We start from the raw sequence: 47,108 nt of genomic DNA on the forward strand, positions 1-47,108 counted from the left end.
ATGCCGCTCTCAGCTTGCTTTCCTCGATCTTGCGTGCTTCCAGCTGTGCAATGAGGCGCTTCGAGGCGATGATATCGGGATGCAATTCGGTAAATTGCATGCGCAGGCTGTCCAGATTCTTGTTGAGCGAGGCGATGCGATCGTCGAGTTCGGGATTCGTGATGGACGCCGCATTCGGCTCCAGGTCCAGCACCGGCTCGTCGCCCGCGATCTGGCTCTGGATGGCCTTGCGCGATTGTTCCGCCTCGACCAGTTCCAGCTTGGCATTGTTCAAGCTGTCGGAAGACATCAGCAGCTGGCTGCCATAGTCGATGCCCTGGCGCGGCAGCAGCAGCTTGTTGCGGATCTTGAATTCCTTCACCAGGCTTTCCGCAGCGCTCAGCTTATCCTCGTAATTCTTGATCTGCTCGTCAATAAATTGCACGGCTTTCTGCGAATCGCCCTTTTTCCCCTGGAAACTACCTTCGACAAAGATGGTCAGCAGGCTTTGCACCACGTCGCGCACCAGCTTCGGGTCGCGTCCGCCGTAGCTGATGGTGTAGATGTCATACGCATTGGTGCCGGTGATCTTGATGCGACTCATCAGTTCATCGAGCCGGGCTTCGTGCTCGCGTACGGTCTTTGCGTCGAGGTCCAGGTCGACCATGCGCATGACGCGCTCCACGTTCGGGCGGCTGAGCAGGGTACGGCTCATGATGGCCACCTGCTGTTCCGTGTTCGGTACGCTGGTCATGCCGGCCATCAGCGGCTTGAGGATGGTTTGCGTATCGACAAACACGCGCGCCGATGTCTGGAAGTCGTCGGGCAGGGTGATCACCCTGATGAAGCCGGCGATCGCCACCAGCCATGCCACCAGCACCGCATGCCAGCGGTACTTCCAGATGCCTTTCAGGCTGGAAAGCAATTGCTGTATCAATTCTTCCATGTCGCTTCCTTCAGGTGACGGTGCTGCACGCTCGACGGCTGGGCGGCGCGGACAACGACGGCATCTTGCAAGAAATGCTTGCCTGTTGAGTAAGCAAAGTATAGGGCGCTCAAAGAGCAAGATTTCCCAAGATGATTGCTTCTTGATACGCCTCAAGGTTCACTTGCCAGGTTTTAATAATCATAGGAAGTTCGCGGTCCAGGCCGGTTCTGCGGGGCCGGCCATGGATGCGCCATCGACTCGAAGAGGCTCCGCATGAACCCGTTTCGCCGTGCATTTTTCTTCAACGCGCTGGGCTTGGCCTGTAGCGCCAGCCTGCTGGGCGCCTGCCGCACCCGCTATCCGCCGGCGCCCTCTGACGACAGCGCGCCCATGCACGACTACCTGATCGGTCCGGGCGACTCCGTCAACATCATCGTCTGGCGCAATCCCGAAGTGTCGCTGACGGTGGCCGTGCGACCGGACGGCAAGATCACCACGCCGCTGGTGGAAGACCTTGAGGCCAGCGGCAAGACGTCGACCCAGCTGGCGCGCGACGTCGAGCAAGCCTTGAGCAAGTTCATCCAGCAACCCGTGGTGACGGTCATCGTCACCAATTTCTCGGGACCGTATGGCGAACAGATCAGGGTAATCGGCGAGGCTGCCAAGCCGCAGGCGCTGCCGTACCGGCTGGGCATGTCGCTGATGGACGTGCTCATCGCCGTGGGCGGCATCACCGACTTTGCCGCCGGCAACAAGGCCAGCATCATCCGCATGCGGCAAGGCAGGCAGCAGCAACTGGGCGTGCGCCTGGATGACCTGCTCAAGCATGGTGATATTTCCGCCAACGTCATGATGCGGCCCGGGGATGTGTTGCTGATACCGGAGAGCTTTTTCTAGAAGCGAGCTCGGCAATTTTCAGATAGCACTTATATTTGTCACTTTGTACTTTTTTGCAAATTTCAGCGTGCAATTTTGCCATCTAATGGTGGTTTCTTCTGTGTTTCGGGCTGCTTGCGGGAACTTCTCCAGCGTTCGTCTTGTCACAAGGCATTGGCTTCAGTCCGTCTTAACGGCTGCCGATGAACGTGAGGACAAGATGAGCTTTGAAGATGAACCCATTATTTCCTTCGACACGCCAGGCACCTTCAGTGACCTGGTGGTGGGCGAAGGGCGGATCGACCCGGCCATGGAGCACGAGCTCGACCTGCAGCGCTTTCATATCCGCATGGCCAACTCGCGTGGCCGGCGTGAAGCGGCCAGTTTGCTGATCCGCAAGATGTACGGCTGGCGCGGCTATGCCGTCGATCCCGGCATTGCGCATGTGCTCAATAAAATCACCCTGTTTGCGGAAACGGCCGGCAGTACCGTCGGCACCATGACCCTGTGCCTGGACAATGACGAGACGGGCTTGCCCGCCGATGACAACTTCCGCGACAAGCTCGACGCGCTGCGCGAGCAAGGCCGCCGCCTGTGCGAACCGTCGCGCCTGGCCATCGACAAGGGCGTGAGCAAGCGCGTGTTTGCGGCGCTGATTCATATTTCTTATATCTATGCCCATAATATTCACGGCTTTACGGATTACGTGATCGAAGTCAATCCGCGCCACGTGGTGTTCTACAAGCGCATGCTGGGTTTCAAGGACTTCGGCGGCGAGCGCGAATGCACGCGCGTGGGGGCGCCGGCCGTGCTGCTGCGGCTGAACCTCGACTACATGGGGGCGCAGATCCGCAAGTACGGCGGCTTGATGGAACAGCATGGCGGGGAACGGTCGTTTTACCCCTTTTTTTTTCCGACCTGGGATGAGCCTGGCATTACGGACCGGCTGCGGCAGGGGCGCAACTGAAGGTCATTTGTTTTTCAGCAAGAGTGCCTGCATGTGGCTGCCCGGAATGGCATACGTGATGCCGCTGGGGGCGCTGATGGCCGCCTCCTTCAGGCCTTTGACATACACCATGTTGACGATGCCATAGACGAGACCGGTCTCGGGATCGAACAGGGGGCTGCCGCTGCTGCCCGGATACGCGGTCGCATCGAGCTGGAACACGGTGTACGGCGCCTTTTGCAATTGCGCCAGGCGCCGCACGTCGAGGCGTTTGGCGTTTTCGCTGGGTACGACCACCGGCGTCAGCGAGGACACGGTGGCGCGGTGCGTGACGTGGTGCAAACCGAGTAAAGTGCCCAGCGGAAACCCCGTAAAGGCCATGGCCTGGCCTTCGCGCACCGTGGCAGCGTCGCCCAGCGCCATGGCAGGCAGCGGCGTGCCCGCCAGGCGCAGCAAGGCCAGGTCGTGTTCCGTGTCCAGCGCCTGGACTTTGGCGGGGCGAAACTGCGCCACCTCGCCCTGGCCCGTGAGAATGCCGACGACCTCGTTCGGATTGGCGTCGAGCAATTTCTGGATCACATGGGCGCAAGTGAGCACGCTCAAGCCGTCGCCTGCCATGAAACCCGTGCCGATGAAATTCACGGGCGGCGTGCGCGTCTTTTGCAGGCTGCCCACCCCGACGATCGATGGTTTCACGCGCGCGATGACTTGCGCCAGGGCGTCGTCGGCGCGGCAGGGCGCGCTGGCCAGGGCAAGAACCAGGCAGGGCAGCAGGGCGGAGGATAATGTAGACGACAGGGTTTTCATGGCGGCGCGCTTTCCAGGGATGGCGGTGGCGGGGAGTGGGCTGGCCTCAGCAGCGCGCACAGCAGCATCAGATAGCACAGCAGGGCGATGCGCGGCACGTCGAGCAGGCTGTCGAACAAGCCGACGACGAGAAAACCCAGCAGGGCGGCGGCGCAGGCGAGCGCGCCAAGGTCGCCCTGCCTGGCCTGGCGCAGCAGGCGCTGGGCAGCGATGGCCAGCAGGGCCAGCATGGATAGCGCGCCGCACCAGCCCGTTTCCACCAGCAGATGCAGGGCCAGGCTCTTGATGTGCCACGGCAAATGATGGTGGTCGCTGCTGAAAAACCAGTAATTGTTGCCCTGCGTAAAGCGTCCGTTGGCGATCAATTGCTCGCCGCCGGGGGCGAGCAAGCTCAGATTGTCAACTTCGACAATGGACGAGTCGGCCGCGCCGCTGGCCGCCAGTTCCAGCTGCACGGGCGGGCGCAGCAGCCAGGCGCCCGCGCCCAGCCAGGCGCTGTCGAATGACACTGCATGGTGCTGCCACGCCGCCACCGGGCTGCCAGGCGGCGGCGCCTGCAGGCGCAGGGGGATATTCACGCAGTTTTGCGCGTACAGTAATTGTCGCTGGCACAGGCGCACCAGCAGCATGGGCATGGAGCCGGTCCTGCGCGCGTCGAGCGCCAGGGTGTAGCGCGTGTCTGGCTGCACGGGCAGGCGTTGCAGCAGCCGCAGCAGTTCGCCATAGCCGGCGCTGTAGCCGGGACTGGCCAGGCGCAGATAGCGGTTGCCCGGCTTGTCGGGACTGCCGCCGTCCTGCGCATAGGCAATGCTGGCCGGCACTTCGTGCCCCGGATTGTGCCAGTAGTAGGTGGCGGGAAAGCTGCCCATGCCCATGCCGAACAGGCGGTCGCCCCAGTCTGACGGCTGCATGGCCAGCACTTGCTGCCAATGACGCAAACGCCCTTGCAGGTCGAAGGCGGTGGTGGCGAAACGTTCGCTGGCGTAATAGCTGGCCGAGACGGGGATGGCCAGCAGCAGCAGGATGCCGGCCGCGCCTGCGATGCAGAGGCTGGCCCGGTCGAGCTGCCACAGCGGTGGGCGCAAGCGGCCATTGCACAGCATCAGCATGGACAGCAGCAGCACCAGGCCGGCCGGCAGCAGGGCCGGCGGACCGGCCCAGTGCCAGCCTATCCAGGCGAGATTGCACGCCAGCATGGTCCACGCCATCATCGCCAGGGCTAGCCTGGCCGGTCCCTTGCCGTCGGCGTCGCGCGGCCACAGGGGGCCGGGCAGCAGCACGGCCGCCAACAGCGCGGCGGCCAGCAGGAACAGGAAATACGGGCCTTTCAGCCAGCCGGCAGTTTGCTGGCCTGCAGCTTCCGGCCACCAGGCGACCAGCAAGCCCTGCAGGCACAGCGCGCACAGCAGGCTGGCCGGCGCCAATCGCCAGGGCAAGGGAGACGCGGCCAGCACGAAACTGGCCGCGAGCAGGACGGCGGCGGCGAGCAAGCCCCGGTAGCCAGCCACGCTGAACATGGTCACGAGCAAGGCGGTGCCCAGGCCGGCCAACAGCAGCTTTGGCAGTAGTTTGCGCAGATCTAGCCGCTTGGGCGGGCAAGTTGCAGCGCCGGGCGCCATGCGCAGGGCCTGCCAAAAGGCCAGCGGCACTGCCGCTGCCAGGGCGGCGTACAGGCCGCGTGAAAAGGTGGCGCAGGCCGCATGCAGGGCCAGGGCTAGCAGCAGCAAGGCCAGCGCCGTCTGCCAGCGGCTGCGCGCACGCGCCAGCCACAGTGCGGCAAACGGCAGGCTCAGGGCCAGGTAGCCGTCCAGTGCAGCGCCGCCCGTGTGCATGGCGGAAAACGGCGCCGTGATGCGGTAGTCGCTGGACAGGTTCAGCAGGCCGGGAAACACGGCGCGTTCCCACAGCGCGAACAGCGATACCATGGCCAGTCCCGCCAGCACGCCCGGCAGCACATAGCGGCGCTGGGCGGGCGCATTCGCGTCGCGCAGCAGCAGCGGCAGCAGCAGCATGCTCCAGGCCCAGGCTTTGCCGAGCCGCAGACTGTTGTAGGGGCTCAGGTAATTATCCCAGGCATTCATGGTCAGGGGTGGTAGCGGCAGGACGCCGCGCAGCAGCGACGCCAGCCATGCCAGGCTGCACAGCAGCAGGCAGGCGCGGACGCCGGGCGAGAGCCGCACCGCTGCGCCCTGGGTCGTACCACCCAGGCGCCAATAGCCGCAAGCCACCGTCAGCAATAGCAGCACGTCGATTTCTTCGAGGAAGAACCAGCCTGTCCACGGCGCCAGGTCGAGCACGGGCAGCAGGGCTGGCACGCAGAACAGCCAGCAGGCGGGACGCCAGCACAGCAGCAGGAAATAGGCGGGCAGCAGCACGGCAAACAGCAGGCCGGGCCAGCCGTGGCCCAGCGGATAGTGGCGCAAGGCCAGCATGCAGGCAGCACCCGCCAGCAGCGCCAGCAGCCGCGCTGCCAGCCCGGACAGGGCCGCGTGCGCCACCATGGCCTAGAGCCGGGTCAGCAAGGCCTGCGCCTCGGCCCGCTGCGGGAAGTCCTTGTTGGCGGCCAGCAGCTGTTGCAGTTGCCTGCGCGCGCCGCCCTTGTCACCCGCTTTCGCCAGGGCCGCGGCCAGGTGGTACTGCACTTCGCTCGACGTTGGCGCCAGCCCGGCCGCCTTGCGCAGCAGGGGCATGGCGTGCTGGATGTCGCCTTGCTGCAGCAGGATCCAGCCCAGGGTGTCGAGCACGGAAGGGTTGTCGGGCGCCAGCTTGAGCGCCTGCTCGGCCGTGGCTTGCGCGCGCGGATCATTTTCCTGCAAATATGCCCAGGCCAGGTCGTTCAGCGCCACCACGTTGCCCGCCTCCCTGGCCACGATATACTGGAAATGCCCGATGGCGGCGCGGTATTGCCTGGCTTCGAGCAGCATGCCGGCCAGGTAGGTGCGCGTGCTCAAGTCTTCCGGATGCGCGTTCAGCCAGGCTGCCATGCCCATATCGGCGTCGCGCGACTGTCCGGCCGCCTGCAAGGCGCGGTAGAGCTGCACCTGCAAGGGGCCGATGGGGCTGATCCCGAAGGCGTGCTGGTACAGCTTGACGGCTTGCTGCGGCAGCTTTTGCTCCATCAGTACATCGCCTTCGAGCTTGTAGCCGGCCGCCAGCCCGGGCTGCTGTTGCTGCACCTGCCGCGCCACGGCCAGCGCCTCGCGCTGGCGGTTCAGGTTCAACAGCATGGCCACTTCCACCACGCGCGCTTCGAGCAGGGTGGGGTCCAGCGTCTGCGCCCGCTTGACGGCTTGCAGCGCGTTGTGATGATCGCCCAGCGCCAGGTGCAGGCTGGCGATGCGCATCTGCAAGGGCGCCGAGCTGTTCTGGATGCTGGCCAGCTTGTTGTAGCTGTCGAGCGCCGCCGGCGCCTGGCCGGCGCTGTACTCGACCTGCGCGCGCAGGGCCAGCGCGTCGGCATCGCCCGGGTGGCCCGTCTGCAGGGTGCGCGCCAGTTCCAGCGCCTTGTCGGGCGCCCCCGTCTTCAGGTAAAAGTTGCTCAGCAGCAGAGCCGGGGCGACGGCGTCGGGATTGTCGCGGTGGGCCCGCTCCAGCCAGCGCCGCGCCTCGTCGGGCTTGCCCTGCGACGCGGCCAGCTTGGCCAGCGCCGCGCACAGGTCGGCATTTTTCGGCGCCTTCGCCAGCGCCCGCTCGAACCGCTGTTTCGCCTGCTCCGGCTTTTTCTCGGCCAGGTCGATCTGCGCCAGGTTGTTCAGGGCGGGCAGGTAGACGGGGTCCATGCCCAGGGCTTGCTGGAAACTGGCGCGCGCGGCGGGCAAGTCGTGCAAGGCCAGGTAGACGCCGCCTTTCAAGTTCAGCAGCAATGGATTCGTGCCTTTCTGCTGCTGCTCCATCATGTTGACGCTGGCCAGGGCCTTGTCGTTCTGCTTGTTGCGCAGCAAGGTCATGACCAGCATGGTGCCCGCCTGCGGCGTGCTCCTGTCGAGCATGCTGGCGCGTTCCAGTTCGTCGATGGCACGGCTGTTTTCGCCCATGCCCAGGCGGCTGATGCCCAATGCCGCATGCAGCCTGGCCGTGTCCGGCGCCAGGGTGCTGGCCTGTTCAAAATAGGCGCTGGCCTTGTCGTACTGGCGCGCCCGCAAGTGCGCTTCGCCGGCCAGCGACAGCAATTCCACGTCCTCGGGGAAGGCGGCCAGCATCGCTTCCAGCATGGCGATGGCCGCGCCGGTCTTGCCGCGCCTCAATTCGATCGAGGCCATCATCTTGACGGCATACAGATGTTTGGGATACGCGGCCAGGAAGCGTTGCAGATAGCTTTCCGCCAGTTGCGGCGAGCCGAGCGCCAGCTGCACGGCGCCGGCCAGCAGGATGGATGGCATGTGATCGGGCGCCGCCTTGAGCACCAGTTGCAAGCCTTGCAAGGCTGCCTTGTTCTTGCCCTGGCGAAAATCGAGCAGCGCCTGGGTCTGCAGCAAGCCCAGACTGTTGGGCGCTGTCTTGCGCGCTGTGGCCAACTGGGCCGCCGCTTCCCGGTAGCGGTTTTCCACGATATCGAGGTTGGCCAGGTCGATGTGCGCCTGGGTATTGTCGGGTTTTATTTTAAGGATCTGCATGTAGGCGCGGCGTGCCGCGCCGTTCTGGCCCTGCAGGCGCAGCAGGTCACCGTGCAGGCGCAAGGCGTCGAGGTTGGCGGGCGCGCTTGTCAATGCCTGCGCCAGCAGCAGCTCGGCCGCTGGCACTTGCTGCGCCAGCGCCGCCAGCCGCGCCAGGCCCAGCAAGGCTTCGACCTGGTCGGGATGGGCTTCGAGCAGGCGCGAATACAGTGCGCGCGCCTCGTCCCGGCGCCCCAGGGCCAGCAGGGCGTCGCCGCGCAGGGCCAGCACGCTGGCGGGCAGCGCCGCATCGTTTGCGATCTCGGCCAGCACTTTGTCGAACTGGCCCAGCATCAACCAGGCCTTGCCCAGCAAGGGCATGACTTGCTGCGACGCCAGGCCCAGCGCCTTGGCCTTGCGCAATTCTTTTTCGGCTGACAGCGCTTCGCCCGTGTCGATGTAGATACTGCCCAGCAGCAAGCGCGCCGCAGCATTGTCCGGCTCCTTTTGCAGCAGGTTCTTCAACTGGATGATGGCGGCCCGCGCCTCGCCTTTCTGCCGGTACTGTTGCGCGTCGGCCAGCAAGGATGCGCTGCTTTGTGCGTCGTGGCACGCCGTCAGCAAGGGCAGCAGCAGGGTGCAGCACAGGGTTGCGGCCGGCAGGCAAAAGAGAGGGCGGGGCAGGAAACGGGCCATGGAAGTCTCCGGTAGCGGCGTGCGTGAGGGATCGTCATGGCCTAGCTTAAAAAGATGGCCGCCGCCCTCCTTGATTGCGCTCAACAAGCCGCCGATTGTGCCCGCGCGGGCCGGCCGCCACTCTGTGTTCCTTGTTCCCGCTCAAGAATGGCCGGGCCGGCAACCGTAGAATTTCCCGGACGGCGTTGCTCGGGCCGCAACCATTCGGAGCACAGGCATATGGATAGCAAGGTCGATGGTAAGGCGGACGTGGTGGCGGTGGTAGGGCTCGGTTATGTCGGCTTGCAGCTGGCCGTGGCGTTTGGCAAGCGCCAGCGCACGATCGGCTTTGACTTGTCGGCACGCAAGGTGGAAAGCTACCGGCGCCACATCGACCCGACGGGTGAAGTCAGCCAGGAACAGTTGCTGGCAGCGCAATGGCTGAGCGTCGGCTGCGATCCGGCCGAGCTGCAACTGGCCGATTTCATCGTCGTGGCCGTGCCCACGCCCGTCGACAGCGCGCACAATCCCGATTTCTCGGCCCTGGCCGGCGCCAGCGCGGCCGTCGGCCGGCACATGCGGCGCGGCGCCATCGTCATCTACGAATCGACCGTGTATCCGGGCGCCACCGAAGAAATCTGCATCCCCATCCTGGAACAGCACTCGGGTCTGCGCTGGAAAGAAGACTTTCATGTGGGCTTTTCGCCCGAGCGCATCAACCCCGGCGACAAGGCGCATACGCTGCACAGCATCCGCAAGGTAGTCTCGGGCGACGATGCCGCCACCCTGGACAGGGTGGCGGCCCTGTACGAAGGCGTGGTCGAGGCCGGCGTGCACCGGGCTTCGAGCATCCGCGTGGCCGAAGCGGCCAAGGTGATCGAAAACACGCAGCGCGACCTGAACATCGCGCTGATGAACGAGCTGGCCATCATCTTCGACCGCATCGGTATCGACACCCTGGAAGTGCTGCAGGCGGCGGGCACGAAATGGAATTTCCTGCCGTTCCGGCCGGGGCTGGTGGGCGGCCACTGCATCGGCGTCGACCCCTACTATTTGACGCACAAGGCGGAAATGCTGGGCTACCACCCGCACGTGATCCTGGCCGGGCGCCGCATCAACGATGGCATGGCCAAGTTCGTGGCGGAAAAAACCATCAAGGAAATGGTGCGTGCCGGTTTTAAACTCAAGGGCGCGCACGTGAATGTGCTGGGCCTGACCTTCAAGGAAAATTGTCCGGACTTGCGCAATTCAAAAGTGGTCGACATGATACACGAACTGCAATCGTACGGTGTGCAGGTGCACGTGCACGATCCCGTTGCCGATGGCCGCGAAGCGCTGGAAGAATACGGTTTAATGCTGGAAAGCTGGGAGCAGCTGCCGCAGGCCGAAGCCATCATCAGCGCCGTTTCTCACCAGGCCCTGCTGGCCCGCCCGTTGGCCGACTTGCAAGCCAAGGTGCTGGAAAATGGCTGTTTCATCGACATTAAGTCGCATTTCGACCCCCGTCCGCTGCAGGACGGCGGCCTGCACGTGTGGCGGCTGTGATGTCGGCCGAAGACGACAAGGCGAGCACGGGCATGGGGCTCGCTGGCGCGCTGACGCCTTTGCGCGCGAGCGCCAGCGCCTATGCGCTTGCCTGTGCGCAGCTGAAGCAAACGCCGCGCCGCTGGCTGGTGACGGGCGTGGCCGGCTTCATTGGTTCGCACCTGCTGGAAACCCTGTTGCTGCTGGGCCAGGAAGTGCGCGGGCTGGATAATTTTCTGACGGGCCACCGCCACAACCTGGAGCAGGTGCGCGCCAGCGTGGGCGAGCAGGCGTGGCGCCGCTTCACCTTCATCGAGGGCGATATCCGCGACACGCAGGCGTGCGCGCGCGGCTGCGGCGCGCCGCTACAGGCCGCCAAGGCCGGCGACGCTGAGGCCGACAATAAGATAGATGCGCCCGATGGTGGCAGCGGCTGCTGTGGCAGTATGGCCGGGCGCGGCCGTGCCGATCCTGGCGGCCCCGTCGCCGTCGCCGCCAGTGACGCTGTCGATTATGTGCTGCACCAGGCGGCGCTCGGTTCCGTCTCGCGTTCGCTGGACGACCCGCTGCTGTGCCATGCCGTCAATGTCAGCGGTTTCCTGAACATACTGGCCGCCGCCCGCGACGCGGGCGTGCGGCGTTTCGTGTATGCCGCATCCAGCGCCACCTACGGCGACCATCCGGCCCTGCCGAAAGTGGAGCAGCACATCGGCGCGCCCCTGTCGCCGTATGCCTTGAGTAAATATGTCAATGAACTGTATGCGCAAGTGTACGCGCGCTGCTATGCCATGCAGACGGTGGGGCTGCGCTACTTCAATGTCTTCGGCCCGCGGCAAGACCCGCTGGGCGCCTACGCGGCCGTCATTCCCCGCTGGATCGCTGCCATGCTGGCCGACGAGAGCGTGCGCATCCATGGCGACGGCGCCACCAGCCGCGACTTCTGCTTCGTGCACAATGCCGTGCAAGCTAATATCCTGGCCGCCACCGGCACGGACCCGGCGGCAGTGAACCAGGTCTACAATGTCGCCGTCAATGCCCGCACCAGTTTGACGCAGCTGCACGCCACCATGCAGCAGCTATTGCTGGCCGCCCGCCCGCAGCACGTGTCACGGTCGCCGCACTACGGCGAGTTTCGCCCCGGCGACGTGCGCCATTCGCAGGCGGATATCGCCAAGGCGGCCCGCTTGCTCGGTTATGTACCCACGCACGACCTGGCACAAGGTTTGCGGCAGACCATCGCCTGGTATGTGGCGCAGGCGGGCCTGGCCTGAGACGCACATCCGTTGTATATCCGTTGTACCTTCTTTGTACATCAGCTGTTGTACATCAGCTGTTGTACATCAGCTGCGCATGATAGGCGCATGCGTAAGCTGCGAGGTGTCCGCACTGGCGGCCAGCGTCCATCGTGCGCAATGGCTGCGTAGGCAAGGGACAGGGTGTGCGCGAGCATTGCCGCCTAATGTTGCTCGAGTGTCGCTGTTTGTGCTGCTGCCGGTACTGCTGCTGATATTGCTGGTGGCGCGGGCGGCTCGGGCACGCCATCGGTCTTGCTGTGGAGCACCCAGGGCGTGCCGCGAAAATCGGCCGTCTGCAAGGTGACGGGACGGCGCCAGACACGGGCGATATACGCCAGCACCTGTTCCGCCCGCTCCAGGTCGAGGCCACGTCCATCGCGCTGGTGGTCGTGGCGCAGTACCAGGCTGCCATCGTCGTTGAGCACGGTGACGGCGATGCATGGCGCGCCATAGTTGTATTTGGGCGCCAGGATGGCTTCGCGGATGGCCGGCAAGTCGCGGCTGGCCAGGCGCGTTTCGCCATCGTGGCGGCTTTCATGCACGAACAGGCCCAGGCGGTCAGCCAGTTCCCCGTCCAGATAATTGCGTATAAAGCTGCAGTCATCGTCGTCGCGGCAAATCTGGCGCGCCCGCGCCAATCCTTCGCGCTCAATGATGTGTTCCCACATGCAAAAACCCAGGTGATAGGGATTGACGGCCAAGGCATGCTGGTGCTCGCCCGCGTAAGGGCGCACCACGTCCGAGTGCGACTTGATGGCGGACAGATACAGCGCTGGCGGCAGGAAGTCGGCTTCGCTCAGCAGCCGAGCGTGCCAGTACGAGGCCCAGCCCTCGTTCATAATCTGGCAGGCGTACACTGGATAGTAGTAAAACGATTCTTCGCGTACGGCCAGGAAAATGTCGCGCTCCCAATCGGCCAGTTCCGGTCCGTGCTGCGCGATGAACCAGAGCAAGTCGTACTCGGGCTGCGGCGGCACAAGCGGGCGCTGCGCCAGGCTTGCCCGCGCCGCGTCGCGCGCCGCCAGCGCGCTTGCCTCGCCTGGCAGTCGGCGGTAGCGCTGCGCAAAAGGATCGTCCACGCCGGCTACGCTGGCTGGCCCGGATGCCGCAGCATACGCGGGCCGGTGCAGTTCGGCGTGGATGTCTACGTGCGGCTCCAGCGCCAGTGCCGCGTCGAGCACGGCTTCCACCTGTTCCTGCCCGTGGCGCTGCAGCGCCGTTTCGATGCGCTGCGCCCGTGCCGCGCTTTGTTGCAAGATGCGCTGGCCCGCCATCGCGCCGAAACGCAGGAACAGGGTATTGCGGCCGGCAAAATCGGCATGGCCCAGCACGTGGGCAGTGACGAGGGTGTTTTCCGCCACTGAATTGCGTTCGGCCATGTAGGCATGGCAAGGGTCGCCGGGAAACATGACTTCGAACATAGGCGAGTTCCCCATTTTTTGATGCACGAGCTGGTGGATGTAGCGCACGCCGAACGACCAGTGACGCATGCGCACGGGAAAGCCGTAGATGGCGATCTCGGCCATAAAACTGTCCGGCACCAGCTCGAACTCGACGGGGGCGAAGTCCAGGCCCAGTTCCCGCGCCAGCGCTTCGATGCGCGCCGCGTAACCGTCCAGGCCGGCTATGCCTGCAGCGTCGTCGTGGCGCTGTGCGTCAGGGCGCGTCATGCTGCGTGCTCCGTATCGGCCGCCTCGTGCTGGAAAAAGGTGCGGATGGCCGCCCATATATCGTCATTCTTGTTCAAGATACTGCTGTGCAAGGGCAAGCCTCGGCGATGCTGCTCAGCGCACACGCTGTGCATTTCCGTTTCCAGGCTGCGCGGCGCGCCGGGGACGGTTTCCACGTAGCCCATATAGTTGAGCAAGGCGGCCAGTTCACGCAGGGCCAGGCTGGCCGCTGCCCGGTCTTCGCTGAAATTCTCGCCATCGGAGGCATAGAACAGGTAAGCGTTGTAGCGACCCGGTGCATAGTGTTCCTGCAGCAGTTCGCGGCTCAGGCGAAAGGCGCTGGAGGCCAGGGTGCCGCCTATGCCATTGACCTGGTAGAACTCGGCTTCGGAAAATTCCCAGGCCCGCGTCGTATGGGCGATAAAGCGCGTTTCCACGCGCGCATATCTGCGGCGCAAGCCCTGCAAGGCAAAGAAAAAGAAGGATTTGGCCAGTTTGCGCTCGGCCTGTGCCACGCTGGCTGACACGTCCAGCACGAAAAACACGACGGCATTCGTGCTGGGCCGTGGCTGTGGCTGCATCTGGTGGTAACGCAAGTCATCATTGGTGAAGGGCACTGGCTGCGCCTGCAGGGCGCGCCGCTTGATCGCTTCCTTGGCGGTGCGCCGCCGGTCCAGGCGCGAACGGGCGCCATGACGATCGAGGCCGCTACGCACGAGCCGCACGTCGTCGATGGCGCCCAGGTGGCGTGGCTTCAGGTGCGGCAACTCGAAGGCATCCCACAGCCAGTCGAGAATATCATCGAGGGGAAACTCCACCAGCAGGCGGACCTCCCCTTCGCCATTGCCGCCTTCGCCTTGCGCGCCGGCCCCTCCCGTGGCGACGGCATGGGCCACGCGCAGGATATCGCCGGGCTTGCCGTCACCCTGGCCCGCGCCCACACTGTTGCGCGCGGGCGCCAGCTGAAAACGCGCATGTTCGAGCAGGCGCATGGGCACTTGCACCGTGCGCTGCTGTGGTCCGTCGATCAGGTCAGACGTGGCGATCAGCTCGGGCAAGTGGGCCTGCACGGCGTCGCGCACCTTCTGGTTGTGGCGCAGCCAGTCGCGTGCGCCACGCGAGAACAGCGCGTACCACGGCTGTGCCAGGGCCGGCGCGGCGGAAGCTGGCGAAGGCGTGGCGGACATCGCTATTCCTGCGCCAGCAAGGTGGTCACGTAGTTGAGCGCTTCGCGCGCGCTATGGGCATCATAGCCATATTCGTCGATCAGGCGCTGCTCGACGGCGGAGATCCTGGCGCGCACGTCGTCATCGGGACGTTTGGCCGAGCCGACCAGGCGCAGGACGTCGCGCCGCTGCTCGAACAGATATTGCTGGATGGCATCGTGTAGTTGCGCATGGCTGCCCAGGCCAAACGCCTCGCCCCGCTTGAAGGCGCCCATGGCCTTGCGTACTACTTCTTGCCGGAAAGATTGCTTGCCCGAGTCACTGATATGGATCTTTTCTTCCACGGCACGCAGGAAGCGCTCGTCAGGACGGCGCTCTTCGCTGGTGATGGGATCGCGGATCTGGCGGTTGTCGAGCACGGCCTCGACTTCATCAAGATATTTGTTCAGCAAGTCTTGCGCTTCTTGCTCGAACGACACGAACAGGGCCTTGTGCACGTCGGCTTTGACCCAGCGGTTATAGAAATCCTTGCGCGTGAGCACCAGGTAATCGACCCACTGGCGCTTGCGCCTCAGTTCGATGCGCGCGTCGCTTTCGATGCCGTCCTTCAGGGCCAGCAGCACGTCCATGGTCGAGACGCTGTTGCGCTGGGCGGAAATGATGGCGTGCGACAGGGCATTGATGACGAACCGGGGCGACACGCCCGCCAGGCCATCGTCGGGCGCCTTGTGGCGCTCGCGCAGGCGGCGCAGGTCGGCAGGCTGCAAGTCGTCGACGTCTTCGTTGGCATAGATGCGCAGCTTCCTGACCAGTTCTGTTTCCTTGTCGTCGCCTTCGGGCAAGCGGCTGAGGATGGCAAAGACGGCCGCCGCATGCAGCACGTGCGGATCGAGGTGTACCTCGCGGAAGGCGGGTGCGCCCGCCAGGATCAGCTTGCGGTAGATGCGCGCTTCTTCGCGGTAATTGAGCGTATAGGGCACTTGCACGATGACCATGCGGTCGAGCAGCGCCTCGTTTTCGCTTTCTTGCAGGAATTTGCGAAACTCGGCCAGATTCGTATGGGCGAGGATGGTTTCATCGAGGTAAATCAGGGGGAAGCGCGATACCTTGACATTCTTTTCCTGCGTCAGTGTCAGCAACAGGTAGAGAAATTCCCGCTTGACCTTGAGGATCTCGATCATTTCCAGCATGCCGCGGCTGGCAGCATACACGGCGCCAGACCACGACCAGGCCCGCGGATCGCCTTCGTCGCCGTATTGCGCCACTTTCGACAGGTCGACGGAGCCCACCAGGTCGGCCAGGTCGGCCGTGCTGGGATCGTGCGGCGCATACGTGCCGATGCCGCAGCGGCCCGCCTCGGACAGGTGGATGCGCTCGACGGGCATGCGCAGGAAGTCGCCCGCATACTGCTCTTCCAGGCGGGCACGGCAATGGGGACACAGTTCGCCATGCAGCTCGGCATCATAGCTGGCGCGAAAGTCGGCGCGCATGCTGTGCGGCACCAGATGCAGCGGCGATTCGTGCACGGGGCAGCCGGCGATGCCGTACAGAGCGCCTTCGCTGCTATGGCTGTAATCTTCCAGGCCTCGCTTGAGCAGGATCACCAGCGTCGACTTGCCGCCCGACGGCGGACCCAGCAACAGTAGCATGCGCCGGCCCACCTCGGAGCCGGCGGCGGCCGCCTTGAAGTAGGCGGCGACCCGGTCGATCGCCTCGTCGATGCCGAACAGTTCGTCATCGAACAGGCGGCAGCGGAAGTGCCCGCTGTCATCGGTCTGGCCGTTCCAGCGCATCATGTCCCACAGGTACTGGTGCGCGCTGCGCGTCAGCAGGGCGGCGCGGCCGGGCAGAATCTGCTCGAGGAAGTCGGCAAAACTGCCGCGCCAGGGACTGATGCGGTGTTTTTCCGCCCAAGCCGCCATGCTCTGCACAAAATTTGCATGTTGGCCTGCTTGCTCGTCTGCGGGCGCGTCGTCGTGGCGTGTCATAGCTGGGCTCGTCATTGTGTCCCCATCCATACCGTTGCTGGTGTTGCTGGTGTTGCCGGCGTTGCTGCCGTGAAGCAGGCCCAGTTCCAGCCTGTTGGCCAAGTATACGGCGCTGCCCTTGTCTGCACGCCTGATCCCGCTCAACCTTGACGAGGGAACTATTTTTATCCTCGCTGGCCCCAGAAGGGCCGGGCAGCCAGGTGCCCGCGCGGTTCGATCCAGATCAATACCGCGACGCGGCGCGCGTCCACACTGGTGGCTTGCAGCGACCCACGAGGAGAACACGATGATAGGCAACGAGAACGGTTTCACCGCCCCGCCTGGCAGCAGCGGCAGGGGGCAGAGCCCGGACGATGAAGAGGCCATCGGCCAATTTTCCATCCCCGGCGAAGACGACAATACGATCGAGAGCGCATCTGTCTCGGACGTGCCCGACGCCCTGAGCGGCGTCAGCATGGAATTGCTGGAGATCAAGCGCAGCATCGAAGACGGCATGCGCCAGTCGATTTCCCATGCGGGTGGCGTGCGCGCGGCAGATGCCTTCAGCGACGGCGGCAATATCCAGGGCGTGTCCATCGGCTTGGGCGAGGGCGCCAGCGACAGCTCGTGCGGCGAGCCGGGCTTGCCGGCCCTGACCCTGTACGTGGCCGAGTCCACCTCGGTCGACCGCGCCAAGGCCGCCATCGTGGGGGCCATGGGCGTGCGCGCCGTGGCCAGCGACAAGGTGCCCGTCAATATCGTCGTCACGGGCGTGATCGATGCGCAACCGCACCGTTTCCGCCTGCGCCCGGCGCCCGGCGGCGTGTCGGTCGGGCATTTCCGCATCACGGCCGGCACCATCGCTTGCCTGGCCGTGGGGCGCAGCGCACCGCGCACCAGTCGTTTGATGATACTTAGCAATAACCATGTGCTCGCCAATTCCAACGGCGGCGTGTTCAACGATTGCATCGTGCAGCCTGGCCCCATCGACGGCGGCCGCTGCCCGCAAGACCAAGTGGCCGTGCTTGAGCGTTTCGTGCCCATCAATTTCAGCGGCGGCGTCAACTTTGTCGATTGCGCCACCGGCTGGGCCTGGCCAGACCGCGTGCGGCCCGAACTGGTTTACCTGAGCGGCGGCGTGCCCGCGTATTTCCGCATCAGCAACGCGCTGGTGGCGCCCGCGCTGGGCATGATGGTCGGCAAATCCGGGCGCACGACGCAATTGACACAGGGCCGCATCACGGGCCTGGGTGCCACCATTAACTTCAATTATGGCGGCGGCAGGATCGCGCTGTTCCAGGACCAGATCGCCATCACGGGCGTGGGCGGGACGTTCAGCGCGGGCGGCGATTCCGGTTCGTCCATCTGGACCTGGAACCAGCAGCGCAATCCCGTCGGCCTGCTGTTTGCCGGCGGCGGCAATATGACCTTTGCCAACCAGATGCGGCGCGTGGTGGTGGCGCTCGACGTCAATTTGTATACCTGAGCACGTTACCAGGACAGGTCGCGCCGCCTTGCCTAGCGCAGGCTTTTGCACGATGCTGATCCAAGCAGAGGCGGCAGCCGCGCAGGATGTTGCCCGATGAAGGGTGCTGCAATGCCGGAGCACCGGGTGTATGATGGAATGCATCAGGGGGTGTGTCATGTCAAACAGTAAATTTGCACTATCGCCATATGCCGTCTTCGAGGACGCCGCCATGCCGTATTTGCCGGATGACACTCTTGCACAGGGTTTGGGCCACGGGGCCGCTGGCATCGACCAGTGGCACGATGCCCGTGCCGCGCCCCAAGGCCGCCTGGAAGCGGCCAAGCGGCGCAACGAGCGGGCGCTGATGGCCATCGATGGCGTGGAAGGCGTCAGCCTGGGGCACACGGACGTGGGCATGGAAGCGCTCGTCGTGTACCTGCGCGACTCGTCCGTCAAGCGGCGCGTGCCCTTGCAGGTCGAGGGGTATCCGGTGGAGACGAGCATCACGGGCCAGATCGATATCCAGCACTGGTAGGCAAGCGCGTCTTTGCGCTCGTTTATCCGCTTGCCTTATTTGCTCCTCGTCCAACTTCCGGCGCCTGCGCCCGGCGCAGTCGCCGGCTGGCTTGATATGCGCCCATCGCAGCGGCGAGCGGCAGCCGCGCTGGGAATCGTCCGGGAATCGTCCCTTAGGCAAAACTTGATCGAGCAGACACCTCGCGCTTAGATTGCTATCGATGCGACACCGCGAGGATGGCGCTCCTTGAACGCTTCGTCGATACCGGCGCGCTACCGTGGGGCGCCATGATCACCACGGTGAATGTGCAGCCTTTGCCATCGATGCCATCGCCCAGGCTGACGCTGCCGTGCAGGCGTGCCGCCGCTTCGCGCACGATGGCCAGGCCCAGGCCGGCCCCTGGGGCATCGTGCCCGCTGCCCCGATAGAAGCGCTCGAATACCAAGGTGCGCTGTTCCGGCGCAATGCCGGGGCCGTCGTCGGCTACCGACAGGCTCAGGCCACTGCGCTGCGCCTTCAGTGCCACGCGCACCTGTCCATTCTTCGGCACATAGGCCAGCGCATTGTTGACAAGATTATCAACGATGGAGAGGAAGGCCTGCGCGTCCAACATGTGCATCAACGCGTCGGGCGCTTCCAGCGACAGGTCGATATGGCGCGCAATGGCCGTCGGCGCGAGCAGGGCCAGCTCCCGGCGCAACAGCTGCGCCACGTCCAGTTCGCTCGGCGCGGGGGCGTCTTGATTGTCAAATTGCGCCAAGGTGAGCAATTGGTCGACCAGATGGGACGCGCGCGCAATCGCCTGGTCCATGCGCCGTTCAGCCTCAAGGCGCTGCGTGAGATCGGATGCCATGACGAGCACGTGGGCTTGGGCCGATATCACGGCCAGCGGAGTGCGCAGCTCATGGGCGGCATCCTGTACAAAACCGTGCTCGCGTGCGAGCCGCTTGCGCAACTGTGCCAAAAGATGGTCCAGCGCCGCCGTCAGCGGTTGCAATTCCGCGTATTTCGGATCGAAGCCGAGCGCGGCCAGATCGTCCGGTCCCTTGGCGGCGATCCGCTTGGACAGTTGCTGCAACGGCCGCAAACCGCGCGCCACCGCGAGCCAGATCGGCAGCAGCACAAAAGGAAAGGCAATCAGCATGTCGATAGTCAGGTCACCAAGCATCGACCTGAGCACCCACCAGGTGCTCAATTCCGGCGACGCCACCATCAGGGACCAGCGCGTGGCACGTCCTTGGTAGAGACGAAACCGCTGACCGTTCGCGGCACCGCCGCTGATCTGCTCGGGTATGCCGCGCAAGCTGGCTTGACTACCCTCGGGAGAGAAGAACAGTCGCGTGCCATGTGCATCCCTCAGTTCCATCAGAACGGCGCCCGGCACATGATTGCTGCGGTAGCCGTTGTTGATCAGGGTTGCGGTGGACGCGATGACGGCGCGCGCCTCGCCGGGATTGTCGATGGGCGCGATCGAGCCCAGCAGCCTGCCGCAGCAGCGCCCGCGCCGCCCGAAGCACCCATGCAGGTGGTTCAGGTCGATGGCTTGATCGATGCCGACGAGCAGTCGTATCGGCGCATGATCAAGGGCATGGACGCGTTTGAAAAATACCATGGCCTCGCGCCCGATGCGCGCCTGCGCTACCGGCTCTATCCGCGCCTGCCCGGCGTGAAGGTGGCCGGTACGAGCCTGACGATTCAGGGCGATACGCTCAAGCTGCCGGTTGCGCTGGCGAGCGACTTGAGCTTTACCTTGCCGCGCGATGCGCAGGCGTGGGACGAGAACGCCCAAGTCATGTCGAACCGCAAGTCGCGCAGTTTTGCGTGGGGTCCGGACGTGCGCAGTCCAGGCTTGCCAGCCAACGCGCGCCGCCTGGGCGACTTGCGACTGGAATGCGAAATCGACCGGGCCGCGACGCTGTTGGTAGGCTACAAGCCGCCCTTGTATCACGTGATCGATGCTGCGGTCGATGTGTGCACCGCGTTTCCCGGCGCCTGGCTGTACTACGCCGATCGCGCCGTGTTCAATGTGACCCTGGTGCACGGCAAACGTCGGCAAGACGTGTTCTCGTCCCTTTTGTACGGAAACGAGCTAAAGCTTTTCCACATTTTCTATGATTTTTATCCCCTGCTGATCGATCGTACCTATACGCTCAGGATCGCCGACACCAGTTGGCCGGACGACACACTCGTCGAAATTGAGTACATGGAAGACGCCGATGTGGCGAGCGCGTCGGCGATCCAAGCAGTGCTAACACCATGATGAAACGATGCATGCCATGTTTCTGTCTTCAACTGGCCCTCGCTGGCAGTCTTGTCCTTGCCATGAGCGGTTGCGCCTCGTTTGGCATGGGCGCAGCCAGACCGCTCACCGAGGAGGGAGTTCGGCAAGCCCTGACGACAGGGGCGAGCACCAAGGCGGATGTCAGCACGGTCATGGGAGACGCCAAGGTGAATACTTTCCGCAGTGGTTACGAGGTCTGGGTCTACGACTACAAGGCCGGCTTGCCCATGTTCGTGGGATTCCTGCCGCTGGTGGGCACGCTGGCCTCCGTGGCCGACGCATCGACACGCGACAGAGAGCTGGCTATCTTGTTTGACAAGGACGGCATCGTCAGGAAGTACCGGCTGCGCGAATCGGCGTCGCAGGTGGAGCGCTTGCTGGTGCCGCATTGAACGAAGATGTGCGCTTAAAAACGGTTCCAATTGTTATGCCGGTGTTCAGTCGCTTCCTTCATCAGGTGACCGGCGCGCAGGGCGTCGTCCGCCTGTACCGTCATGGCCAGCTCCTGAATGGCGGGCGGGTATTCGTGGTGGGCCGCTTCTTCCAGCAATGCATGGCTCTTGGCCAGGTCGCGCGGCACGCCGCGGCCTTCGCGGTAGGCGTTGTACAGCAGGAACATGGCGTGTGGATTGCCCAGTTCGCTCGATTTTTCCAGCCAGTGCGCGGCTATCGCGGGATCTTTTGGCACGCCTTCGCCGTTGGCCGCCAGCAAACCCAGCATCAGTGCCGCCTTGGCATGGCCTTGCTGGGCCGCTTGCCGGTACCATAGCCAGGCTTGGGCCGGCGTAGCGGCGCGCAGCATTTGGCCGAGTTCGAATGCTGCTTCCGTATCGCCGGCGCGGGCTGCCTGTTCGAACAGATTCAGGGCCTCGGCGCGGCGCTCGGGCCTGGCCTGGTAAATCAGCGCCAGTTCGCGTTCGGCGACGGGGATGTCCTTGCTGGCCCAGCTGCGCACACGGCGCTCGGCCTGGTGGTCGCCCGCCTGGCGCGCCTGCATGGCCATGGCTTCGATTTCGGCCGCCGTGGGCGGTGGCGATGCCTGGCAGGCGGCCAGGATAGCGGCCAGCACGACGGCGGGGAGGGAGAGAGCATGTTTCATCTGGATCAGCTTTCATCAAAACAGGCCGGAACTGCCGCAGTCCCGGCCCATGGACCTTATTTGCTCAGGTCGATGCGGTATTTGGCGAAACCGCTGGCGTCGAGGCCGCCCTCGGCCGCCACGTTGGCGATGCCGCTGCCTTGCGCCAGCGCCAGATGGCCGGGCGCCGAGCGCAGGATCACGGGGCCGGCCGTGGCCGTCTTGACGAAGCTCCAGCTGCGCGCGCTGCCATTGGCCGCCAGCGTCACCTTGCCGCCCTTGGTGCTGAGCGACGCCAGATAATTGCTGACCACGGCCTGGTTCGCATCGGGCGACTTGATGATGGTCTTGCTGCCATCGATGCCGGGCACGGCGCCGCCGCCACCGGCGCGGTAGTCGTTGGTGGCGACGATGAAATCATCGCCATCGGCCACTGCTGCACCCTTGTACGTGAGGTTGACGATGCGGCTGCCGACCTTTTTCGTCACGTCGATCTGGTACGTCAGCGCATTGTTTTCCGCATAGAACACGTCATAGTTATAGATCGTGCCGTACGACGGCACCAGGTCCTGCTCGGCTGTACTGGCCGGGTCGATCTGGTTGAATTGCTTGGCCGACGTTTCCAGCCACGCCTTCAAGTCCGCGCCCTTGATCTTGACGGCTTGCAGGTTGTTATTGCTATATAAATACAAGTCGCCCGGATTGCGCACCTGCAAGCCGATTGGCGCGGCCGGCGTCGCCCCTGTCGCCACGTCCGTAAAGTCCGACGGCCCGTTGCGGCCCGCCTTGAAAGGCGCGCTGCACGAGATGACGGGGATGTTCTTGTAGCTGGACAAGGTGGCATCGGTGCTGGTGGCAATGAAGTTCTTGACGTAATCGAGCTGCGCCTGGTTCACCAGCTGGATGGCGCTGACATCGCCCACCAGTGCAAAGTAGGCGGACATTTCGAAATCCGTGCTGATGCCCAGCGGCTGCTTGGCATAGGCGATGGTGGCCGCGTGCTCGGTGGCCACCAGCGGTGCGATGGCCGGGTCGGCTTTCACCAGGGTCTTACCGTCCGTGTACTTGAAGCCGCGCGATTCCACTGTCGTCTTGGCCGGCTGCACTACCCATCGGCCCGCCTGATACACCAGCGTCAGCTTGATGATGCCCAAGCGGCGGCCCCAGCTTTGCGCCATGACGGTCGGCACGCCATTGACAAAGCCGTTGACGGCGTCGATCTTGGCGCTGGCCGGGAAGGCGGCAAACGAGGCGTCCAGCGCGGCCGCGCCTTCTTCCTTGCCTTTCGGGAAGATCAAGTGCGAATGGCCGATCATCAGCGCGTCGATGCCCGTGCTGGTCAGGTGATAGCTGCCGTTTTCCATTTTCGGGCTGTAGGCGCTGGTGTCCAGGCCGCCATGCGACAGGGCCACGACGATATCGGCGCCCTTGTTGCGCAATTCCGGCACATATTGCTTGGCCGCTTCCTGCACGCCCGTTACGCTGACCTTGCCAGCGAGTACTTTCTGATCCCATTCGAGGATTTGCGGCGGCACAAAGCTCAGCACGCCCACATTGATCTTCACATCGAGCTTGCTGCCGTCTGGCTTCACGGCCGTGAAGTCGCGGGGCAGCAGGGTGTAGGGCTGGAAGATGGGCTTGCCGCTGGCCACGCCGACGACATTGCTCAGCACGGAAGGGAAGGCGGGCGCGCCGCAGCTACCTGTCGGCTTGGCCACGCCGGGAATGCCGAAATCCGTGTTGGTGATCTGGCTCAGGTAAGCCAGTCCATAGTTGAATTCGTGGTTGCCCATGCCGCCCGCATCGTATTTCAGGGCGTTCATGGCCTTGTGCACGGCCAGCGTGCCGGAGCAGGGCACGGGCGCGGCCACGGCTTGCAGGTCGGCGAGCAAGGTACCCTGGATGACGTCACCATCGTCGAGCAGCACATTGTTCGGGTTTTCCGCGCGCGCCGCCTGGATCAGTGTGGAGGTGCGCTCCAGGCCCAGGCTGGTGTCTTCAGCCAGCGCGTAATAGTTGTAGCTCAGGACATTCGAGTGGATATCGGTGGTTTCCAGCAATGCCACGGTAACCGTCGTGCCTTCTGGTATCACCTGGGCCGTCGTCGCGCCGCCGTTGCAGCCAGTTAAACCCGCACTTGCCAGCGCCGCCAGCATGATCCAATTTGTTTTCATTACCGCCCTCGGAAAGATTCAAAGGACGCGACTGTAACGCCGCCATATGACGCCACCATGACAGTGTGGCAAGGCGCATGGATGCACGCTTGCGGGCCATGGGGCGCAAGCGTATCAATGCCCCGGCAGCTGTTTCAGCACTTCATTGCTAAAGTATGGCTCGTCTTCTACCCAGAAAATATAGTCCAGGCCCAGGTAATTGCGGGCAAAATCGAGCATATCTTCCACTGAATTTTTCTTCCCGGTACGCGGATTGATCTGGCGCAGGTTGCCATCTTGTACGGCCATGCCCTTGACCAGGTTCGCTGGGTAGTCCTTGATAAAGCCGTAACTCTGTCCCATATGGCTTTTCCGGTACGGCATCAGGTCCGGACCGCCCACGCCCATCTGCAGCGTTTGTGCTTGCGCAAACAGGCTGCGCATATAGCCCTTGTCGGTCCACGGCAGCCATTCGCCCGGCAGGAAGTTTAAATACACCATGGTGGTGGTGTGGGGAAAAGCTGCGGCCAGTACCTGCATATTGTCCTTGAGGGCATCTACATACTGCTGCGGCTTGAAATCATCGGGGAAAATAGTATTTCCCTTGCTATCTTCGACGCCGATCTCGATCGAGCTTTCGCTGAAATTAATTCCCTCGATCTTCCCGTCAAATTCCTTGCCTAGCGCCCGGATCAAGCGTTGATAACGTTCGCGCACCGGCGCTTCCCACATTTTTGCCGACCAGCCGTATTCGTCATCCGTCACCGGCTTGTGCGGGTCGCGTTCCGGCGCGGAAAGCATGCTTTGCTTGAGGATGCCGCCCTGGTAGCGGGGATCACTGAGCAAATAGGACGGCACATTATGGCGTGGCGTGAAGGATTTTTCCTGCAGTTGTATCCAAAGCTTTTTTCCGATGGCATTCAGATAGCGCAAGTCGTGGCGAATCGCCGAAAAATCGTAACGGTCCTGTTCCGGCTCCAGGCTGCGCCAGGTGTAGACGATTTGAGCGCCGCTGAAGCGTGGATCGGTTAACGCCTTATCCGAGCGGATGTTTTCCCCGTCCGGCTCGCGGTGATTAAAGTAAATGTAGTGCTTGATCGGGGGTTTTATGTCTGCGGCAATGGCGCTGCCGGTCATCAAAATCAGTGCTGCAAAAAGCATGGTATAGCTGCGTAAGATCATCGATTCCTTGGTGCTGTGAGAGTTGGGCTTTTCTGCGGCCAGGCGCTTGCTCCGATAGCCTGGCCGCCGAACTGCCACTGTAGCACGTTGAAGATGGCGCCAAATGAATGCCACCCAAATGCAATTGACTTGCATTATAATTCGCAAATGCAATCTATTTGCATGTGTAGCGACCATTCCGAACTCACCAAGCCCAAGGATTAACCATGCCACAGCGCAAACTCCCCGTCACCGTTCTGTCCGGCTTTCTCGGCGCCGGCAAGACCACCTTGCTCAACCACATACTGCGCAACCGCGAAGGCAAGCGCGTGGCCGTCATCGTCAACGATATGAGCGACGTCAATATCGATGCCTCGCTCGTCAAGGACAGCGCCGAGGCGGCCGGTGCGGCCCTGTCGCGCACGGAGGAAAAACTGGTGGAAATGTCGAACGGCTGTATTTGCTGCACCCTGCGCGACGATTTATTGCTGGAAGTACGGCGCCTGGCGGCCGAAGACCGCTTCGATTACCTGCTGATCGAATCGACGGGCGTGGGCGAGCCGATGCCCGTGGCCGCCACCTTCGACTTCGTGGATGAGCACGGCGACAGCCTGAACGACGTGGCGCGCATCGACTGCATGGTCACCGTCGTCGACTGCGCCAACTTGCTGGCGGATTTTCACAGCGAAGACAGCCTGGAGCAGCGCGGCGAAATCGCGGGCGAGGGTGACGACCGTCAACTGGCCAACTTGCTGACGGAGCAGATCGAGTTTGCCAATGTCATCGTCCTCAACAAGATCGACATGGTCGATGCGGCCGAGCGCCTGCGCGTACTGGCCATCCTCAAGGCCCTCAATCCCGGCGCGCGCATCATCGAAACCACGCAGTCCATCGTGCCGCTGGACGCCATCCTGGGCACGAACTTGTTCGACCTGGAACAGGCGGCTTCCATGCCGGGCTGGGCGCAAGAGCTGGCCGGCATCCACACGCCGGAAACGCAAACGTATGGCATCAGCAGCTTTGTGTACCGCGCGAAGGAACCGTTCCACGCGCAGCGCCTGCACGACTATATTTCCCAGCCGATCCCCGGTGTGGTGCGCAGCAAGGGCTATTTCTGGCTGGCCAGCCGGCCCGAATGGGTGGCCAGCCTGTCCGGTGCGGGCAAATTGATGAATATCGAGCCCGTGGGCCTGTGGTGGGCGGCCGTGCCGCAAGAGCGCTGGCCCACGGATGCCGAGTCGCTGGCGGAAGTCAAAGCGGGCTGGAGTGAAACGTATGGCGATCGCTACCAGGAAATCGTCTTCATCGGCCAGGGCATGGACCAAGCCGCTATCGAAGCGGATTTAAAGACATGTCAACTCAACTATACGGAAACGCGCAAGGGCATGGCCGCCTGGCGCAAGCTGCCCGACCCGTTTCCCCAGTGGCAGCACATGGAAGAATTGGACAATTAACCTTGCACAGGAACACACCATGACAGAACACATCCCCGTTACCATCATCACGGGTTTTCTCGGCAGTGGGAAAACCACCTTGCTCAAGCGCATATTGCGGGGCGACCATGGCGTACGCATCGCCGTGATCGAAAATGAATTCGCCGCCGAAAGTATCGATCATGGCTTGCTGGTGCAGGACAGCGACGAGCAGATCGTGGAAATGAACAACGGCTGCATCTGCTGCAGCGTGCGCGGCGACCTGATCCGCATCCTGGGCGATCTGCACGCCAGGCGGGCGGCAGGCAGCATTGTTTTCGATCACGTGATCATCGAAACGACGGGCCTGGCCGCACCTGGCCCTGTGGCGCAAACCTTCTTTGCGGAGCCGTCCGTCAGCGAGTGCTATCTGCTGGACGCGATCCTGACGGTGGTCGATGCGCGCCATGCGCAGCAGCAACTGAGCCAGCACCGGGAAGCACAGGAGCAGGTGGGCTTTGCCGACCGCATCCTGCTGTCGAAGACGGACCTGGTCAGCAAGGACGAACTGGCCGCGCTGCGCCAGCGTTTGATTGCCATCAATGGTCGCGCCAGCCTGCAGAAAGTGCGCTTCGGCAATGTGCCACTGCGCGATATGTTGAATATTCGCGGTTTCAACTTGAATGCCATCGTCGAACTGGAGCCGGATTTCCTGGGGAGGGTGGGGCACCGCCATGGCGATGGCGTGCAATCGTTTGTGTACCACCAGGCCCAGGCCCTCGATTTGCTGCAGGTGGAACACTTTCTCGATGCCGTAGTGCAGCTGTTCGGCACCCAGATGATGCGCTACAAAGGCATTTTATACGTCGCCGACTTGCCATGCCGTGCCGTCTTTCAGGGCGTGCACATGCTGATGGGTTCGGAACTCGGCGCGCCGTGGCGCGATGGCGAGGCGCGCGCCAGCAAGATCATCTTCATCGGCCGCGACTTGCCGCAGGACATGCTGACGCGAGGCCTGGACCGCTGCGTGGCAGGCGCGGCCAGCGCCGTCAGCCTGGCGTGCGCATGAGCGTGGAAGCGGGCTTGCCCGCCCTGGCGCTGATATTTCTGCTGGGCATGCGGCATGGTTTGGAACCCGACCACCTGGCTGCCGTCGATGGGCTGACCCTGCGCAGCCAGTCTGCCCATCCGCGCTGGACGCCGTGGATGGGCGCGCTGTTTGCGCTGGGGCATGGCATCTGCATGCTGGCCATCGTGGCCATGGCGGCGCTGGCCTCGCGGCAATTTTCGCCTTCGCCAGCATTGTTCGGGTGGCTGGAGTGGCTGCCCATCGCCTTGCTGCTGCTCATCGCCGGCATGAATGCGCGCAGCTTGCTGGCTGGCGCGCAACTGGCCGAGGTGCGCGGCCGGCTGCTGCCAGGATGGCTGAGGGGCGTTTCCGGGCCGCTCGGTGCCATCCTCGTCGGCATGTTGTTCGCGCTGGTCTTCGACACGGCCCTGCAGGCGGCCGCCTGGGGCTATGCGGCCGTGGCGCTGGGCGGCATGGGCCCGGCCTTGCTGACGGCTACGGTGTTTGCCGTGGGCATGGGCGTGACGGATGCCTTCGATGGCTGGGTCACGGCAAAGGTCATGCGTACCGGCAAGATTGATATCGTGCGCGCATTCCGGCGCCGCCTGGGCTGGCCCATCGTCGCCATCTGCGTGGCCATGGCTGGCTATATGGCCGCCGGCAAGCTGGACCCAGCGTGGTCGCTGCCAGAAAGCTGGGTGGTGGCGCTGGGTGGGGCCATGCTGCTGCTGATGGCGGCCCTGTACGGCTGGACCCTGCATGGCTTGCGCACGGTAAGGGTGCACTAAGGGGGCAGGGCGGCTAGTCTGCGCCTCAGCGCGTTATTTGCAGCGCGGGCACAGGCCCTTGATCAAGTAATCGACTTCGCCGCCGCTGAAACCTTCCGGCAAGAGCACGGGCGGGGGCAGCTTGACTTCATTGAAGCAGGTGACGTTGGCGCACTTGGTGCACTGGAAGTGCGCGTGTTCGTGCGCCTGGTGGCCTGCGCCCGCGCTGAAGCGCCACACCTGGTCGGCGCCCGCGATGCGGTGCACCAGTTCGTTTTCCGTCAGCCATTCCAGCACACGGTACAGGGTGACGGAATCGATATCGCTGTCTTGCGACAGCGCTTGCTGGATTTCGTGGTGGGTCAGCGAACGGCTTTGCGCCATTAAAAAGTCGAGCACCTTCACGCGCGTCTTGGTGACGCGGGCATTGGTGTTGCGGATCAGCGATTCGGCTTGCGGTGTAGAAGATGATGTCAACATGATATGGCCTGCTTGCGGGGGATCGGCTGGCGGCGTCATCGCCGTGCCCGTTGCCACCCTCTTGGCCGTATCTTAGCATGCGTGCCCGCAAGCATGAAGCGGCGTCACGGTTTGAACGTCCAATAGCGGCCGGCCGGCGTATCGACGGGGTCGAGAAAGCGCTGGTCGGCGCGCGCCTGCTGGCGTATCAGAGAAAACATGTCGGACAGGGCCGAGCGCTGTTCCGCAAAGTAGGCATGCTTCATGAAGCTCGTGTCGACGCCCGTGGCGTCGATCGTTTCCACGCCCGCCACGATCTGCATACCGGCACCGCTGTCGCCCGCGCGCGGGTAGCCGTGCACCGCTTTCGAGGCGGCCAGCGCCAGGTCTTGCGACGAGGCATATAAAGTGACGGGGTTGCGCGCAGTGGCCAGTTTCGGCGCGATATCGTGCTTGAAGACGCCGGCGTCGATGTCGGGCGCGGACAGGATGAGCTCCGTGATCTTTTGCGCCAGTGGCGGCTGCGCGGCCAGCAAGACTGCCACGGCGCGCGCCAGGCCACGGCTGCCCATGCTGTGTCCCACCAGATATACTTGCGCCGCTTCCGTGCTGGCCAGAAATTCGGCCAGGAAGTTGGTGATGTGGGGCGTGCTCCACTCGATATTGTTTTCATCGATGGTATAGCCGGCCAGGTCGCCCCGTGACGGCCAACTGTAGAACACAGCTGCGCCGTCGAAGCCCAGGTCGTAGGCCATCTGCCCCGTGCGCCGCGCCGCGTCTTCGAATGACACGTTATAGCCGTGCACGAAGACAAAGGCGCTCTGGCCGGCCGAGGCGCGGATGCGGGTCTTTAATGCTGCAAAGAAGTTGTCACGGTTTTGCACCTCGGCAGTCAGCAACACCACGTGCTTGGCCGGGTCGTCGCGAAATTCCAGGCGCCACAGCGACGGCGATTCCAGCTGGCCCATGCGGTGATCGCGGGGGATGCTGATGTCGCATCTGCCATAGCTGAGCGGCCCGTCGCCGCCGCCATTGCCACCTGTCATGCTGCGCTCGCCGCTGAAGCGCTGGCCCGGCGGCTTGCCCACGTCGTGCTGGCGGTCCGTGGCGAAATACACTTTCACGACGGCATAGTTTGAGACGACGGCGCTTTTGTCTGGCGGCGCGGGCGCAGTTTCCACTGCCGGTAGTTGGGGCAAAGGCCGCTGCAGCGCTTCGAGCAAGCTTTGTGCGGCAAACAGGGTTTCCATGTCATCGGACACTTTCGCGCTGGACAGGGCGGCCGACAGGGCCAGTTGCAGCTGGGGATGGTCAGGCGCCGCTTCCAGCGCGGCGATGGCGGCCAGGATGGCGGCGGCGCTGTCGAACTTCGCGACGGCCAGCTTGAGCCGTTGATAATGGCCGGCGACGGCTTCGGACGCGTGGCCGGGCGCGCCATGCCCGATGGCTGCCACGACGGCGGAAGTGATCAAGTCCATGCGCCACCTGCCTTTCAGGTCAATCTGGTTTAAATATCAAGCCATATTGCCATAAAAGCACGCGCAAAGCGACATGTCCAGCACCGCGCGCGGGCGGTGCGAGCCAGATCAATGCTGCTTGTCGTCGCTGAACTGCTGCGCCAGCGATTGCAGGGGCGCCACGGTCAGGCCGCCGCGGCTCACGTGTTCGGGGATGGCCACGCGCACGGGCTTGCTATGCATATTGCTTGAGGACAGCACGTTCAGGGTGGTTTCCGGCGCCGCATTCCACACGGGATCGACGATGCCTTCGAACACATGTTTCAATTGCTCGCCCCAGGTGTCGCGGATCATGCGGAAATACTGGTTCTTTTCATCGATGGTGACGAAACGCGTGACGGCCAGGCTGCCCGTCTCGTAGACGAGCAGATCGAGGGGCAAGCCGACGGAAATGTTCGAGCGCAGGGTCGAATCCATGGAAATGAGCGCGCACTTGGCCGCCTCGTCCAGGCGCGTGCCCGGGTTGATGACACGGTCGATGATGGGCTTGCCATATTTCGCTTCGCCGATCTGGAAATACGTGTTTTCATCGTGCGATTCGATGAAATTGCCGGCCGAATACACCTGGAACAACCGGCAGCGCTCAGCACCTATCTGGCCGCCGAGGATGATGCTGACATTGAAATCGATGCCGCAGTCTGCCAGCGCCTTCGCTTCGCGCAGGTGCACGGTGCGCACGGCTTCGCCCACGATGCGCGCCGCGTCGTACATGCTGGCCACGTTCCAGATGCTGCGCCCGTCCGCATCCACGTGTTCGGACACGATCTGGCGTATCGCCTGCGAGATCGACAAATTGCCGGCCGTCATCAGGACCAGCATGCGGTCGCCCGGGTTCTCGAACACGCTCATCTTGCGGAAGGTGCCCACCTGGTCCACGCCGGCGTTGGTGCGGGAGTCAGACAGGAAGACCAGGCCTTCGTTGAGGCGCATGCCTATGCAATAAGTCATCGTCGTAAATCAAGTCAAAAGGGGAAGCATTCTACACCAGCCGGGCCATGCCACCTGCTGGCAAGGCCCGGCCAGCCTCATTTCTGCCCGATTACACGGGCACTATCTGCACATCGACTCTCAGGGTTTCCGTGCCGCCACCCTGGCGCACGCCCCGCACGGGCGCCGCCGAATCGTAGTCGCGCCCGATGGCCAGGCGGCAATACGCATCCGTCATCAGTCGCGCGTGGGTCACGTCGATGCTGACCCAGCCCGCGAAGTCCGTATCCTCCGTCCAGGCGTCGACCCAGGCATGGCTGGCCGCGTGGCCCGTCGTGCCCGGATCGATATAGCCGGAGACATAGCGGGCCGGGATGCCCCAGGCGTGGCAACAGGCGAGGAACAGATGGGCGTGGTCCTGGCACACGCCGCGCCCCAGCGCCAGCGCGTCGCCGGCCGTGGTGGTGACCATGGTGGCGCCGCTTTCATACGCCACCTTGCCGACGATGTGCTCGGCCAGGCGCAGCAGATGGCCCGTGCCGGCCGTCACGCGCCGGTCCAGCAAGCTGGCAGCCGCCAGCTCGAGGATGGCGGGATTGGCCTGCGTCAGCGGCGTCGGCATGGTAAACAACAGCGGCGACAAGGTATCGACCAGGTTCAGCCGTCCCTTGTGCGGATAGATGGTTTCCACCACGCCATGCGCCACCAGGCTCAAGGAGTGATGGCTGCCGTTAATCGTCAGCATGTGCGACAGGTTGCCGTAGGCATCCGTGTAAGCGTGGCAACGCCCCGGCGTGGTGATTTGCCAGGACAGAGCCCGCTGCTGCGGCTCGATACGCGGCGTCAGGTGCAGCTGCTGGATGGTGTAGGCCAGCGGCGCACTGTAGGCGTAATGGGTTTCGTGGCGGATAGTGAGCTGCATCAGGCCGCCAAGGGAACGAGGAAGTCGCGGCTGACCCGGTTGCCCAGGTCATAGATGTTTTCCAGAAACTCCGTCAGGGTCAGGTGCAAGCCCGCCTTCATGATGTCGTCGATATGGCCGAATTTCAGCTCCGCATGCAATTTGCCGGCAAACCGCTCCGTATCGGCCGACACATCGTTGCGGATGTGCTTGAGGTTTTCCACCACGTCATCCATGCAGGCCAGCAAGGAGCGGGGCATGTCGCCGCGCAGCATCAGCAATTCCGCCACCCGCGCCGGGGTGATGACGTCGCGGTAGACCTTGCGGTAAATCTCGAAGCCCGAGACGGAGCGCAGCAGGGCCGCCCAGTAGTAGAAATCGCGCTGGGTACTATCTTTCGAGGTATCGCGCGCGCCGTGGAACTTCACGTCGAGGATGCGCGCCGTGTTGTCAGCCCGCTCCAAAAAGGTGCCCAGGCGGATGAAGTGGATGGCCTCATCCTTGAGCATGGTGCCCAGTGTGACGCCGCGCGACAGATGCGAGCGGTACTTGACCCATTCGAAGAACTGGCTGGGGTCCGTTTCCAGCAGATTGCTTTTCAAGCGCTTCTGCATGTCGAGCCAGGTGGCGTTCTGGATTTCCCACACTTCGGTCGTCAATGTACCGCGCACGGCGCGGGCGTTTTCGCGCGCCCCCGTCAGGCAGGCCAGGATGGACGACGGGTTGTTCGGGTCGCGCACCATGAAGTCGAGCACGTCGCGCGTGTGGAAGCGGCCGTATTTGTGGTCGTACGCGCTTTGCAGCTCGGAAATGCCCAGCGTCGCGCGCCAGCCCTGTTCCGCGTCCTGCTCGGACTGCGGCAGCATGGACGTTTGCATGTTCACGTCCAGCATGCGCGCCGTGTTTTCCGCCCGCTCCGTGTAGCGGGCCATCCAGAACAAATGATCGGCGGTACGGCTCAGCATGTTTTCTCTCCTGCAAAGGCGGAAGTGGCTTCCAGTACCCAGGTATCCTTGGTGCCGCCCCCTTGCGAGGAATTGACCACCAGCGAGCCTTCACCGAGGGCCACGCGGGTCAGGCCGCCGGGTACCATGGAAATCGTCTTGCCCGACAGCACGAACGGACGCAAATCGATGTGGCGCGGCGCAATGCCGGCGTCCACATAGGTGGGGCAGGCGGACAGGGCGAGTGTCGGCTGGGCAATGTAGCCGCCCGGATTGGCCAGCAGGCGCTGGCGGAAATCCTCGATCTGCGCCAGGCTGGACGCTGGCCCCACCAGCATGCCATAGCCGCCCGCGCCATGGACTTCCTTGACCACCAGTTTCGGCAAATTGGCCAGCACGTACGACAGGTCGGCGCTCTTGCGGCACTGGTATGTCGGCACATTGTTGAGTATCGGTTCCTGCGACAGGTAAAACTTGATCATGTCGGGCACGAAGGGGTAGATCGACTTGTCATCGGCAACCCCGGTGCCGATGGCGTTGGCTAAAGTGACCCGCCCGGCACGGTAGACGGACAGCAGGCCCGGCACGCCCAGCGAGGAATCGGAACGGAAGGCCAGCGGGTCGAGGAAATCGTCGTCGACCCTGCGGTAGATGACGTCCACGCGCTTCGGCCCCCGCGTGGTGCGCATGTAGACCGAGTTATCGTTGACAAACAAGTCCTTGCCCTCGACCAGTTCCACGCCCATTTGCTGGGCCAGAAAGGCATGCTCGAAATAGGCGGAGTTGTACATGCCGGGTGTCATGACGACGACCGTGGGGTCATCCACGCCCATCGGTGCGACGGAGCGCAGGTTGTCGAGCAGCATGTCCGGATAATGGTCGACGGGGGCGATGCGGTTGCGCGCGAACAGTTCCGGGAACAGCCGCATCATCATCTTGCGGTCTTCCAGCATATAGGACACGCCCGAGGGCACGCGCAAATTATCTTCCAGTACATAGAATTCACCCTGGCCGGCGCGCACGATATCGACGCCGGCAATGTGCGCGTAAATGTCGGAAGCGACGGCGATGCCCTGCATTTCCGGGCGGTACTGGGCGTTCTTGTAAATTTGCTCGGCAGGAATGATGCCTGCCTTGATGATGTTTTGCTCGTGATAAATATCATGGATAAACATGTTCAGCGCTTGCACGCGCTGCACCAGGCCCGTCTGCATTTGCGCCCATTCGGCGGCGGGGATGATGCGGGGGATGGTATCGAAGGGAATCAGGCGTTCCGTGCCGGCATCGTCGCCGTAGACGGCGAAGGTGATGCCGACGCGGCGAAACGTCAGGTCGGCTTCGGCCCGCTTGCGGGCAATGGTTTCCGGGGATTGCTGCGCCAGCCAGTTGTCAAATTCACGATAGTGTTCACGTACCTTGCCGTCCGTACCCACGTCATCTGCAGTCATTTCATTGAAAAAATTTGCCATGTTGTGATTTCCCTTGAGCCGTGTCTACGTAGAGCTCAGCAGGAAGCGTGCCAACAGCAGGGGCGTGAACAGGTGCAAATATGACCATTTTTGTGGCGTCGCGCCCTTCATTGCACCGATTTGGTGCGCTAGCTGTCACTCTTGGGGATGTCGGAGGGCGGTACGAAGGGGCGGCAATCGACGGGCACGTCGAAGATGAAGCTGGTGCCCGTCTCGGGCGCGCTGTCGACGGCGATGCTGCCGCCGTGGCTTTCGGCCACGTTCTGCACGAAAGGCAGGCCGATGCCCCAGCCCGGCGCAGGGTTGTCGTTCTCGCGGCGCAGGTAGTCGAAGATGCGTTCAGCCTGTTCCGGCGCGATGGCGTGGCCGCCATTGTGGACGGTGATCATCAGGCGTTCGTGTACCGCTTCCACGAGCACGCTGACGGGGCTGTCGTCGCCATACTTGATGGCATTGCCGAGCAGGTTTTCCAGCGCGCGCCGCAGCGAGTTCTCGCACCACCAGCCGATGACGGCTTGCCCGCTGACCAGGCATTTGCCGGGCCGCTGCAAATTGACCTGGCCGGCCACGGCATGCACCAGGCGCAGCACGTCGAACTGGCTCAGGGACAGCGGCAGGCGCTGGCCCTTGTGGTAGCTGAGACTGTCGAGCAATTCCTCAATCATGCTGTCAAGCCGCTTGCTGTGCTCGGCAATTTTGTGCGCCAGTGACACCACCCGTTCCGGGTCCTTCAGCCGCAGCAGCAACTGGGCGCTGGTGCTGATGACGGCAAGGGGATTGCGCATGTCGTGTGACAGGCCGGCCGCGACGCGGCGCCGGAAGCCTTCGTGCATGCTGGTAAATTCGCGTATCGATTCGCGGATGCCCAAATCGATCGACGCGTTGAGCACCTGCCTGTCCTTGGCGCGCAAGGTGATGCCGGTCTCATGTGCAGTGGCGGCGAAGCAGTCGCGGAAGATCTGGTATTCCTGGATCACCTGTTCCGGCCCATAATTGGTCATGCGCGCCCGTTCATTGCCATGCACGGCGGGCACATTGCTGTTGCTGGTGGCGTTGTCACGCGGATGGCCCGGCGTGAGGGCTTCGACCAGGTTGTCGAAAAAGGCGGGCAGGGTATTGGTGAGGATGGGCGTCAGCAACTGGTCCGCGCCGCGCACGCTGGCGCGCACGCGCTGCTCCCAGTCGTCGAGGACGGCGTCGCGCATGGCAAAGAGGCGCTGCGCGCGTCGCAGTGGCTGGCGTGTGCCTGCCTGGCGACCCGCCTGATGATCCGTTGCAATATTCAACTGGGCTCCCTGACAGGAATGACTATGCTTGCGATAGTATGCGACAAATCAGCCGTCGGAGGAACGTCTTATTAATCAGTATCGGCTTGCCGCAGGGCCGCATGCAGACGCGCTAGCGAGGCTGACCATGCGGCCAGGGAAAAGTTCTGTGGATCGTCATGACCATTCGCAAAGCCCGTATCGAGCACGGCATGGAAGGCAGGGATCAGCCACGTGCCCTTGCGCACGCTGGCGGCGAGGTATAGCAGGGACAGGCGCTCGTATTGCGCTGGCGTAAAGCCGGGATCGGGCGCCAGGCCATCGTTGCCCTTGCCGCCGCCGGGCACGGACTGGCGTGGCTGCACCAGTTCCACATGCAGGAACAGGCCCGTCAGCGAAGGCTTGTCTTTCTCCAGCTTGCTGGCGTAGCCAGCTGTGCCGAAGTCGCGCACGGCCAATGCACCGCCGAGTCGGTTCACGTACACATGGCCTTTCGGGCCGCCGCCCAGCGCCGGATTACGCAAGCTGAAGTCGTTGAAGTCCCAGCTGGCGTCGTTGATGTGGGCAGGAATAGGTTCCGCCAAGAAATTCGGGTAGCTGGTGTCGTGGATGACGAAATAGCGCGCCATGGGCGCCGCCAGCCGGCCAACGGCACGCGACAGGGGGGCGTCGACGGCGCCGCCCACGTCCGCTTCGGCAACACCTTGCTGCGCCAGCCAGGCGCGCAAGCGGGCCGGTGCAATGCCGGTGCGCTGGCCGATGTGGGTGGCAAGAAACTCCGGCAGCGGGGCGCTGTCGCCCAGGCGCGCGTACTGTTTCACGGGACGCAGCAAACACCTGGCTTGCGCCTGCGCATCGCCCTTGAAGCCGCTCTTCCAGGCGGCATACGGACAGGCGGCTTGCCGTTGGGCAGAGGCCGGCAGGGATAGGCTGAGCAAGAGCAGCAGGGCAGGGAGTCGTTTCATGCTCGCATTGTCGCCGAAGCGCATGTGCCGGCACAGGGGCGCACGCGAAAAAAATCGGCCCAAGGATACTTTGCCTGGCGATACTGGGGCCATCGCCTGCGCTGGCCTGCCTATGCCCTTGTGCATCCGGGTGCCGGATTCCGGCAGGAAAAGGCGCGCCAGACGATACCTTGTGGATTTATTAATGCCTATGTTCAAGTTTCGCTAGAATAGGCCATCGCGCCCCGCGCCCACAGGAAACCGCATGTTATTGCACCGCCATTTACAGTTCGCTTCTACGCGCATACGGCGGGGCTTGAGCTTGAAAGGCGCGGCCGTCGCGCTGATCCTGGCCATGCATGCGCTGGGCCTGTATTTCCTGCTCCTGCCAGCACGGCAACTCAAGCAATACACGGAAGTGGCGTTCATGACCTTGCTGCCGACCCGGCCGCCGCCGCAAGTGCCACCGATGGCCTTGCCGCTGCCCATGCCGCCGCCCATGCCCGTACCCATGCCGCGCGCGCGGGCCAGTGCGCCGCCCGTCGCCTACGAGACAGCTCCCGTAACAGCGCAAGCGATCACCGTGCCCCCCGAGGACTTGCCTGCCGCATCCGTCCCGGCCCAATCGAGCACCGACTTGCGCACGCGCGCCCGGCTGGCGGCGGGCGCCGCAGACAAGGCTCTACGCGGCGAGCTGCAGCAAGACAAGCCATGGCTGGCCGTAGCCGACCTCAAGAGCGAAAGCGCCTTCCAGAAGCTGGTGGCCTCGGCCTGGCGCGGCGGCCCCGTCATCCGCGTGGAGGAATACCTGTCGGCCGATGGCCGGCCTGTCACGCGCGTCGTCAGCGCCGGCGGCGCCGCCTGCTATGGCATGGATGCGAACCCGGGCGCGGGCGCCGACCCGTTCAAGACGGGCGGCAAGGTGAAACGCGTGCCTTGCCCGGGCTAAAGACCGCCGCAGGCACAGGGTTTTCACGGCGATTGCAGGGCAGTCGCCCCGGCTGGGTCGCAAATATGCTAAGTTGCGTCTGCAATTCATGTGACACGACCCAGGACGCCCATGCCCCCAGAACTCCTCATCCTCGCTCCCAGTCCCTCGGCTGCCGTCAACGCGCAGCTGGACCAGCAATATACCTGCCATCACGCCTGGCAAGTGCCGGCTGACGCGCGCCACGCCTGGCTGGCCGAACGGGCGCCGGCCACCCGCGCCGTCGTCACGTCGGGCGCGCTGGGCTTGAATGGCGCCGACATGGCCTTGCTGCCGAATCTTGAAATCATCGCCGTGAATGGCGTGGGCCTCGATGGCGTGGCGCTCGATGCGGCGCGCGCACGCGGCATCGCCGTCACCACCACGCCGAACGTGCTGACCGATGACGTAGCCGACGTGGCGTTGGCCTTGCTGCTGGCCAGCGCGCGCCACATCGTGGCGCTCGACCGTTTTGTGCGCGATGGCGGCTGGGAACGCCGCGAGGCCATCGCCCCCGCGTCCAGCCTGCGCGGCAAGACGGCCGGGATCTTCGGCTTCGGCCAGATCGGCCAGGCCATCGCGCTGCGCCTGGCCCCCTTCGGCGTCCAGGTGCGCTACTTCCAGCCGCGCGCCATTGCCGGCACTGCCGTGCCGCGCGCAGAATCCTTGCTTGCCCTGGCGCAGGAAAGCGACTACCTCATTGTTTGCGCGCCAGGTACGCCCGCCACGCGCAAGATCATCGACCGCAAGGTGCTCGACGCGGTCGGTCCGCAAGGCACCCTGATCAATATCGCCCGTGGCGCCCTCATCGATGAAGACGCCCTGATCGCCGCCTTGCAGGATGGCCACCTGGGCGCGGCCGGTCTCGACGTGTTTGCCGACGAACCGCGCGTACCAAACGCCTTGCGCGCCTTGCCGAACGTGGTGCTGACGCCGCACGTGGGCAGCCTGACGGTGGAAACGCGCCATGCGATGGGGCAACTGGTGGTCGATAATCTGGCCGCGCACTTCGCCGGCTTGCCGTTGTTGACGCCAGTAAAGTTATAAAAATCCCGGATTGAACATTTTATTAGTATGAATGAAAGAGTCGCTATGGAATTGACAAAATCGCTGTTGCGCACGCGCGGCGGGCAGGACAGCGGCAAGGTGGGCATGATCGAGCTGTTCTTCGACCTGGTGTTCGTGTTTGCTGTCACGCAACTATCGCATGGCTTGCTGGCGCACCTGAGCGCCATGGGCTGGCTGCAGACTGGCTTGCTGCTGATGGCCGTCTGGTGGGTGTGGATATTCACGTCGTGGATCACCAACTGGCTCGACCCCGAGCGCATTCCCGTGCGCATCAGCTTGTTTGTGCTGATGCTGGGCGGCCTGATCATGTCGGCCTCGATACCCGAAGCGTTCGGCACGCGGGGCCTGGGTTTTGCGCTCGCCTACGTCGCCATGCAGGTGGGCCGGCCCCTGTTCGCCTGGTGGGCCGTGCGCCATGAAGCGCTGGCGCGCCGCCGCAATTTCCAGCGCATCGCCCTGTGGGCCGTGCTGTCGGGCATCTTCTGGATCGCGGGCGGCATCGCGTCGCCCGAGCAACGCATCTTCTGGTGGGGCGCGGCCCTGCTGATCGACCTGGCCGGTCCATGGATGCAGTTTGGCGTGCCCGGCCTGGGCCGCTCGACGATAGCCGACTGGGATGTCGATGGCGGCCACATGGCCGAGCGCTGCGGCCTGTTCGTCATCATCGCCCTCGGTGAATCCCTGCTGGTGACGGGCGCCACCTTCGCGGGGCTGGCATGGACGGGTGCCAACTGGCTGGGCTTTTTGTCGGCCCTGGCCGGCAGCATCGCCATGTGGTGGATTTATTTCGACACGGGCGCCGAGGCGGGCCACCACCGCATCGCCCATGCGAAGGACCCGGGCCGCATCGCCCGCAAGGCTTACACCTATATCCACGTGCTGATCGTGGGCGGCGTGATCGTCAGCGCCGTGGCCGATGAACTGGCGCTCGTGCATCCGGATGAAGCGAGCTTCGCCGGCATCAGCGCCTTGCTGGGCGGCCCGATCCTGTATTTGCTGGGCAATGCGCTGTTCAAATGGGTCAGCAACGACCGTTCCACGCCGCCACTGTCGCATCTGCTGGGCATCTTGATCATCCTGGCGCTGATCCCGATGGCTTACGGCCGTTTGTACACGCCATTGACCCTGGCGTGCATCACCAGCTGCGTGCTGGTCCTGGTGGCCGTGTGGGAACATATGGCGCTGCGCCGACCGCCACCGGAGATAGATATCTGATGCGCTATCTCTGACGCCTGCCTGACCTTAGCCGGGCGGCGTGATGCTGTCCGGATCGCTGCGCGTATCGAGCTGCAGTTGCAAGAACGCCAGGTCCAGCCAGGCGCCGAACTTGGTGCCCACCTGGCGCATCAATCCCACCTCATCGAAGCCCAGCTGCATGTGCAGGGCGATCGAGCCGGCATTGCCCGCTTCGATGCCCGCCACCATGACGTGCTTGCCCAGGCCGCGCGCCCGCATGATCAATTCCCCCATCAAGGCCTTGCCGACCCCGGCGCCGCGGCTGTCCGCTCGCACATACACGGAATGCTCGACCGTATGGCGAAATCCTTCGAACGGGCGCCAGTCCCCAAACGAGGCGTAGCCAGCGACCGTTCCTTGCGCATCGATGGCGACGAGCACCGGATAGCCGGCCCGCTGGCGCTCGGCCAGCCAGGCGGCGCGGTTGGCTGCATCGACCGTCCGTTCATTCCAGATGGCCAGGGTATGGCTGACGGCATCGTTGTAGATGGCCGTGATGGCCTCGATATCGCCCGCATGGGCATCGCGTATGTGCATATTGATCTCCTTGCTGGTCGTCTACTATAATGGACAAATCATAGATTGCCGTCCCCGCCTTGTCCAATGGAATCCGAATGAAATCCGACACATGTCCACTAAACCAGACGAATTGAACCAGCGCATCGGTGCCAGGGTGCGCCTCGAGCGGGAAAGCCTGGGCTGGTCGCTGACGGACCTGGCGGCCCGTTCGGGCGTGTCGCGCGCGATGGTGCACAAGGTAGAGCGGGGCGATTGCAGCCCCACGGCCACCTTGCTGGCGCGCTTGTCGGCTGCCTTCGGACTGAGCATGTCCGAACTCATCGCCCGCGCCGAGATGCGCGCCGGGCGCCTGCTGCGCAAGGCTGAGCAGCCCGTATGGACCGACCCGCAGAGCGGCTATGTGCGGCGCCACGTGTCACCGGCATCCGACATGCCGCTCGATCTCGTGTATATTAGCTTGCCGCCGGGCGCGGTGGTGGCCATGCCGGCCGCTGCCTATGTGGCGCGGCGCCAGCTGATCTGGGCGTTGAGCGGCAGCCTCGTCTTCATCGAAGGCGATACCCGCCACGAGCTGGACGAAGGCGACTGCCTGGCGCTGGGCCCGCCGTCGGATTGCGTGTTCAGCAATGAAACATCGCGCCCATGCACTTATGCCGTGGCGGTAATGAAGAGCGCCTGACGGCAGAATCACCAGGCTAGCCTCAGGCGATTGCCGCCGCGCGCAACTGGGTAATGAAGGCGCGCGCGGCGGGCGCCTGTTCGTGGCGCCGGAAGGCGACGGCGATTTCCGAGCTGATCTGCGGCGCCTCCAGTTCGCGGAAGCACACGCCGCGCAATTGCACGCTGGCCATCACGGAGTGGGGCACGATGGCGCAGCCCACGCCCAGCGACACTTCCGTCAGCACGGCCAGCAGGCTGCCCGGGCGCGACACCACCTGCGCCGCAAAGCCGCCACGCCGGCTCACTTCCAGGGTGCCCAATTCCTGCTCCGGCACGATGAACGCTTGCTGCGCCAGTGCCGTCGGCCCCGCCACGCCCGACCCGGCCAGCGGGCTGTCGGCCTGCACGGCCAGCACGAAGCGGTCGCGCAGCAAGACCACCATGTCTATGCCGTCCGGCAAATGCAGGGGCGGGCGCACGAAGGCCAGATCGACGCGGCCCTGGTCCAGCAAGCCGGGCAGGGCATCCATCGCGTATTCACGCGCACTGATGTGGATGCCGGGGTGGCTGGCGCGAAAGCGGGCAAACTGGTCTTGCAGCACGCCCGCATAGGCGGCCGAGGCCACGTAGCCGATGTCCAGCCTTCCCAGCTCGCCCCGTCCCGCCCGCCGCGCCACTTCCTGCGCCTGCGCCAGTTGCGCCAGCGCGCGCGTGGCCTCGATGACGAACAGTGCGCCGGCTGCCGTCAGTGCCACGGCGCGCTTGCTGCGCTGGAACAAGCGCGTGCCCAGCAACTGTTCCGTTTCCTGCACCTGCTTGGTGAGTGCTGGCGGAGAAATGCCCAGCTCGGCGGCCGCCCGCGCGAAATGCAGGTTGTGCGCCACGGCCAGCACGCAGCGGAAATGCCGCAGTTCCAGCAATTTTTCTTTATTCACCATGAGTGAATTATAAGGCGATTGTCTTATAACAGGAAATAACACCGGACTGCTTACAATCGCGGCATGAAACATACCAACTGGACCCTCTATACCTGCTCCGGCGTGTGCGCGCTGATCATGCTCGACACCAACGTGGTGGCCGTCTCCCTGCCATCGATCGCGCGCGCGCTGAACGCCAGCTTCGTCGACGTGGAATGGGTGGTCAGCGCCTACATGCTGGCGTTCGCCTCATTTTTGCTACCGGCCGGCAGCATCGCCGACCGCCTGGGTCGGCGCAAGGTCATGCTGTTCGGCTTGGCCGTGTTCGCGCTGGCGTCTCTGCTGTGCGGCTTGGCGTGGACGCCGTTGGTGCTCAACGTGGCGCGCGCCATCAAGGGCCTCGGTGCGGCGCTGCTGCTGACCTCCGCGCTGGCCGTCATCGGCCACACCTTCCATGCGGAAAAGGAGAGGGCGCGCGCCTGGTCCATTTGGGGCGCGGCCATGGGCGTGGCCATGACGCTGGCGCCACTGCTGGGCGGCCTGATCACGAGCGCCATCAACTGGCGCTGGATTTTCTATTTGAACCTGCCTGTCGTCGCCATCTTGATGCTGCTGGTGCGCAAGCACGTGGACGAGTCGAAAGATGCGTCGAATGCCAGCTTCGACCCGCTCGGCGCAGCCTTGTTCTCCGCCGGCCTGTTCTGCATCATCTGGGGCTTGATCGACGCCACCGTGGCGGGCTGGAACAGCCATGCCACCATGCTGCGCTTTCTGACCGGCGCCGCGCTGCTGGCCCTGTTCGTGATGGTGGAGCGGCGCCAGCGCGCGCCCATGGTCGATTTGTCCCTGTTTGGCCGCCGCGTCTTCGTCGGTGCCGTGCTGGGCATGTTCGGCTACGCCATCGCCGCGCAAGTGATGATGACGTTCTTGCCGTTGTACCTGCAGAACGGCTTCGGCTTTTCCGCCGTGCTGGCCGGCTGTGCCATGCTGCCGTTTGCCATCGCCATGGTGCTGTTTTCCCGGCTGGCGCCACGTGCCATGCGCCGGCTGGACGACCGAGGCATCCTCGTGACGGGGCTGCTGATCGTCGCCGCAGGCAACGTCGCCACGGCGCTGGCCGCGTCCAGCCTGCTGTACGGCCTGGTGGCGGCGGGCATGGTCGTCACTGGCGCGGGCGCAGGATTGCTCAACGGCACCACGCAAAAAGCCATCCTCGCCTGCATTCCCCGCGAGCGCACGGGCATGGGGTCCGGCATCAGCACCACCACGCGCTTTGTCGGCATCGTGCTGGCCGTGGGCGCGCTGGGCGCCGTGCTGGCCATGCGCACGGCAGCTTCGTTCGAAAAGCTGGCGTGGCTGCATGGCTTGAAGGCGTCGCCCGAAATGATAGGGCGCATCGTCGCCGGCAACGCGGCCGAAGCGTTTGGCCAGCTGCCACCCGCCTTGCAGGGTGTGGCCCAGGAAGCGGCGCGGCACGCCTTCATCGACGGCTTTGCCAGCGTGCTCTACCTGGCGGGCGGGCTGGCGGCCGTGGTGGCGGCGCTGGTGTTTGTGCTGGCCAGGCCGATGTTGCCCGCCGCGCAAGTTGCGGGAAAAGTGTAACTGTTCAGCAATATTCAAGTACACGGCCTCTACTTGTAATATGATTCCATCGAGCAATACATGGCAATCATATAACACGACCAATCAAGAGCGCCGAACAGAACCGTAGCGAGTGGCAGTGAGTTGTCGCTGAGAAGCGCAGCTGTGCGAAGCACGGGGCCGCCGAGGCAGTGAGCATCGGAAGCCGCTAATCGCGACGCGCAGTAGCTTGTGTTCGGTGCGGAGAAGCGCATGCACAGAAAACGCATTATCATCACCAGCGTGCTAGTTGCAGTCATCGGCGTGGCCGCCCCCCTGAGCCTGGCCTTTTACCTGTCGTCCGCGCGCGCCGAGCAGGGCCAACAGGAGCGCCTGCGCCTGCTCGCCGGCTATGCGCTCGAGCGCGCACAGCGTTCGATCGCCTCGGCCGGTGCCGCCTTGCGCAGCGCCGATGCGCTGGACCTGCCGCCGTGTTCGGAAGCGCATATCCAGCAACTGCGCCGCATCAGCATTACCACGCGCAGCATCGACGATATCGGCTATGTCGAAAACGGCATGCTCAAATGCACCTCCACGGGCATCGAAGAGACGCGCATCGCCGTCACGCCTGCCGAGTTCATCCTGGACAATGGCCTGGGTCTCGATTTCAACCTGCGCCCCGTCGTCAGCGGCGGCAAGCGCATGGTGGGGCTGACTTACCGCGCATACAAGGTACTGGTCGATCCCGCGCGCTTTACCGACGTCATCATCGACGCCGATATCCAGATGGCCATGGCCATCGACAAGGGCGGCGTGCTCGACACTTTGCACCATCCCGACCCCGCGCTGGTGCAATCCTTGCTCAGCGGCCAGCCAGCGGCGGGTGATGCCGCGTACGACGCCAGCATCCATGCGCTACTCTACCGCGATGGCTTGACGGCCGTGATGATCGAGCCGCGCAGCAAGCTGAACGACAGGCTGCGGCGCGAACAGCTGCTGCTTTTACCGCTGGGCCTGCTGATGGCCGCCTTCATCGTCGGCATCGTCGTGTGGCTGTCGCGCCGCCGCCTGTCGCTGATGGGAGAATTACGCATCGCCATCGACCGGCGCGAATTTTTTGTCCATTATCAACCCATCATCGCCCTCGACACGGGCGTGTGCGTGGGTGCCGAGGCGCTGATACGCTGGCGCCGTCCCGACGGCAGCATGATACGGCCCGACCTGTTCATCCCCGTGGCCGAGGATGGCGAACTGATTCTGCCCATCACGGACCAGGTGATCGCTTGCGTCATCGCCGACATGCGCGCCGCGCTGCTGGCCGACCGCGCGCTGCACATCGCCATCAACCTGTGCGCCAGCGATATCGAAACAGGCAGGGTGCTTGACGTGCTGGAACGCTCGCTGGCCGGCACAGGCATCGAGGCGCAGCAGATCTGGCTGGAAGCGACGGAGCGGGGCTTCATCAATGTGGAAGCGGCCCGCGCCACCATCGAAAAAGCGAGAGCGCGCGGTCATGCCGTGGCCATCGATGATTTCGGCACGGGATACTCTAGCCTGTCGAGCCTGCAAAACCTGCCACTCGACGCCCTGAAAATCGACAAATCCTTTGTCGACACCATCGGCACGGACGCCGCCACCAGCAGCGTCACGCCGCATATCATCGATATGGCCCGCAGCTTGAACATGCTGATCGTGGCCGAAGGCATAGAAACGCAGCAGCAAGCCGATTATTTGCTGGAACGCAAAGTCGAATTCGGCCAAGGCTGGCTGTTTGCGAAAGCGCTGCCGGCCCAGGAGTTCCTGGCCTTTTACGCAAGCCGCCTACTGCCTATCCCATGAAAAAGCCACGCTTTCCCTATCCCTTGCAGCCGCTGCGCGTACCGGGCGGCTGGCACATCACCGTCAACACCCTGTTCGAGGTGAACCCTGGCCCCGATACCATGGAATGGTTCAGCAGCGCACTGCTGCTGTGGGGTAGTTGCCGCGACACGGGTTACTGCTTCAATTCGCACTTCGAGCCGGAAGACGATCCCGAGGGCGAATTCGTGCTGGAAATGGGCAAGGTGTCATACGACCGCCATGGCAAGATCGTCCAAGGCAGCGACGCCTTCCTGGGTGAGTTTCGCACGCGCAGCAAGGCGGAGTTTGTGGCGCGGGTCGAGCAATTCATGCAAGACCCGGCAGCCTGAGTTTTACCGCTTGCGCGGCAAGACCACGTCTTGCCCGCCTTGCTTGAGCACGGCGCTGGCGATCTTGCCTGCGGTATCGCGCGTAAACGCCAGTTCCGCCTCGATGGCGCGGAAGAAAAATTGATCTTTCGCGCTGGCAAACAGGGGCGCCGAACCGATGCCCGTGCCAGCCGCTTCCAGCCCTTGTTTGCCCAGGCTCAGCGTCAAGGTGAAATCGTTGTCGAGCGGATACTCGCCGACATACTCGGCCAGCGCGGCGCGCGGCAATTCGATGGCGGCTAGCGGTTTTTTCAGCGGCGGCAAAGGCGTGCCGGGCAGCAGCGCGGACAAGCCCAGGGCATCGATGCTGCGCGCCGTGTTCGTCAACACCATCACGCCCCGTTTGCCATCCGTGGTGAACGCGGCATAGCTGGCGTAGCCGCCAGTCTGGCCGCTGTGCCAGGCGTAGGTCTGCCCCTGTTGCTGCTCCAGCAGCCAGGCCAGGCCGACCTTCGTGTCGCTATCCGGCGCCAGTGGGCGCTGCGGCGTGATCGCCAGCGCATACGGGCGCAGCGGCTTGAACATATACGCTTGCAGATAGGCAACCATGTCGCGCGCGCTGGAATACACGCCGCCGGCCGGCGCCACCACGTTCAAATCCCAGGCCGGCGTGGCTTCGCCCGACAGCATATGTCCGGGCGCCAGGCGCGCCAGCATGCCGTGCGTGGGCTTATTCGAGGTCGAGCGCATGCCCAGCGGCACGGCGATGCGCTTTTGCAGCAGCGCTTCGTAACTGCTGCCCGCCCGGGCGGCCAGGGCCGTGCCCAGCACGGCATAGCCGATATTCGAGTAGTCAAAGGCCGTGCCTGGCGCACTGGGCAGATGGTAGGCGGCGAGAAACTGCCGCTGTTTTTCCGCTGTGTAATCGGCATACGGATTGGCAGGGTCCTTGGGCGCGAAGTTGTCGGGCAGGCGCGGCAGCGAAGAATAATGCGTGGCCAGGTCGAGCAGGCTGATCGTTTTTCCGTCGAAGGCGGGCAATGTATATCCCGGCAACAATGCCGCTACCGGCTCGTCGAGTTTCACCTTGCCTTCGATGACGGCATCGGCCAGTAGCAAGCCCGTCATGGTCTTGGTGACGGAACCGATCTGATAGACGGTGTCGGCGCCCGGCTTGACGCTCTTGCCTGCATGCAGGCTGCCAAAGCCATACACGGCGCTGTCCCTGCCGTCGATGACGGCGATGACGATGCTGG

At 63.8% G+C, this 47,108-nt stretch carries 40 protein-coding genes; 18 read left to right on the forward strand and 22 right to left on the reverse strand.

Features of this window, described 5'->3' with window-relative positions:
• Positions 1-925 (reverse strand): XrtA system polysaccharide chain length determinant (locus tag K0F85_RS28990; RefSeq protein ID WP_306985704.1); only part of this gene is annotated, 925 nt, incomplete at its 3' end.
• Between the two features lie 255 nt (positions 926-1,180).
• Between K0F85_RS28990 and K0F85_RS22665 the strand changes: the two genes are divergently transcribed.
• Both K0F85_RS22665 and K0F85_RS22670 read left to right on the forward strand, forming a co-directional pair.
• Positions 1,181-1,804: an XrtA/PEP-CTERM system exopolysaccharide export protein gene (locus tag K0F85_RS22665; protein WP_219118184.1), complete on the forward strand. Its 624-nt coding sequence runs from the start codon at positions 1,181-1,183 to the stop codon at positions 1,802-1,804.
• A gap of 199 nt (positions 1,805-2,003) precedes the next feature.
• The gene (locus K0F85_RS22670) at positions 2,004-2,750 is read left to right on the forward strand and encodes a long-chain N-acyl amino acid synthase (RefSeq protein WP_219118185.1); all 747 of its coding nucleotides are present in this window, start codon (positions 2,004-2,006) and stop codon (positions 2,748-2,750) included.
• 3 nt (positions 2,751-2,753) lie between these two features.
• Here the strand turns inward: K0F85_RS22670 and K0F85_RS22675 are convergent, their stop codons facing one another.
• Genes K0F85_RS22675 through prsT form a run of 3 tightly spaced genes read right to left on the reverse strand, consistent with a single transcriptional unit; the run spans position 2,754 to position 8,824 of the window.
• Entirely contained in the window at positions 2,754-3,536 is a 783-nt protein-coding gene (locus K0F85_RS22675; protein WP_219118186.1) for a serine protease, read from the reverse strand.
• Positions 3,533-6,037 (reverse strand): hypothetical protein, encoded by a 2,505-nt coding sequence (locus K0F85_RS22680; protein ID WP_219118187.1) that lies wholly within the window; start codon positions 6,035-6,037, stop codon positions 3,533-3,535. The genes K0F85_RS22675 and K0F85_RS22680 overlap by 4 nt, the downstream gene beginning before the upstream one ends.
• A 3-nt stretch (positions 6,038-6,040) precedes the next feature.
• Positions 6,041-8,824: an XrtA/PEP-CTERM system TPR-repeat protein PrsT gene (gene prsT, locus K0F85_RS22685; RefSeq protein ID WP_219118188.1), complete on the reverse strand. Its 2,784-nt coding sequence runs from the start codon at positions 8,822-8,824 to the stop codon at positions 6,041-6,043.
• A gap of 219 nt (positions 8,825-9,043) precedes the next feature.
• Between prsT and K0F85_RS22690 the strand changes: the two genes are divergently transcribed.
• The gene (locus K0F85_RS22690; protein WP_219118189.1) at positions 9,044-10,348 is read left to right on the forward strand and encodes a nucleotide sugar dehydrogenase; all 1,305 of its coding nucleotides are present in this window, start codon (positions 9,044-9,046) and stop codon (positions 10,346-10,348) included.
• Complete coding sequence (locus K0F85_RS22695; protein WP_257572987.1) at positions 10,348-11,598, forward strand: SDR family oxidoreductase; 1,251 nt, start codon at positions 10,348-10,350, stop codon at positions 11,596-11,598. Before K0F85_RS22690 ends, K0F85_RS22695 begins: the two co-directional genes overlap by 1 nt.
• 185 nt (positions 11,599-11,783) lie before the next feature.
• On the opposite strand, the gene K0F85_RS22700 is transcribed toward K0F85_RS22695, so the two are convergent.
• From K0F85_RS22700 to K0F85_RS22710, 3 genes are read right to left on the reverse strand one after another with little or no spacing between them, the layout of a single operon-like run.
• The gene (locus K0F85_RS22700; RefSeq protein WP_219118190.1) at positions 11,784-13,292 is read right to left on the reverse strand and encodes a SpoVR family protein; all 1,509 of its coding nucleotides are present in this window, start codon (positions 13,290-13,292) and stop codon (positions 11,784-11,786) included.
• Complete coding sequence (locus K0F85_RS22705) at positions 13,289-14,479, reverse strand: DUF444 family protein (RefSeq protein WP_219118191.1); 1,191 nt, start codon at positions 14,477-14,479, stop codon at positions 13,289-13,291. Before K0F85_RS22705 ends, K0F85_RS22700 begins: the two co-directional genes overlap by 4 nt.
• Positions 14,480-14,481: 2 nt before the next feature.
• Positions 14,482-16,446, reverse strand: coding sequence for a serine protein kinase (locus K0F85_RS22710; RefSeq protein ID WP_219118192.1), 1,965 nt, complete (start codon positions 16,444-16,446; stop codon positions 14,482-14,484).
• A gap of 286 nt (positions 16,447-16,732) precedes the next feature.
• Here K0F85_RS22710 and K0F85_RS22715 point away from each other — a divergent pair, with 286 nt between their 5' ends.
• Together K0F85_RS22715 and K0F85_RS22720 are read left to right on the forward strand one after the other, a co-directional pair.
• Positions 16,733-17,911, forward strand: a complete 1,179-nt coding sequence (locus K0F85_RS22715) for a S1 family peptidase (protein ID WP_219118193.1) — start codon at positions 16,733-16,735, stop codon at positions 17,909-17,911.
• 157 nt (positions 17,912-18,068) lie between these two features.
• Positions 18,069-18,428, forward strand: a complete 360-nt coding sequence (locus K0F85_RS22720) for a hypothetical protein (protein WP_219118194.1) — start codon at positions 18,069-18,071, stop codon at positions 18,426-18,428.
• Between the two features lie 196 nt (positions 18,429-18,624).
• Here K0F85_RS22720 and K0F85_RS22725 read toward each other — a convergent pair whose 3' ends face one another.
• Entirely contained in the window at positions 18,625-20,022 is a 1,398-nt protein-coding gene (locus K0F85_RS22725; RefSeq protein WP_219118195.1) for an ATP-binding protein, read from the reverse strand.
• Here K0F85_RS22725 and K0F85_RS22730 point away from each other — a divergent pair.
• Complete coding sequence (locus K0F85_RS22730; protein ID WP_219118196.1) at positions 19,999-20,670, forward strand: hypothetical protein; 672 nt, start codon at positions 19,999-20,001, stop codon at positions 20,668-20,670. The two genes, K0F85_RS22725 and K0F85_RS22730, sit on opposite strands and share 24 nt — an antisense overlap.
• Positions 20,671-20,681: 11 nt before the next feature.
• A complete protein-coding gene (locus K0F85_RS22735) occupies positions 20,682-21,083 on the forward strand; it encodes a hypothetical protein (protein WP_219118197.1) in 402 nt (133 codons plus the stop codon).
• A gap of 14 nt (positions 21,084-21,097) precedes the next feature.
• On the opposite strand, the gene K0F85_RS22740 is transcribed toward K0F85_RS22735, so the two are convergent.
• From K0F85_RS22740 to K0F85_RS22750, 3 genes are all read right to left on the reverse strand, one after another.
• Positions 21,098-21,790, reverse strand: coding sequence for a tetratricopeptide repeat protein (locus tag K0F85_RS22740; RefSeq protein ID WP_219118198.1), 693 nt, complete (start codon positions 21,788-21,790; stop codon positions 21,098-21,100).
• A 56-nt stretch (positions 21,791-21,846) separates the two neighbouring features.
• Positions 21,847-23,943, reverse strand: coding sequence for a bifunctional 2',3'-cyclic-nucleotide 2'-phosphodiesterase/3'-nucleotidase (locus tag K0F85_RS22745; RefSeq protein ID WP_219118199.1), 2,097 nt, complete (start codon positions 23,941-23,943; stop codon positions 21,847-21,849).
• 114 nt (positions 23,944-24,057) lie between these two features.
• Positions 24,058-25,104 (reverse strand): hypothetical protein, encoded by a 1,047-nt coding sequence (locus K0F85_RS22750; protein ID WP_219118200.1) that lies wholly within the window; start codon positions 25,102-25,104, stop codon positions 24,058-24,060.
• Positions 25,105-25,310: 206 nt separating this feature from the next.
• Here K0F85_RS22750 and zigA point away from each other — a divergent pair, with 206 nt between their 5' ends.
• From zigA to K0F85_RS22765, 3 genes are read left to right on the forward strand one after another with little or no spacing between them, the layout of a single operon-like run.
• Positions 25,311-26,537 carry a zinc metallochaperone GTPase ZigA gene (gene zigA / locus K0F85_RS22755; RefSeq protein WP_219118201.1) on the forward strand — a complete coding sequence of 409 codons (1,227 nt, stop codon included), beginning with the start codon at positions 25,311-25,313 and terminating at the stop codon, positions 26,535-26,537.
• Between the two features lie 19 nt (positions 26,538-26,556).
• A complete protein-coding gene (locus tag K0F85_RS22760) occupies positions 26,557-27,564 on the forward strand; it encodes a GTP-binding protein (RefSeq protein WP_219118202.1) in 1,008 nt (335 codons plus the stop codon).
• Positions 27,561-28,352, forward strand: a complete 792-nt coding sequence (locus tag K0F85_RS22765; protein WP_219118203.1) for a nickel transporter — start codon at positions 27,561-27,563, stop codon at positions 28,350-28,352. The genes K0F85_RS22760 and K0F85_RS22765 overlap by 4 nt, the downstream gene beginning before the upstream one ends.
• A 33-nt stretch (positions 28,353-28,385) precedes the next feature.
• On the opposite strand, the gene K0F85_RS22770 is transcribed toward K0F85_RS22765, so the two are convergent.
• From K0F85_RS22770 to K0F85_RS22805, 8 genes are all read right to left on the reverse strand, one after another.
• Positions 28,386-28,811: a Fur family transcriptional regulator gene (locus K0F85_RS22770; RefSeq protein WP_034787417.1), complete on the reverse strand. Its 426-nt coding sequence runs from the start codon at positions 28,809-28,811 to the stop codon at positions 28,386-28,388.
• 104 nt (positions 28,812-28,915) lie between these two features.
• On the reverse strand, positions 28,916-30,268 hold the full coding sequence (locus tag K0F85_RS22775; protein WP_219118205.1) for an alpha/beta hydrolase: 1,353 nt from the start codon (positions 30,266-30,268) through the stop codon (positions 28,916-28,918).
• 108 nt (positions 30,269-30,376) lie between these two features.
• The gene (locus K0F85_RS22780) at positions 30,377-31,255 is read right to left on the reverse strand and encodes a peptidase (RefSeq protein WP_219118206.1); all 879 of its coding nucleotides are present in this window, start codon (positions 31,253-31,255) and stop codon (positions 30,377-30,379) included.
• A gap of 91 nt (positions 31,256-31,346) precedes the next feature.
• Positions 31,347-32,156 (reverse strand): transglutaminase family protein, encoded by an 810-nt coding sequence (locus K0F85_RS22785; RefSeq protein WP_219118207.1) that lies wholly within the window; start codon positions 32,154-32,156, stop codon positions 31,347-31,349.
• The gene (locus tag K0F85_RS22790) at positions 32,156-33,100 is read right to left on the reverse strand and encodes an alpha-E domain-containing protein (protein ID WP_219118208.1); all 945 of its coding nucleotides are present in this window, start codon (positions 33,098-33,100) and stop codon (positions 32,156-32,158) included. Before K0F85_RS22790 ends, K0F85_RS22785 begins: the two co-directional genes overlap by 1 nt.
• On the reverse strand, positions 33,094-34,548 hold the full coding sequence (locus K0F85_RS22795; protein WP_219118209.1) for a circularly permuted type 2 ATP-grasp protein: 1,455 nt from the start codon (positions 34,546-34,548) through the stop codon (positions 33,094-33,096). The genes K0F85_RS22790 and K0F85_RS22795 overlap by 7 nt, the downstream gene beginning before the upstream one ends.
• A 128-nt stretch (positions 34,549-34,676) precedes the next feature.
• A complete protein-coding gene (locus tag K0F85_RS22800) occupies positions 34,677-35,834 on the reverse strand; it encodes a sensor histidine kinase KdpD (RefSeq protein ID WP_219118210.1) in 1,158 nt (385 codons plus the stop codon).
• Between the two features lie 71 nt (positions 35,835-35,905).
• Positions 35,906-36,778, reverse strand: a complete 873-nt coding sequence (locus K0F85_RS22805) for a hypothetical protein (RefSeq protein ID WP_219118211.1) — start codon at positions 36,776-36,778, stop codon at positions 35,906-35,908.
• A 244-nt stretch (positions 36,779-37,022) separates the two neighbouring features.
• On the opposite strand from K0F85_RS22805, the gene K0F85_RS22810 reads away from it, so the two are divergent.
• The 3 genes from K0F85_RS22810 (at position 37,023) to K0F85_RS22820 (ending at position 40,007) form a co-directional block, all read left to right on the forward strand.
• Positions 37,023-37,706 (forward strand): hypothetical protein, encoded by a 684-nt coding sequence (locus K0F85_RS22810; protein WP_219118212.1) that lies wholly within the window; start codon positions 37,023-37,025, stop codon positions 37,704-37,706.
• Positions 37,707-37,817: 111 nt separating this feature from the next.
• Positions 37,818-38,771 carry a 2-hydroxyacid dehydrogenase gene (locus tag K0F85_RS22815; protein ID WP_219118213.1) on the forward strand — a complete coding sequence of 318 codons (954 nt, stop codon included), beginning with the start codon at positions 37,818-37,820 and terminating at the stop codon, positions 38,769-38,771.
• Between the two features lie 51 nt (positions 38,772-38,822).
• Complete coding sequence (locus tag K0F85_RS22820; protein ID WP_374198790.1) at positions 38,823-40,007, forward strand: low temperature requirement protein A; 1,185 nt, start codon at positions 38,823-38,825, stop codon at positions 40,005-40,007.
• 27 nt (positions 40,008-40,034) lie between these two features.
• Here K0F85_RS22820 and K0F85_RS22825 read toward each other — a convergent pair whose 3' ends face one another.
• A complete protein-coding gene (locus tag K0F85_RS22825) occupies positions 40,035-40,565 on the reverse strand; it encodes a GNAT family N-acetyltransferase (RefSeq protein ID WP_219118215.1) in 531 nt (176 codons plus the stop codon).
• Between the two features lie 91 nt (positions 40,566-40,656).
• Between K0F85_RS22825 and K0F85_RS22830 the strand changes: the two genes are divergently transcribed.
• On the forward strand, positions 40,657-41,226 hold the full coding sequence (locus K0F85_RS22830) for an XRE family transcriptional regulator (protein ID WP_219118216.1): 570 nt from the start codon (positions 40,657-40,659) through the stop codon (positions 41,224-41,226).
• Positions 41,227-41,248: 22 nt separating this feature from the next.
• On the opposite strand, the gene K0F85_RS22835 is transcribed toward K0F85_RS22830, so the two are convergent.
• A complete protein-coding gene (locus K0F85_RS22835; protein WP_219118217.1) occupies positions 41,249-42,145 on the reverse strand; it encodes a LysR family transcriptional regulator in 897 nt (298 codons plus the stop codon).
• 63 nt (positions 42,146-42,208) lie between these two features.
• Here K0F85_RS22835 and K0F85_RS22840 point away from each other — a divergent pair, with 63 nt between their 5' ends.
• The 3 genes from K0F85_RS22840 (at position 42,209) to K0F85_RS22850 (ending at position 45,873) form a co-directional block, all read left to right on the forward strand.
• Complete coding sequence (locus K0F85_RS22840) at positions 42,209-43,726, forward strand: MFS transporter (protein WP_219118218.1); 1,518 nt, start codon at positions 42,209-42,211, stop codon at positions 43,724-43,726.
• 231 nt (positions 43,727-43,957) lie between these two features.
• Complete coding sequence (locus K0F85_RS22845) at positions 43,958-45,523, forward strand: EAL domain-containing protein (protein WP_219118219.1); 1,566 nt, start codon at positions 43,958-43,960, stop codon at positions 45,521-45,523.
• Positions 45,520-45,873 (forward strand): hypothetical protein, encoded by a 354-nt coding sequence (locus K0F85_RS22850; RefSeq protein WP_219118220.1) that lies wholly within the window; start codon positions 45,520-45,522, stop codon positions 45,871-45,873. The genes K0F85_RS22845 and K0F85_RS22850 overlap by 4 nt, the downstream gene beginning before the upstream one ends.
• A 3-nt stretch (positions 45,874-45,876) precedes the next feature.
• On the opposite strand, the gene K0F85_RS22855 is transcribed toward K0F85_RS22850, so the two are convergent.
• On the reverse strand, positions 45,877-47,108 hold a 1,232-nt coding region (locus tag K0F85_RS22855; protein WP_219118221.1), incomplete at its 5' end, for a serine hydrolase.

Source organism: Janthinobacterium sp. UMAB-56 (genome assembly GCF_900095265.1).
Taxonomy (GTDB): Bacteria; Pseudomonadota; Gammaproteobacteria; order Burkholderiales; family Burkholderiaceae_D; genus Janthinobacterium.

Coding starts and splice junctions, on each gene's coding strand:
- K0F85_RS22665 (WP_219118184.1), top strand. CDS start 1,181: ATGAACCCGTTTCGCCGTGCATTTTTCTTCAACGCGCTGGGCTTGGCC.
- K0F85_RS22670 (WP_219118185.1), top strand. CDS start 2,004: ATGAGCTTTGAAGATGAACCCATTATTTCCTTCGACACGCCAGGCACC.
- K0F85_RS22675 (WP_219118186.1), bottom strand. CDS start 3,536: ATGAAAACCCTGTCGTCTACATTATCCTCCGCCCTGCTGCCCTGCCTG.
- K0F85_RS22680 (WP_219118187.1), bottom strand. CDS start 6,037: ATGGTGGCGCACGCGGCCCTGTCCGGGCTGGCAGCGCGGCTGCTGGCG.
- prsT (WP_219118188.1), bottom strand. CDS start 8,824: ATGGCCCGTTTCCTGCCCCGCCCTCTCTTTTGCCTGCCGGCCGCAACC.
- K0F85_RS22690 (WP_219118189.1), top strand. CDS start 9,044: ATGGATAGCAAGGTCGATGGTAAGGCGGACGTGGTGGCGGTGGTAGGG.
- K0F85_RS22695 (WP_257572987.1), top strand. CDS start 10,348: ATGTCGGCCGAAGACGACAAGGCGAGCACGGGCATGGGGCTCGCTGGC.
- K0F85_RS22700 (WP_219118190.1), bottom strand. CDS start 13,292: ATGACGCGCCCTGACGCACAGCGCCACGACGACGCTGCAGGCATAGCC.
- K0F85_RS22705 (WP_219118191.1), bottom strand. CDS start 14,479: ATGTCCGCCACGCCTTCGCCAGCTTCCGCCGCGCCGGCCCTGGCACAG.
- K0F85_RS22710 (WP_219118192.1), bottom strand. CDS start 16,446: ATGACACGCCACGACGACGCGCCCGCAGACGAGCAAGCAGGCCAACAT.
- K0F85_RS22715 (WP_219118193.1), top strand. CDS start 16,733: ATGATAGGCAACGAGAACGGTTTCACCGCCCCGCCTGGCAGCAGCGGC.
- K0F85_RS22720 (WP_219118194.1), top strand. CDS start 18,069: ATGTCAAACAGTAAATTTGCACTATCGCCATATGCCGTCTTCGAGGAC.
- K0F85_RS22730 (WP_219118196.1), top strand. CDS start 19,999: ATGGACGCGTTTGAAAAATACCATGGCCTCGCGCCCGATGCGCGCCTG.
- K0F85_RS22725 (WP_219118195.1), bottom strand. CDS start 20,022: ATGGTATTTTTCAAACGCGTCCATGCCCTTGATCATGCGCCGATACGA.
- K0F85_RS22735 (WP_219118197.1), top strand. CDS start 20,682: ATGCCATGTTTCTGTCTTCAACTGGCCCTCGCTGGCAGTCTTGTCCTT.
- K0F85_RS22740 (WP_219118198.1), bottom strand. CDS start 21,790: ATGAAACATGCTCTCTCCCTCCCCGCCGTCGTGCTGGCCGCTATCCTG.
- K0F85_RS22745 (WP_219118199.1), bottom strand. CDS start 23,943: ATGAAAACAAATTGGATCATGCTGGCGGCGCTGGCAAGTGCGGGTTTA.
- K0F85_RS22750 (WP_219118200.1), bottom strand. CDS start 25,104: ATGATCTTACGCAGCTATACCATGCTTTTTGCAGCACTGATTTTGATG.
- zigA (WP_219118201.1), top strand. CDS start 25,311: ATGCCACAGCGCAAACTCCCCGTCACCGTTCTGTCCGGCTTTCTCGGC.
- K0F85_RS22760 (WP_219118202.1), top strand. CDS start 26,557: ATGACAGAACACATCCCCGTTACCATCATCACGGGTTTTCTCGGCAGT.
- K0F85_RS22765 (WP_219118203.1), top strand. CDS start 27,561: ATGAGCGTGGAAGCGGGCTTGCCCGCCCTGGCGCTGATATTTCTGCTG.
- K0F85_RS22770 (WP_034787417.1), bottom strand. CDS start 28,811: ATGTTGACATCATCTTCTACACCGCAAGCCGAATCGCTGATCCGCAAC.
- K0F85_RS22775 (WP_219118205.1), bottom strand. CDS start 30,268: ATGGACTTGATCACTTCCGCCGTCGTGGCAGCCATCGGGCATGGCGCG.
- K0F85_RS22780 (WP_219118206.1), bottom strand. CDS start 31,255: ATGACTTATTGCATAGGCATGCGCCTCAACGAAGGCCTGGTCTTCCTG.
- K0F85_RS22785 (WP_219118207.1), bottom strand. CDS start 32,156: ATGCAGCTCACTATCCGCCACGAAACCCATTACGCCTACAGTGCGCCG.
- K0F85_RS22790 (WP_219118208.1), bottom strand. CDS start 33,100: ATGCTGAGCCGTACCGCCGATCATTTGTTCTGGATGGCCCGCTACACG.
- K0F85_RS22795 (WP_219118209.1), bottom strand. CDS start 34,548: ATGGCAAATTTTTTCAATGAAATGACTGCAGATGACGTGGGTACGGAC.
- K0F85_RS22805 (WP_219118211.1), bottom strand. CDS start 36,778: ATGAAACGACTCCCTGCCCTGCTGCTCTTGCTCAGCCTATCCCTGCCG.
- K0F85_RS22810 (WP_219118212.1), top strand. CDS start 37,023: ATGTTATTGCACCGCCATTTACAGTTCGCTTCTACGCGCATACGGCGG.
- K0F85_RS22815 (WP_219118213.1), top strand. CDS start 37,818: ATGCCCCCAGAACTCCTCATCCTCGCTCCCAGTCCCTCGGCTGCCGTC.
- K0F85_RS22825 (WP_219118215.1), bottom strand. CDS start 40,565: ATGCACATACGCGATGCCCATGCGGGCGATATCGAGGCCATCACGGCC.
- K0F85_RS22830 (WP_219118216.1), top strand. CDS start 40,657: ATGTCCACTAAACCAGACGAATTGAACCAGCGCATCGGTGCCAGGGTG.
- K0F85_RS22835 (WP_219118217.1), bottom strand. CDS start 42,145: ATGGTGAATAAAGAAAAATTGCTGGAACTGCGGCATTTCCGCTGCGTG.
- K0F85_RS22840 (WP_219118218.1), top strand. CDS start 42,209: ATGAAACATACCAACTGGACCCTCTATACCTGCTCCGGCGTGTGCGCG.
- K0F85_RS22845 (WP_219118219.1), top strand. CDS start 43,958: ATGCACAGAAAACGCATTATCATCACCAGCGTGCTAGTTGCAGTCATC.
- K0F85_RS22850 (WP_219118220.1), top strand. CDS start 45,520: ATGAAAAAGCCACGCTTTCCCTATCCCTTGCAGCCGCTGCGCGTACCG.